This is a genomic window from Saccharothrix sp. NRRL B-16314, assembly GCF_000716595.1.
Lineage (GTDB): Bacteria > Actinomycetota > Actinomycetes > Mycobacteriales > Pseudonocardiaceae > Actinosynnema.
This window is the reverse complement of the sequence record NZ_JNXC01000024.1, coordinates 57,672-106,960: the sequence shown is the minus strand read 5'-3', so window position 1 is coordinate 106,960 and position 49,289 is coordinate 57,672. Positions and strand designations below refer to the sequence as shown.

General features: G+C 72.0%; 51 protein-coding genes and 2 pseudogenes (1 of these 53 only partly in view). 23 read left to right on the top strand and 30 right to left on the bottom strand.

Annotation, left to right across the window (positions count from 1 at the left end; translation table 11 throughout):
• The coding region (locus tag OQ02_RS29010; protein WP_197043540.1) for an HNH endonuclease signature motif containing protein at nt 1-337 on the top strand (337 nt) is incomplete at its 5' end.
• Between the two features lie 31 nt (nt 338-368).
• Here OQ02_RS29010 and OQ02_RS29005 read toward each other — a convergent pair.
• Nucleotides 369-1,127 (bottom strand): ESX secretion-associated protein EspG, encoded by a 759-nt coding sequence (locus OQ02_RS29005; RefSeq protein ID WP_033441778.1) that lies wholly within the window; start codon nt 1,125-1,127, stop codon nt 369-371.
• 54 nt (nt 1,128-1,181) lie between these two features.
• Here OQ02_RS29005 and OQ02_RS29000 point away from each other — a divergent pair, with 54 nt between their 5' ends.
• Nucleotides 1,182-1,949: a helix-turn-helix transcriptional regulator gene (locus OQ02_RS29000; RefSeq protein WP_033441777.1), complete on the top strand. Its 768-nt coding sequence runs from the start codon at nt 1,182-1,184 to the stop codon at nt 1,947-1,949.
• On the opposite strand, the gene OQ02_RS28995 is transcribed toward OQ02_RS29000, so the two are convergent.
• Genes OQ02_RS28995 through OQ02_RS28975 form a run of 5 tightly spaced genes read right to left on the bottom strand, consistent with a single transcriptional unit; the run spans nt 1,876 to nt 4,966 of the window.
• Nucleotides 1,876-2,400 (bottom strand): hypothetical protein, encoded by a 525-nt coding sequence (locus OQ02_RS28995; RefSeq protein WP_231500278.1) that lies wholly within the window; start codon nt 2,398-2,400, stop codon nt 1,876-1,878. The genes OQ02_RS29000 and OQ02_RS28995 overlap by 74 nt on opposite strands.
• 29 nt (nt 2,401-2,429) lie before the next feature.
• Nucleotides 2,430-3,068, bottom strand: a complete 639-nt coding sequence (locus OQ02_RS28990; protein ID WP_033441775.1) for a hypothetical protein — start codon at nt 3,066-3,068, stop codon at nt 2,430-2,432.
• Complete coding sequence (locus OQ02_RS28985) at nt 3,061-3,327, bottom strand: WXG100 family type VII secretion target (RefSeq protein ID WP_033441774.1); 267 nt, start codon at nt 3,325-3,327, stop codon at nt 3,061-3,063. The genes OQ02_RS28990 and OQ02_RS28985 overlap by 8 nt, the downstream gene beginning before the upstream one ends.
• On the bottom strand, nt 3,324-4,496 hold the full coding sequence (locus OQ02_RS46790; protein ID WP_051772914.1) for a PPE domain-containing protein: 1,173 nt from the start codon (nt 4,494-4,496) through the stop codon (nt 3,324-3,326). Before OQ02_RS46790 ends, OQ02_RS28985 begins: the two co-directional genes overlap by 4 nt.
• The gene (locus OQ02_RS28975) at nt 4,493-4,966 is read right to left on the bottom strand and encodes a hypothetical protein (protein WP_033441773.1); all 474 of its coding nucleotides are present in this window, start codon (nt 4,964-4,966) and stop codon (nt 4,493-4,495) included. Before OQ02_RS28975 ends, OQ02_RS46790 begins: the two co-directional genes overlap by 4 nt.
• 104 nt (nt 4,967-5,070) lie before the next feature.
• Here OQ02_RS28975 and OQ02_RS28970 point away from each other — a divergent pair, with 104 nt between their 5' ends.
• The 4 genes from OQ02_RS28970 to OQ02_RS28955 all read left to right on the top strand — a co-directional run bounded on the left by OQ02_RS28970 (nt 5,071) and on the right by OQ02_RS28955 (nt 8,814).
• Nucleotides 5,071-5,676, top strand: coding sequence for a uridine kinase (locus OQ02_RS28970; RefSeq protein WP_231500277.1), 606 nt, complete (start codon nt 5,071-5,073; stop codon nt 5,674-5,676).
• A 30-nt stretch (nt 5,677-5,706) separates the two neighbouring features.
• Nucleotides 5,707-6,126, top strand: coding sequence for an SRPBCC family protein (locus OQ02_RS28965; protein WP_033441771.1), 420 nt, complete (start codon nt 5,707-5,709; stop codon nt 6,124-6,126).
• 112 nt (nt 6,127-6,238) lie between these two features.
• Nucleotides 6,239-7,531 carry an MFS transporter gene (locus OQ02_RS28960; protein WP_063747175.1) on the top strand — a complete coding sequence of 431 codons (1,293 nt, stop codon included), beginning with the start codon at nt 6,239-6,241 and terminating at the stop codon, nt 7,529-7,531.
• Nucleotides 7,532-7,671: 140 nt separating this feature from the next.
• A complete protein-coding gene (locus OQ02_RS28955) occupies nt 7,672-8,814 on the top strand; it encodes a lytic polysaccharide monooxygenase (protein WP_033441809.1) in 1,143 nt (380 codons plus the stop codon).
• A 25-nt stretch (nt 8,815-8,839) separates the two neighbouring features.
• Here the strand turns inward: OQ02_RS28955 and OQ02_RS28950 are convergent, their stop codons facing one another.
• From OQ02_RS28950 to OQ02_RS28930, 6 genes and pseudogenes are all read right to left on the bottom strand, one after another.
• Complete coding sequence (locus tag OQ02_RS28950) at nt 8,840-9,616, bottom strand: energy-coupling factor ABC transporter ATP-binding protein (RefSeq protein WP_051772919.1); 777 nt, start codon at nt 9,614-9,616, stop codon at nt 8,840-8,842.
• Between the two features lie 15 nt (nt 9,617-9,631).
• Nucleotides 9,632-10,225: pseudogene (gene cbiQ, locus OQ02_RS42815) on the bottom strand (cobalt ECF transporter T component CbiQ); the annotation flags it as partial.
• 41 nt (nt 10,226-10,266) lie between these two features.
• A complete protein-coding gene (locus tag OQ02_RS28945; protein WP_033441770.1) occupies nt 10,267-10,554 on the bottom strand; it encodes a PDGLE domain-containing protein in 288 nt (95 codons plus the stop codon).
• Nucleotides 10,551-11,240, bottom strand: a complete 690-nt coding sequence (locus OQ02_RS28940) for an energy-coupling factor ABC transporter permease (RefSeq protein ID WP_033441769.1) — start codon at nt 11,238-11,240, stop codon at nt 10,551-10,553. Before OQ02_RS28940 ends, OQ02_RS28945 begins: the two co-directional genes overlap by 4 nt.
• Nucleotides 11,241-11,300: 60 nt before the next feature.
• The gene (locus OQ02_RS28935; protein ID WP_033441768.1) at nt 11,301-11,972 is read right to left on the bottom strand and encodes a response regulator; all 672 of its coding nucleotides are present in this window, start codon (nt 11,970-11,972) and stop codon (nt 11,301-11,303) included.
• Nucleotides 11,969-13,108, bottom strand: a complete 1,140-nt coding sequence (locus tag OQ02_RS28930) for a sensor histidine kinase (protein ID WP_033441767.1) — start codon at nt 13,106-13,108, stop codon at nt 11,969-11,971. Before OQ02_RS28930 ends, OQ02_RS28935 begins: the two co-directional genes overlap by 4 nt.
• A 120-nt stretch (nt 13,109-13,228) precedes the next feature.
• Here OQ02_RS28930 and OQ02_RS28925 point away from each other — a divergent pair, with 120 nt between their 5' ends.
• From OQ02_RS28925 to OQ02_RS41405, 9 genes are all read left to right on the top strand, one after another.
• Nucleotides 13,229-14,431 (top strand): alpha/beta hydrolase family protein, encoded by a 1,203-nt coding sequence (locus OQ02_RS28925; RefSeq protein WP_156077364.1) that lies wholly within the window; start codon nt 13,229-13,231, stop codon nt 14,429-14,431.
• Nucleotides 14,428-16,911: a DEAD/DEAH box helicase gene (locus OQ02_RS28920; protein ID WP_033441766.1), complete on the top strand. Its 2,484-nt coding sequence runs from the start codon at nt 14,428-14,430 to the stop codon at nt 16,909-16,911. The genes OQ02_RS28925 and OQ02_RS28920 overlap by 4 nt, the downstream gene beginning before the upstream one ends.
• A gap of 79 nt (nt 16,912-16,990) precedes the next feature.
• Nucleotides 16,991-19,939, top strand: a complete 2,949-nt coding sequence (locus OQ02_RS28915; RefSeq protein ID WP_033441765.1) for an AfsR/SARP family transcriptional regulator — start codon at nt 16,991-16,993, stop codon at nt 19,937-19,939.
• 175 nt (nt 19,940-20,114) lie between these two features.
• Nucleotides 20,115-20,423 carry a hypothetical protein gene (locus OQ02_RS28910; RefSeq protein WP_033441764.1) on the top strand — a complete coding sequence of 103 codons (309 nt, stop codon included), beginning with the start codon at nt 20,115-20,117 and terminating at the stop codon, nt 20,421-20,423.
• 36 nt (nt 20,424-20,459) lie between these two features.
• The gene (locus tag OQ02_RS28905; RefSeq protein ID WP_197043539.1) at nt 20,460-21,299 is read left to right on the top strand and encodes a LytR/AlgR family response regulator transcription factor; all 840 of its coding nucleotides are present in this window, start codon (nt 20,460-20,462) and stop codon (nt 21,297-21,299) included.
• Nucleotides 21,296-21,682 (top strand): DUF485 domain-containing protein, encoded by a 387-nt coding sequence (locus OQ02_RS28900; RefSeq protein ID WP_033441763.1) that lies wholly within the window; start codon nt 21,296-21,298, stop codon nt 21,680-21,682. The genes OQ02_RS28905 and OQ02_RS28900 overlap by 4 nt, the downstream gene beginning before the upstream one ends.
• A complete protein-coding gene (locus tag OQ02_RS28895; protein WP_033441762.1) occupies nt 21,679-23,400 on the top strand; it encodes a sodium/solute symporter in 1,722 nt (573 codons plus the stop codon). Before OQ02_RS28900 ends, OQ02_RS28895 begins: the two co-directional genes overlap by 4 nt.
• A gap of 5 nt (nt 23,401-23,405) precedes the next feature.
• A complete protein-coding gene (locus OQ02_RS28890; RefSeq protein ID WP_033441805.1) occupies nt 23,406-24,569 on the top strand; it encodes a GAF domain-containing sensor histidine kinase in 1,164 nt (387 codons plus the stop codon).
• Nucleotides 24,570-24,590: 21 nt separating this feature from the next.
• A complete protein-coding gene (locus OQ02_RS41405) occupies nt 24,591-27,479 on the top strand; it encodes a TIR domain-containing protein (RefSeq protein WP_051772912.1) in 2,889 nt (962 codons plus the stop codon).
• Between the two features lie 6 nt (nt 27,480-27,485).
• Here OQ02_RS41405 and OQ02_RS28880 read toward each other — a convergent pair whose 3' ends face one another.
• Nucleotides 27,486-27,746, bottom strand: a complete 261-nt coding sequence (locus OQ02_RS28880) for a hypothetical protein (protein WP_033441803.1) — start codon at nt 27,744-27,746, stop codon at nt 27,486-27,488.
• A 92-nt stretch (nt 27,747-27,838) separates the two neighbouring features.
• A pseudogene (locus tag OQ02_RS46155) lies at nt 27,839-28,180 on the bottom strand (transposase); the annotation flags it as partial.
• 420 nt (nt 28,181-28,600) lie between these two features.
• On the opposite strand from OQ02_RS46155, the gene OQ02_RS28870 reads away from it, so the two are divergent.
• The 3 genes from OQ02_RS28870 to OQ02_RS28860 are packed head-to-tail and all read left to right on the top strand — an operon-like array spanning nt 28,601 to nt 31,605.
• Nucleotides 28,601-29,446, top strand: coding sequence for a metallophosphoesterase family protein (locus OQ02_RS28870; protein ID WP_033441761.1), 846 nt, complete (start codon nt 28,601-28,603; stop codon nt 29,444-29,446).
• Entirely contained in the window at nt 29,443-30,105 is a 663-nt protein-coding gene (locus tag OQ02_RS28865; protein ID WP_197043537.1) for a 4'-phosphopantetheinyl transferase family protein, read from the top strand. The genes OQ02_RS28870 and OQ02_RS28865 overlap by 4 nt, the downstream gene beginning before the upstream one ends.
• A 21-nt stretch (nt 30,106-30,126) precedes the next feature.
• Nucleotides 30,127-31,605, top strand: a complete 1,479-nt coding sequence (locus tag OQ02_RS28860) for a glutamate--cysteine ligase (RefSeq protein WP_033441760.1) — start codon at nt 30,127-30,129, stop codon at nt 31,603-31,605.
• Nucleotides 31,606-31,699: 94 nt separating this feature from the next.
• On the opposite strand, the gene OQ02_RS28855 is transcribed toward OQ02_RS28860, so the two are convergent.
• Complete coding sequence (locus tag OQ02_RS28855) at nt 31,700-31,891, bottom strand: DUF397 domain-containing protein (protein WP_033441759.1); 192 nt, start codon at nt 31,889-31,891, stop codon at nt 31,700-31,702.
• Nucleotides 31,888-32,751, bottom strand: coding sequence for a helix-turn-helix domain-containing protein (locus tag OQ02_RS28850; RefSeq protein ID WP_051772911.1), 864 nt, complete (start codon nt 32,749-32,751; stop codon nt 31,888-31,890). Before OQ02_RS28850 ends, OQ02_RS28855 begins: the two co-directional genes overlap by 4 nt.
• Nucleotides 32,752-32,907: 156 nt before the next feature.
• Between OQ02_RS28850 and OQ02_RS28845 the strand changes: the two genes are divergently transcribed.
• From OQ02_RS28845 to OQ02_RS28835, 3 genes are all read left to right on the top strand, one after another.
• Nucleotides 32,908-33,204: a zinc finger protein gene (locus OQ02_RS28845; RefSeq protein ID WP_051772910.1), complete on the top strand. Its 297-nt coding sequence runs from the start codon at nt 32,908-32,910 to the stop codon at nt 33,202-33,204.
• A complete protein-coding gene (locus OQ02_RS28840; protein WP_033441758.1) occupies nt 33,204-33,749 on the top strand; it encodes a helix-turn-helix domain-containing protein in 546 nt (181 codons plus the stop codon). Before OQ02_RS28845 ends, OQ02_RS28840 begins: the two co-directional genes overlap by 1 nt.
• 74 nt (nt 33,750-33,823) lie before the next feature.
• Nucleotides 33,824-34,144, top strand: coding sequence for a helix-turn-helix domain-containing protein (locus OQ02_RS28835; RefSeq protein ID WP_033441757.1), 321 nt, complete (start codon nt 33,824-33,826; stop codon nt 34,142-34,144).
• A gap of 4 nt (nt 34,145-34,148) precedes the next feature.
• On the opposite strand, the gene OQ02_RS28830 is transcribed toward OQ02_RS28835, so the two are convergent.
• The 6 genes from OQ02_RS28830 to OQ02_RS41400 all read right to left on the bottom strand — a co-directional run bounded on the left by OQ02_RS28830 (nt 34,149) and on the right by OQ02_RS41400 (nt 38,316).
• Nucleotides 34,149-34,739 (bottom strand): ClpP family protease, encoded by a 591-nt coding sequence (locus tag OQ02_RS28830; RefSeq protein ID WP_033441756.1) that lies wholly within the window; start codon nt 34,737-34,739, stop codon nt 34,149-34,151.
• Nucleotides 34,736-35,359: a ClpP family protease gene (locus OQ02_RS28825; protein ID WP_033441755.1), complete on the bottom strand. Its 624-nt coding sequence runs from the start codon at nt 35,357-35,359 to the stop codon at nt 34,736-34,738. Before OQ02_RS28825 ends, OQ02_RS28830 begins: the two co-directional genes overlap by 4 nt.
• 115 nt (nt 35,360-35,474) lie before the next feature.
• Nucleotides 35,475-36,872, bottom strand: a complete 1,398-nt coding sequence (locus OQ02_RS46995) for a cellulase family glycosylhydrolase (RefSeq protein ID WP_331281557.1) — start codon at nt 36,870-36,872, stop codon at nt 35,475-35,477.
• A 166-nt stretch (nt 36,873-37,038) separates the two neighbouring features.
• Nucleotides 37,039-37,305 (bottom strand): hypothetical protein, encoded by a 267-nt coding sequence (locus tag OQ02_RS28815; protein WP_033441753.1) that lies wholly within the window; start codon nt 37,303-37,305, stop codon nt 37,039-37,041.
• A 50-nt stretch (nt 37,306-37,355) separates the two neighbouring features.
• Entirely contained in the window at nt 37,356-37,763 is a 408-nt protein-coding gene (locus OQ02_RS28810) for a hypothetical protein (protein WP_033441752.1), read from the bottom strand.
• A gap of 4 nt (nt 37,764-37,767) precedes the next feature.
• Nucleotides 37,768-38,316: a TetR/AcrR family transcriptional regulator gene (locus tag OQ02_RS41400; RefSeq protein WP_051772909.1), complete on the bottom strand. Its 549-nt coding sequence runs from the start codon at nt 38,314-38,316 to the stop codon at nt 37,768-37,770.
• Between the two features lie 46 nt (nt 38,317-38,362).
• Between OQ02_RS41400 and OQ02_RS28800 the strand changes: the two genes are divergently transcribed.
• Nucleotides 38,363-39,973: an AMP-dependent synthetase/ligase gene (locus tag OQ02_RS28800; RefSeq protein WP_033441751.1), complete on the top strand. Its 1,611-nt coding sequence runs from the start codon at nt 38,363-38,365 to the stop codon at nt 39,971-39,973.
• On the opposite strand, the gene OQ02_RS28795 is transcribed toward OQ02_RS28800, so the two are convergent.
• The 8 genes from OQ02_RS28795 to OQ02_RS28760 all read right to left on the bottom strand — a co-directional run bounded on the left by OQ02_RS28795 (nt 39,940) and on the right by OQ02_RS28760 (nt 48,989).
• Nucleotides 39,940-40,620: a DUF998 domain-containing protein gene (locus OQ02_RS28795; RefSeq protein ID WP_033441797.1), complete on the bottom strand. Its 681-nt coding sequence runs from the start codon at nt 40,618-40,620 to the stop codon at nt 39,940-39,942. The genes OQ02_RS28800 and OQ02_RS28795 overlap by 34 nt on opposite strands.
• A 148-nt stretch (nt 40,621-40,768) precedes the next feature.
• Complete coding sequence (locus tag OQ02_RS28790) at nt 40,769-41,755, bottom strand: LacI family DNA-binding transcriptional regulator (protein WP_197043536.1); 987 nt, start codon at nt 41,753-41,755, stop codon at nt 40,769-40,771.
• A 55-nt stretch (nt 41,756-41,810) separates the two neighbouring features.
• Nucleotides 41,811-43,529 carry a discoidin domain-containing protein gene (locus tag OQ02_RS28785; RefSeq protein ID WP_033441795.1) on the bottom strand — a complete coding sequence of 573 codons (1,719 nt, stop codon included), beginning with the start codon at nt 43,527-43,529 and terminating at the stop codon, nt 41,811-41,813.
• Nucleotides 43,526-44,788, bottom strand: a complete 1,263-nt coding sequence (locus tag OQ02_RS46140) for a DUF1996 domain-containing protein (protein WP_033441750.1) — start codon at nt 44,786-44,788, stop codon at nt 43,526-43,528. The genes OQ02_RS28785 and OQ02_RS46140 overlap by 4 nt, the downstream gene beginning before the upstream one ends.
• Nucleotides 44,789-45,053: 265 nt before the next feature.
• Complete coding sequence (gene idi, locus OQ02_RS28775) at nt 45,054-45,632, bottom strand: isopentenyl-diphosphate Delta-isomerase (RefSeq protein ID WP_033441749.1); 579 nt, start codon at nt 45,630-45,632, stop codon at nt 45,054-45,056.
• Nucleotides 45,633-45,656: 24 nt separating this feature from the next.
• Nucleotides 45,657-47,024 (bottom strand): class I adenylate-forming enzyme family protein, encoded by a 1,368-nt coding sequence (locus OQ02_RS28770; protein WP_033441748.1) that lies wholly within the window; start codon nt 47,022-47,024, stop codon nt 45,657-45,659.
• A gap of 5 nt (nt 47,025-47,029) precedes the next feature.
• Nucleotides 47,030-48,103 carry a 3-dehydroquinate synthase II family protein gene (locus OQ02_RS28765; protein WP_033441747.1) on the bottom strand — a complete coding sequence of 358 codons (1,074 nt, stop codon included), beginning with the start codon at nt 48,101-48,103 and terminating at the stop codon, nt 47,030-47,032.
• A gap of 88 nt (nt 48,104-48,191) precedes the next feature.
• Nucleotides 48,192-48,989 carry a 2-amino-3,7-dideoxy-D-threo-hept-6-ulosonate synthase gene (locus OQ02_RS28760; protein WP_033441746.1) on the bottom strand — a complete coding sequence of 266 codons (798 nt, stop codon included), beginning with the start codon at nt 48,987-48,989 and terminating at the stop codon, nt 48,192-48,194.
• 211 nt (nt 48,990-49,200) lie between these two features.
• Between OQ02_RS28760 and OQ02_RS28755 the strand changes: the two genes are divergently transcribed.
• On the top strand, nt 49,201-49,289 hold the beginning of the coding sequence (locus OQ02_RS28755) for a LysR family transcriptional regulator (RefSeq protein ID WP_269321649.1). 868 nt of this gene lie beyond the right edge of the window; only the first 89 of its 957 coding nucleotides appear in the window; its start codon is at nt 49,201-49,203; the stop codon falls past the right edge of the window.

Sequence of the window (49,289 nt, the reverse complement as noted above, 5' to 3'; positions counted from 1 at the left end):
CGAGGTGCTGGACCTGGGGCGGACGAAGCGGACGGTGAGCGTGGCGCAGCGCAAGGCGCTGCACACCCGCGACCGGGGCTGCGCGTTCCCCGGCTGCGGGCGACCACCGAAATGGTGCGACGCCCACCACGTGCGCCACTGGTCCGAAGGCGGCGACACCGACCTCGCAAACCTCGTCCTGCTCTGCCGCACCCACCACAGCCTCGTCCACCACTCACGCCGGCGAATCACCATGACCGGCGGCATACCCGCGTTCATCCCACCGCGTCACGTCGACCCCGCCCAGCTACCGCGCCAGAACCTGCTCCACCGACCACCCGTGCCCATCGCGGCCTGACACTCCTGACATCCCACGCCGAGCCGGTGCGCTAGGCGGAACCGGCCAGCAGCGCGGTCAGGTGGCGGGTCAGCCACGGGGTGTCGGCCGGGGAGACGTGGACCCACTCCTCGTCACCCAACCGCTCGGTGGTGAGGGCGTAGCGGCCGGCGGCGGTGTCGGTCCAGCTCAGGGTGCGGGAGCGGCCGGCGGGGCCGTTGACCGCCAGTTGACCGGTCGACTGGCGCGCGGAGTCGACCAGGGTGGTGATCGACCGGGTGGCGCGGCCGGTGACGTGCGCCTGCGCGAGCGCGCGTTCCATCGCGGCGTGGCCGGACGTGGCGTAGGCGTCCATCGCGGCGGAGAAGGCGGACCTGGGCAGTCGCACCTGGTCACCCGGGCCGGCCGGTGCGTCGCCGATGACCCTGGTGATCGCGGACGCCAGGTCGGTGATGGGCTCCAGGGCCACCTCGTGGTCGTTCAGCACGGCCAGGACGCCGCGGGTGCCCCTGGCCGTCGCCAGCACCCGCCACGGGTGCGGCCGGAAGACCAGGGCGTCGATCGAGGTCGCGCCGTGGCACAGCAGGCCGAACAGGTCCTCCAGCTCGGGCGAGACCTCCTCGCCGTCCGCCAGACCCGCCTCGGTCAACGTGCGGAGGACGTCGGCGCCCAGCGCGTCGCGTTCGCCCATCGTCTCGCCGTGCGAGGGCACTTCGAGCGGGTACGGCGGTTCACCCACCCCCAAGTCCTCCCACAGCAGGTCGAACTCCAGGTGGGACAGGACGACCGCGGTCGCCGAACGTCGCGCCATGGGGAACGAAGGTAGCGGCCCGCGCCGTCTTCCGCGGCCGGTTGAGCGACACCGGTGGCTACGCTGCTCACCGTGGACGTGGCCGGCGGGTTCCTCACGGTGCGGGCATCCGGTGCGGCGGCGGCCAAAGCCGCGCTCAGCGGGGGTGCGCCCACGCCCGAGCACATCCAACTGCTCGTCGGCTGCGCGGTACCGACGGGCGTGCCCGGCAACGGGACGGCGCTTCGGTTTCCCGACTGCGCGCTGCACGTCCTGCCGAGCGTGGTGATGCTGACGGTGGCCGAGGCGCGGCTGACGGTCGGCTTCGGCGAGCTGAAACCGTTGATGTTCCAACCGGTTCCGGTCGACGGGGCGCTTCGCTCCGTCTTCTCCGGCGCGGTGGCGCACGTGCTCGCCGCCGCGCACGTCCTCGACCCGCACGGCCTGTCCCACCACCTCTTCGGGCTGGCCGAGCTGGTGCTGCGCAGCGCCCTGCGCGCCGAGTTGGAACGCGTGGACTCGCTGGTGGCACGGCGGCGCGAAGCAGTGGAGTACATGCGGGAGCACCTGGCGGACCCGACCCTGGGCGCGGACCGGGTCGCCGAGGCGTTGTTCATCTCCCGCCGCCGCCTCTACCAGCTGTTCGACGACGGGCAGGGCGTGTCCGAACGCATCCGGGGCCTGCGGATCGACCGGGCGAAGGCGTTGCTGGCCGACCCGGCGAAGGCGGCCCGCGGCATCGGCGAGATCGCCAAGGACTGCGGTTTCGTCAGCGCCGCGCACTTCTCCCGGACGTTCCGCCAGGTGGTCGGCCGGACGCCGAGCGAGTTCCGGGGTCGCTGAACCGCATCCCCGACACGAACCGGCCCGCGACGCCCGCCACGTCGAGCCACCCGCGCCCGGTCGGCGAGTGCAGCGTGAACACCGCCAGCCGCGGTTGGTCCGGATCGGTCACCACGACCTGCAACTGGGCGCCCGGCCCGGCCACCGGGATGCGCTCCACGATCATCACCGGGTAGCCGGTCGCCGTCTCACCGCGGGTGACCTCGCGGATCGCCGGACCGTCGAGGGGGAAGTCCAGTCCGGGCCGGTCGACCGGGACCACGCAGGCCATCAGCAGCGCCGGGTCCGCGTCCGAGTGCTCGACCACGGCCAGCAGCCCGGCGCCGTGGCGGTGCGCCAGTTCGGCCGCCTGCGTCGCGGACACCTCGAGGCCGGGGTCACGGGTTCCCTTGAGCCGGCGCAGCACGGCTAACAGCTCCGCCGCGGTGTGCTCGGGGGTGCCGAGTGCCACCGGGGTCACCCCCGGCACGGGATCGAGTCTCACCCGAGCCCCGCCCGGAACGCCGCCGCCGCGCCGTTGCCCGCCGCCGGCCGACTACCGCCGAGCAGCACGGACGCCAGTTCGGCGGTGATCGACGAGAAGCCGGCGAGGGTGTCCGCGATCGCGGTCGACGGCTCCTCGGCGCGCAGCCGTTCGGCGACCCGCCTCGCCTCCGCGCGGTGGTCGCGCTCCAACAGCCGGGCCTCCTCCAGCACCTCGTCCAGCTGCCGCCGCAGGTCGTCGTGCCGCGTCACGGCCCGCTCGTGGGCCTCGCCGTCGGCGGCGGTGAACGCGGCCATCGCGCCGGTCCGGTCGACGTCGTCGGCGGCGTCGGCGAGCGCCCGCCGCAGGCTCACCGCGCGCCGGTCCAGCTCCTCGGCCCGCCGCTGGTTGCCCAGCAGCGTGGTGGCCCAGCCGTCGAGCACCTCGGCCGCCGCGCGCATCGCGCGCCGCACCGCCGTCAGCTCCGACACCACCGCCTCCAACCGGGTCCTGAACCCGTCCGCCGCCGCACCCGTCCACCCCTCCGGCGGCTCACCGGGGACCGTGAAGGCGACCGAGCACCGCTCACTGGCCGCCGCCACCGCCCCCGCGCTGCCCGGCGTGGGGTCGAACCCCAGGCCCCTGTAGTCAGTCATGGCGCAGCTCGTCGGCCTGCCGGTAGGTCTCGGCCGCCGCCCGCACCCCGTCCGCCGACACGTCCAGCCCGGCAGCGCGCAACGTCCGCGCCCACTCGGCCGCCAACTGCTCGACCGCCTCCGTGACGCCCTCGGGACCGAGGTCGCCCAACGGTCCCTCCACAGTGGACGCCGCGGCGCCGATCTCGTCGGCCGCCTCGTCCAACCGGCCGGCGAACGCGGTCAGCGCGTCCGGCTCGACCCGGTAGCCGTCGCTCATTCGCCGAGCACCGGCGGGAACGCGGGCGGCAGGTCGTCCAGCAGGTCGAGGCCGTTGTCGTAGCGGTTGCGGTGCTCACCGTCCTCCTCGCGGTTGCCCGGCGCCATCGGCGGGTACATGCCGAAGCCCTGCGGGCCGCCCGCGCCGACGACCGGTCCGATGCCACCTCGGGCCGCCGCGCCACCGGGCACCGCGCCGAGCACGCCGGACGCGCCACCCGAGCCGATCGGCCCGAACGAACCGCCGCCGTAACCACCGTGGACGCCGCCGTGGACACCACCGGGCACCCCGTGGACACCGCCGTGGACACCGCCGCCCGGAGCGCCGAAGGCGCCGTAACCAGCGGGCACGTTCACCGCCGTCCCGGCCGCCGCCACCGACGTCGTGCCCTCTCCCGGTGACACGCCGGGCACGGCAGCGGGCACAGCCGGCGCGACCGGCGAAGGCACAACCGCCGGGCCGGGCCAAGTCGCGGGCGAGGGCGCGGGCCGGTGGTCGGGCTCGCCCGGGGCGACACCGGGCGCCTGGTCGAACGTCGGCAGGGTCGTGTGCACGCCGCGGCTGGCCGCCTCGTACTCCTCCATCACCCGCACGGCCGCGGCCATCGCGGCACGCTGCTCCTCCTTGGACGGTTTGTGGTCGTCCAGCAACTGGTCCAGCATGTAGGCGCCCTGCGGCCCGTCCAGCGTGGTCACGTCGTACCCGTCGCGGAACCACCGCTCGGCGTCCGGGTGCACCGGCTCCGGCATCCGCCTGGCCGCCTCGTCCACCGCCGACGTGTACGCGTCGAGCCCCGTGCCGACCGCGTACGCCCGCCTCGACGCGTCCGCCGCCCACTCGGTGAGCCGCGACGCCGACCCGGCCGCCGCCACCGCCGAAGGACCGCGCCACGACGCCACCAGCTGCCGCACGATCTTCTGCACGTCGGCGGTGGCCTGGTCGACCTGGTCCGCCAGCGACCGCCACGCGACCGTCCTGCCGGCCATCCGCGTGGTGTCCGCGGACTTCACCATGTCCCACAGCGTCCGGTGCGTGTACGCGTTCCAGTTGATCTTGCCGAAGTTCTCCGGCGCGCGGTTCGCCTTCTGCAGCCTGATCCGCCGCTCTTCCCGGCGCCGGGCAGCCGCGGAGGGCCTGTGGTTCTTGGAGTAGTACTCGTCCCGGTTCACAGCCGCCTCAGCTCTTCGGCCACCTGCTCGTCCTCGGCCCGGTGCGTCACGCCGACCTGGTGCAACGCGTCGCGCAACCTCTCCAGCTCCTTCAGGTACGACCGCAAGGCCGTCTGCACGCCGCCGCCGACGTCACCGGCGTCCTGATCACCCGCGCGCAGCCCGAACGCCTGCCGCATGTGCCGCGCCACCGGACCCCGGCCGTCCCCGAGCGGCTGCCCCAGTTCACCACCGGCCCGGCCCAGCAGCTCCGACAGCGTGCCGTGCAGCTCGGCGAGGCGGGACTCGGCCCGGGTGAACTCGTCCAGGTCCACCTCGATCCGGTCGCCGCCCTCGGCGACCACCCTCGCCGCGCCGGCGCCGGTCGGCGGCGCGATCACCGGCGTCACGGCACCCGACCCGTGCCGCTCGTCCCGCAGCTCTTCGCGCATCCGCTTGGCGTCCTCGACGCCGCGCACCCTGACGACCATGCCCCATATCGTGGTGTGCCCGCGCGCACGTGACCAGAGCGGGTGCACACCGGGAGAAGCAGCGGTGCACGGCGGGACAAGAACCTGTGCGAAAATCATCCCCCGTGCCGTCACCTGCCGTTCACGCGCGCGCCGTGCTGCTCGCCGGTCCTTCCGGTTCGGGCAAGTCCACCCTCGCCGCCGACCTCGGTCTGCCCGTGCTGAGGCTGGACGACTTCTACCGCGAGGGTGACGACCCGCTCCTCCCCCGTGACGACGCGGGCCGCGCGGACTGGGACGCGGAGGGCTCCTGGAACACCGCCGACGCGCTGGCCGCCGTGGTGGAGCTGGCGACCACCGGCACGGTCGACGCTCCGGTGTACGCGCTCGGCGAGGACAAGCGGGTGGGCTACCGGACGGTGACCGCGCCCGGCCTGTTCATCGCCGAAGGCCTGTTCGCGGACCGGCTGGTGGCGGGCTGCCGCGAGGCGGGCGTGCTGGCGGACGCCATCGTGCTCGCGCCGAACGCGGTGGTGACGTTCGCCCGCCGGTTCGCCCGGGACGTCGCGGAGGCCCGCAAGCCGGTGCCGCTGCTGGCCCGCCGCGGCCTGCGGCTGATGGTCGAGCACTCCGGCGTGGTGCGGCGCTGCGTCGACGCGGGGATGCGGCCGGCCCGCCCGCGCCACGTGCGACTGGCCACGATCGGGGAGATGGCACCCGCGGCGGTGTAGCCGGAGCGCGTCGGGGGTACTGCTGCCGGCATGGCTGTGTTCGAGCATGAGCAGACGATCCCGGTGGACGCGGGGGTGGTGTTCGACCTCGCCAAGGACGTGACCGCGATGCAGGCGTGGCTGCCGGACGGGCTCGAGGTCGAGTCGACCGGCCCGGAGCGGGTCACCGGGCACGTGTCGATGGGCGACGAGGTCGACGACGGCGAGGGCTACCTGGCCGCCGACGACGAACAGCGCCGACTGGAGTGGGGCGACCTCGCCGGTGGCGGCTACTCGGGGTGGCTCCAGGTGGACGAAGTGGGTCCGGGCCGCTGCCGCGTGGTGCTGCACCTTGACGTGAGCGGCGATCACCCCGAGGCCGTCGGCGGCGAAGCGCACGAAATCACGGACGAAGCCATCGAGCAGGCCCTGAACCGGCTCGCAGCGCTTGCCATGCAGAGCGTCACGTGACCGTTTTCACTGATCATCGAGTTTAAACGCGGAAAAGCGCCGCCTAGTGTGAACGCCGTTCACCGGGTACGTCTGCGCGTCGAGGCCCCGGATCGTCTTCAAGGGAGCTTCGATGTTCCGCGCTTTGCGGGGCCGCAACTACCGTCGTTGGGCGTTCGCCGATCTCATTTCGGTGACCGGTTCGTGGATGCAGTTGATCGGTCTCAACTGGGTCGTGCTGGAGAGCACGGGCTCGGCCACGTCGGTCGGCCTCTCGGTGCTGCTGGGCACCCTGCCGTCCGTGCTGCTCGGCCCGTGGGCGGGCTCGCTCGCCGACCGGCTGCCGGTGCGTCGGATCATCCTGACCTGCCAGGCGTTGCACGCCGTGCTGGCCGCGTCGCTGGCGCTCGTGGTGTGGCAGGGCGTGCCGATCACGGCGGTGTTCGCGTTGACGTTCGCGGCGGGCCTGGTGTCGGTGTTCGACGGACCCGCGCTGGGCCGTTACGGGGCGCAGGTGGTGTCCCGGGAAGACCTGGGCAACGCCGTCGCGCTCGGCTCCGTGCTGAGCTCCACCGGTCGCATCCTGGGCATGAGCAGCGCCGCGGTGCTCGCCGCCGCGTTCGGCTCGCCGATGCTGTTCGTGATCAACGCGCTGAGCTTCGTGGCGGTGATCCTCGCGGTGGTCGCCATCCGACGGGACGAGCTGCACCCCCTGGAGGCCAGTCCGGCGGGCCGGGTCGGTGTCGCCGCCGGCCTGCGCTACGTCACCGCCAGCGGGCGGCTGCTCCTGCTGTTCGCGCTCGGTTTCACGCTGTCCAGCCTGGGCCGCAACTACCAGGTCACGATGGCCGCGATGAGCCCGGACGCGACGACGTACGGCCTGCTGTCGACGGTGTTCGCGATCGGCACGGTGCTGGGCGGGCTGGCCGCGGCGGCACGTCGGGCGTTGACCGTGCGGCTGCTGCTCGCGGTCGCGTGCGGGACGAGCCTGCTCCAGGTCACCAGCGGGCTCGTGCCCGGGATGCTCGGGTTCGCCGTCGTGCTGCTGCCGATCGCGGCGGGCGCGGTGGTCATCGACACGACCATGAGCACCCGCATCCAGCTCGACACCGAGGACGGCATGCGCGGCCGGCTGCTCGCGGTCAACTCGGCCGTCGGCGCGGCGGCGGGCGCGGTCGGCGCCCCCCTGCTCGGCATGTTGTGCGAGCGGATCGGCGCGCCGGAGACGTTGGTGCTCGCGGGCGCGGTCACGCTCCTGGTCACGGTGTTCGCCGCGTCCGTGCTGGCCGCGCCGGCCCACCGCCGGACCGCGCTGGCGCACCGCGTGCTTCGCCGTCCGCACCAGCCGCCGGCACCCGCCGGGCACCCGCACGGAGCAGTGCGACCTGGGAACCGTCCCAGGCGGCGTACCCGCGTCCGGGTGTAGGACCCCGCGTCCACCAGGCCGCATGCGCTGCGCCGCTCGGATGCACTGCGTAGTGGCCCATTCACAGAACGAGGTGGGCGCGGCTACAGTCAGGTCGTTCCTGGGAGCGCTCCCAGAACCTCAACGAGGAGGTGAACGACGTGACGGCCCGACGATGGATCGCGCTGGCCTCCGCCTCTGCGGCAGGCTTGCTGATCGCCACGCTCGTCAATGTGATCGGCCCGACCACCGCGTCCGCACACGGCGCGATGATGACGCCGGGCAGCCGGACCTTCATGTGCTGGAAGGACGGCCTGACCCCGCAGGGCAACATCCAGCCGCAGAACCCGGCCTGTTCCGCCGCGGTGTCGTCCGGCGGCACCAACGCGCTCTACAACTGGTTCGGCGTGCTGCGGTCCGACGGCGCGGGCCGCACCAGCGGCTTCATCCCCGACGGCAAGCTGTGCAGCGGTGGCAACCCGACCTTCTCCGGGTTCGACATCGCCCGCGGCGACTACCCGGTGACCCACCTGACCTCCGGCGCGAACTTCTCCTGGACGTACAACAAGTGGGCCGCGCACCCCGGCACGTTCCACCTGTACGTGACCAAGGACAGCTGGAGCCCGACCCGGCCGCTGGCGTGGAGCGACCTGGAGAGCACGCCGTTCCACAGCGTGACGAACCCGGCGAACACCGGCCCGGTGGGCAGCATCGACGGCAAGTACTACTGGAACGCGAACCTGCCGTCGGGCAAGTCCGGTCGCCACATCATCTACTCGGTGTGGACCCGCTCGGACAGCACCGAGACGTTCTACAACTGCTCCGACGTCGTGTTCGACGGTGGCAACGGCCAGGAGACCGGCGTCGGCAACGGCGGCGGCACCACCACGACCACCACCACCACGACGACGAGCACGAGCACGTCGACCACCACCACGACGCCGACCAGCACCACCACGACGACCCCGACGACCACCACCACGATCCCGTCGGGCGACTCGAAGTGCATGGCGATCTACAAGATCACCAGCGCGTGGTCGGGCGGCTTCCAGGGCGAGGTCGAGCTGATGAACCACAGCACGGCGGCGTACAACGGCTGGACCGCGACGTGGACCTACGCCAACGGCCAGACGATCAACAGCCTGTGGAGCGGCGTCAAGTCCGGCTCCGGTGCGCAGGTGGTCGTCAAGAACGCGGCGTGGAACGGCACGGTGGCGCCTGAGACGTCGGTCAAGTTCGGCTTCACGGCCACCTACTCGGGCAGCACCAACTCGCTGCCCACGGTGACCTGCTCCAGCCCGTGAGTCCCACGGCGGAACAGCCGGCCGGCTAGTCCAGGCGGAACCCGAACGGGAGCTCCAGCCGGTGCCGGGCGAGAAGCCCGGTGTCGGCCAGGAGCTCCCGCGTCGGTCCGTCGGCCACCACGACACCGCCGTCGATCAACACGCTGCGCGGGCACAGCTGCAAGGCGTAGGGCAGGTCGTGCGTGACCATCAGCATGGTGCGGTCCAACCCCAGCAACACCTCGGCCAGCTCTCGGCGGGCCACCGGTTCCAGGTTCGCCGAGGGCTCGTCGAGCACCAGGATCTCCGGGTCGCAGGCCAGCACGGTCGCCAGCGCGACCCGGCGGCGCTGACCGCCGGACAGGTGCAGCGGCGACCGGTCGCCGAACTCCTCCATGCCGACCGCGCGCAACGCGTGGTCCACCCGGTCGTCCAGTTCCGCGCCGCTCAACCCGAAGTTCGCCGGGCCGAACGCCACGTCCTGCCGCGCGGTGGGCAGGAACAGCTGGTCGTCCGGGTCCTGGAACACGACCCCGACGCGGCGGCGGATCTCCTTGAGGTGCTTCTTCTCCACCGGCAGCCCGGCCACCTCGACCCGGCCGGAACCACCGCCCAGCACGCCGTTGAGGTGCAGGACGAACGTCGTCTTGCCCGCCCCGTTGGGGCCGAGGACGGCGACGCGCTCGCCGCGCTCGACCTCGAGGTCGACGCCGAACAGGGCTTGGTGCCCGTCCGGGTACGCGTAGGCCAGCCGCTCGACCACGAGCGCGGGCGCGGACCGTTGCGGCGCCACGACTTCCGGGGAACCGCCACCGTCGGGCATCCGGCCCGTCCACCCGCGCGACACCATGGCGAGGTGCACCCTCTCACCGCGTTCGTAGGAGCGGATGAACAGGCTGCCGATGCCCCGTGCGGTCGCGCCGAGCTGCCACAGGAACCTCGGGTCGTCACCGCGGGAGATCCGCGCCACCCGCATCCGCTTGGCCTCGCCCACGATCACCTCGGCGTAGCGGAGCATCAGCGTGGCGATGGTGATCAGGACCGACGGCATGCGCAGGCGTTGCAGGCCCAGCAGGATGTCCTGGGGTGCGGTGGTGGCGGCGAGCGTCAACGACGTCAGCAGGCCGAGCGTGCCCTTGGCCAGGATGTTCCACCCGGCCAGCGCGCCCTCTTCCGAGACGGACACGCCCAGCACGTCGACCCGGTCACCCGCGCCGGTGAACGGCAGGACCAGGGCCAGCAGCACGAACGGCGCCTCGATCACCGACCGCGCGGCGAACCAGCGCACCGGGACGCGGGCCACCGCCCAGACCGCGGTGAGGGCGAGCAGGTAGGCGCCGAACGCCCAGAACGCCTCGCGGGGCGTGGCCACCACGCACAGCACCGCCACCACCGCGGCGACGATCTTCGTCTGCGGGGTGAGGCGGTGCACCGGCGAGTCGCCGGGCCGGTGCAGGAAACCGTGGCCGGCGCTCACTTCACGTCGGAACGCTTGCGCAGCAACCAGAACAGCCCACCGGCGAGGACCAGCGTGGCGAGGACGCCGAGGACGCCGGCCAGCCCGGTGAACCGGTCGTCGCCACCCAGCGCGTAGTCCGCCAGCGGTGACCCGGCCAGGGGGTGCTCCTGCGCGTGCTCGGCGATGCCGTGCTGCTCGGTGACGTGGTCGAGCCCGTCCGGGTCCGGATCGGCGAAGTACGAGACCGCGCCCGCCAGCACCAGGCTGACCACCGCGAACCATGCGAAGAAGCGCCGCTTCACGCCTTCAGCTCCAACTTCTGCGGCACGCCGCGCAGCAGGTACACGAGGTCCGGTCGGGCCGAGGCGACCGCCGTCACGGTGACCGCCGTGATCACGCCCTCGCCGATGCCGATCAGCACGTGCACGCCGAGCACGGCGGCGGCGACCGTGCCGAACGCGACACCGCCCTGGCCGCCGATCGCGTACTCCAGCACGAAGCCGAACGACGCGAGGACCGTGTTCACCAGCGCGGACACGAACGCGACCGCGGCGAGGCCGCCCTTGTTGCGGGTGGCGAGCTTCCGCAGGGCGACCGCCGTGAGGTAGCCGATCGCGGTGCCGATCAGGGCCATGTTGGTGACGTTCGCGCCGAGCGCGGTGACACCGCCGTCGGCGAAGAAGAGGGATTGGACGACCAGCACGATCGTCACGCACAGCGCGCCGACCCACGGCCCGACCAGGATCGCGGCCAGCGCGCCGCCGAGCAGGTGGCCGCTGACGCCGGGCAGGACGGGGAAGTTCAGCATCTGGGTGGCGAACACGAACGCCGCCACCAGGCCGGCCAGCGGCGCGGTCCGGTCGTCGAGGTCGCCGCGCGCCTTGGCCAGCGCCACGCCGACACCGACCACCGCGACCGCCACGAACAGCAGCGACGTCGGCGCGTTCAGCAGGCCGTCGCTCATGTGCATTGCTACCGGATCGGACACGGCTCACACGCTAGTTGCACACAGACCGCTATGGCCAGCTCATTGCAACAACGATTCCGATCACACTCCCGGGCCGACGACGCCGTTCTCCCACGCCCAGGCGGCGATCCCCACCCGGTTGCGCACCCCGAGCTTGGCCTGGATGTGCGCCAGGTGGCTCTTGACCGTGCTCAGCGAGATGAACAGCTCCGCGGCGATCTCCCGGTTCGTGCGGCCCCTCGCGATGGCCCTGGTGACCTCGGTTTCCCGGACCGACAGCGCCCTGCCTGCCGGCGCCCTGCCAGACAGCGCCGCGCCTGCCAACGGGTCGCGCAGGCGGCGCAGCAGCCGCAGCGTGACCGAGGGCGAGACCAGCGCGTCACCGACGCTCGCGGCACGCACCGCCTCCGCGAGCAGCACGGGTCCGGCGTCCTTCAGGACGAAGCCGACCGCCCCGCCGATCAGCGCGCCGTACACGTACTCGTCCAGGTCGAACGTCGTGACCACGACCACCCGGAACGGGTCCGCCACGCCGGGACCGGCCAGCGCCCGGGTGACCTCGATGCCGTCGAGGCGGGGCATCCGGACGTCGACCAGGCACACGTCCGGCCGGAGCCGCCGGGCGAGCTCGACCGCCTCGACGCCGTCGGCCGCCTCGGCCACGACGCTGATGTCGGGCTGGTCGTCGAGGATGAGGCGCAGCCCACCGCGGACCATCGCCTGGTCGTCCGCCACCAGCACGGTGATGGTCATCGCGGCGTCCGGTCGTCGACGGGCAGCACGGCGCGCACCGACCAGCCCGCGCCGGGGAGCGGACCCGCGCACAGCGTGCCGCCGAGCGCTTCGACGCGTTCACGCATGCCGACCAGGCCGTAGCCGGGCCGGCGGTGGTACCGGGCGTGGACCGGGGGGCCGTCGTCCACGACCTCGACCGTGATCGCCCGGCCGGCCCGGCTGACGTCGACGCTGACCGAGCGGGCGGCCGGGGCGTGGCGGGCGACGTTGGTGAGCGACTCCCGCACGACCCGGTACACCGCGCCGGCCACCTCCGGCGGCCACACCGGGTCGCCGACGGGCAGCCGCAGGTCCACGGCGGGTCCTTCGAACCGTCCGACCAGGTCGCCGAGCAGGTCGGGGCCGTGGGTGGCGGGAGCACCGGCGTCGGCGTCGCGGAGCAGGCCGACCACGCGGCGCAGCGCGGCCATGCCCTCGGAGCCGGCGGCCTCGATGCCCGCCAGGGAGTCGTCGAGCAGGTCCGGGGCCTTGCGGCGCACGATCCGGGCCGCCTGCGCCTGGAGCACGATGCCGGTGATGTGGTGCGCGACCACGTCGTGCAGCTCCCTGGCCACCTCCAGCCGCTCCTCGCGGCGGATGCGCTCGACGGCGTCCCGGCGGCCGGCGTCGAGCAGCCGCAGGCCGAGGCCGAGCGCGAGGGCGGCGAGCCAGGCCACGCCGTTCAGCGTCGTCACGGTCGTCGGCACCCCTGCCGGGAAGACCGGCGAGGTGAGCCAGTTGGCCGCGACCACCGCCACCCCGCCGGCCGCGACGGCGCACGCGGTCCGTGCGGGAAGCGCCCGGACCGCCGAGCACACCAGCACGGCCAGGCCGACCACCATCGCGGGGCCGGGCTCGGCGGGCAGCCCGGCGAGCCGGGCGACCACGACCGCGACCGCCGCCACCGCCAGACCCGCGACGGCCGCCCGCGCCCGGTCCTGCCGCCGCAGCAGGGCGATCACGCCCACCACCGCGCCCGCCGCGCCGCCGAACGCCCAGTACGCGCCGCCCCAGCTGACCGCGACCGCGACCGCCGTCACGGCGAGCGCCGAGACGAGCACCACGCCGAGCGCGAGGTCGGCCGCGAGGCCGACCGCCCGATCACGAAGATCCACAACAGGAGGCTACGAAACGGCACGCCCCGCGCCGAATCGGCCGAAAGTACGGTTGCCTGCCGCGTGAACCGTGCTTCGGGCCGATGTCCGGCGACCCGGCCGGCTCGCACGATGTCGGCCATGTCATCCCAAGTCACCCGCACAGGCCGGTTCACCCGGGTCGGCTCGGCCGCCGTCGCCGGGCTGCTGGCTGTCGTCTGCGGCGCGTCCGGGGCGTTCGCCTCCACGACCACGCCACGCCTGCCCGAGCCGACCGGACCGCACCCCGTCGGCACCACCTCCCTCCACCTGGAGGACGTCACCCGCCCGGACCCGTGGGTCCCCTCGGCCGGGACCAGGGAACTCATGGTCACGCTGTGGTACCCGGCGAAAGCCCCGGGCCGGCAGCGCGCCCGGTACCTGACCCCCGAGGAGTCGGAACTGGTCCTGGCGGGCACCGGTGTCACCGGCGTGCCGCCCGACGTGCTGAGCCGGACGCGGACCAACGCCTTCACCGACGCCGAGCCGCTCGGTGGCCGCGCGCTGCCGCTCGTGGTCCTGTCCCCCGGCTTCACCTGGCCGCGCAGCTCGCTCACCGCCCTGGCCGAGGAGCTGGCGAGCCGGGGGTACGCGGTCGTCGGCGTCGACCACACCTACGAGAACTTCGCCACGACGTTCCCCGACGGGCGGGTCGCCACCTGCGCGGCGTGCGTGCTGGAGGACGTCGAGGACTTCGGCCGGGTCGCGGTGGAGAGCCGGGCGGCCGACATCTCCTTCGTGCTCGACGAGCTGACCGGACCGCGGCAGCGGTGGCGGGCCGGTCCCCCGATCGACGGCTCGCGGATCGCGATGGCGGGCAGCTCCCTGGGCGGCGCGAGCGCGGGCGAGGCCATGCTGACCGACCCGCGCGTGCTGGCCGGCGTGAACCTGGACGGCACGATGTTCAAGCCGCTGCCCGAGAGCGGGCTGTCACGGCCGTGGCTGTTCTTCGGCCAGGAGGCCGCCGGACCGGGCGGTGACCCCAGCTGGGACCGCGACTGGGAACGACTGACCGGGTGGAAGCTCTGGCTCCTGGTGACCGGCGCGGTGCACGCGTCCTTCACCGACTACGACCTGCTGGCCCGCCAGATCGGCGTCGACCTCGGCGGCGACCTGACCGGCACCCGCTCCGCGGAGATCACCCGCCGGTACGTCCGCGCCTTCTTCGACCTCCACCTGCGGGGTGAGCCGCAGCACCTGCTGGACGCGCCGTCGGCCCGCTACCCCGAGGTGGTGTTCCGCGCGCCGACCCCCGACGACGACGGCGGCCGGACGGGGGTTGCCACTATGCTCCGCCTGCGATGACTCTCACCGACCGCCTGCCGGCCACCCCCGACCCCGACCTCCTCTACGACACCTTCGCCGAGTGGGCGCGGGAACGGGGGCTGTCGCTGTACCCGGCGCAGCAGGAGGCGTTGATCGAGATCGTCTCCGGCTCGAACGTCATCCTCAGCACCCCCACCGGCTCCGGCAAGTCGCTGGTCGCCATCGGCGCGCACTTCGCCGCGCTCGCGGAGGGCAAGCGGACCTTCTACACGGCGCCCATCAAGGCGTTGGTGTCGGAGAAGTTCTTCGCCCTGATCGCGACGTTCGGCGCGGAGAACGTCGGCATGATGACCGGCGACGCGAGCGTCAACGAGACCGCTCCCATCATCTGCTGCACCGCCGAGATCCTGGCGAACATCGCCCTGCGCGACGGCACGAAGGCCGACGTCGGCCAGGTCGTGATGGACGAGTTCCACTTCTACGCCGAGCCGGACCGCGGCTGGGCGTGGCAGGTGCCGCTCATCGAACTGCCGCAGGCCCAGTTCCTCCTCATGTCCGCCACGCTCGGCGACGTCGCGTTCTTCGAGAAGGACCTCACCCGCCGGACGGGCCGCACCACGTCGGTGGTCCGGTCCGCCGAGCGCCCGGTCCCGCTGAACTTCCAGTACGTCACCACCCCGCTGCACGAGACCATCGAAGAGCTCCTGCACGGCCGCGAGGCCCCGGTCTACGTCGTGCACTTCACCCAGGCGTCCGCCCTCGAACGCGCCCAGTCGCTGATGAGCGTCAACGTCGCCACCCGCGCCGAGAAGGACGCCATCGCGTCCATGATCGGCCGGTTCCGGTTCACCTCCGGGTTCGGCAAGACGCTGTCCCGCCTGGTCCGGCACGGGATCGGCGTGCACCACGCGGGCATGCTGCCGAAGTACCGGCGGCTGGTGGAGCAGCTCGCCCAGGCCGGCCTGCTGAAGGTCATCTGCGGCACGGACACGCTCGGCGTCGGCATCAACGTCCCCATCCGCACGGTCGTCTTCACCGCGCTGTCGAAGTACGACGGCCAGCGCACCCGCCACCTCAAGGCGCGGGAGTTCCACCAGATCGCGGGACGGGCGGGCCGCGCGGGCTACGACACCATCGGCACGGTCGTGGTGCAGGCGCCGGACCACGTGGTGGAGAACGAGAAGGCGCTGGCCAAGGCGGGCGACGACCCGAAGAAGCGGCGCAAGGTCGTGCGCAAGAAGGCACCCGAGGGCTTCGTGTCGTGGAGCGACCAGACGTTCGAACGGCTGAAGAACGCGGAGCCGGAACCGCTGACGTCCAGCTTCCAGGTCAGCCACGCCATGCTGCTCAACGTGATCGGCCGGCCCGGTGACGCGTTCGGCGCGATGCGGCACCTGCTGGAGGACAACCACGAGGAACGGCCCGCGCAGCGCCGGCACATCCTGCGGGCCATCCAGATGTACCGGGGTCTGCTGGCGGCGGGCGTGGTGGAGCGGCAGGGCGGCGAGATCCGGCTCACCGTCGACCTCCAGGTGAACTTCGCGCTCAACCAGCCGCTGTCGCCGTTCGCGCTGGCCGCGATCGAGCTGCTGGACCGCGAGGGGCCGAGCTACCCGCTGGACGTGCTGTCGGTGCTCGAGTCCACCCTGGACGACCCGCGCCAGGTGCTGTCCGCGCAGGAGCACAAGGCGCGCGGCGAGGCCATCGGCGCGATGAAGTCCGAGGGCATCGAGTACGACCAGCGGATGGAGCTGCTGGACGAGGTGACGTACCCGAAGCCGCTCGCCGAGCTGCTGGAGGCCGCGTTCACCACGTACCGGCGCGGGCACCCGTGGGTCGCCGACCACGACCTGTCGCCGAAGTCCGTGGTGCGGGACATGTTCGAGCGGGCGATGACGTTCACCGAGTACGTCTCGTTCTACCAGTTGGCGCGCTCGGAGGGCCTGGTGCTGCGGTACCTGGCCGACTCGTACAAGGCGTTGCGGCAGACCGTGCCCGAGGACGCCAAGACCGAGGAGCTGAGCGACCTGCAGGAGTGGCTGGGCGAGCTGGTCCGCCAGGTCGACTCCAGCCTCCTGGACGAGTGGGAGAAGCTGCGCAACCCGTCCGACGACGCCGTGGAAGTGGCCTTGGCCGACACGCCGCCCGCCGTCACCGGCAACGTGCGCGCGTTCCGGGTGCTGGTGCGCAACGCGCTGTTCCGGCGGGTGGAGCTCGCGGCCCGGCGCAACTACTACGAGCTGGGGCAGCTGGACGCCGAGGCGGGCTGGACCGCCGAGGAGTGGCAGGACGCGCTGGAGCCGTACTTCGAGGAGCACGACGAGATAGGCATGGGGCCGGACGCGCGCGGGCCGGCGCTGCTGACGATCACCCAGGAGCCGGGGCTGTGGCGGGTCCGGCAGGCGTTCGACGACCCGGCGAAGGACCACGACTGGGGCTTCACCGCCGAGGTCGACCTGGCCGAGTCGGACGAGATCGGCACCGCCTCGGTGCGGATCACCGAAGTCGGCAGGCTGTAGCAGCCGTGGGGTCCATCCGGTGGTACTCCGGTGCGAACCGGAGTACCAGCATGTCAACGTCGGGAGAGAACGGAGGCGGTTGACCCTGTCGCAGGACGAGTTCGGCGTGCTGGGGTCCCTCGTGGTCCGCCGGGACGGCCGCTCGGTCCCGGTCACCGCCGCCAAGCACCGCATCGTCCTGGCGACCCTGCTGCTGAGCGCGAACCGCTCGGTGCCCGCGAGCGACCTCATCCGCCGGGTGTGGGGCGACATGCCGCCGGACCGCGCCGCGCAGACGCTGCCGGTGTACGTGATGCGGCTGCGGCGCACGCTCGGCGACCCGCGGCTCATCCACACCACGACCACCGGCTACCGGATCGACCTGCCGCCCGACGCGCTGGACCTGCACCGGTTCGAGGCCCTGGCCGAGCAGGGCGCGGCGCTGGTCGCCGCCGAGGACTTCCCGTCCGCCGCGGCGGTCTACGAGCAGGCGCTGGACTGCTGGCGCGGTGCGCCGCTGGCCGACGTGCCGTCCGACTCGCTGCACGAGACGGAGGCGCCGAACCTCGCCGAGGGGCGGCTGCGGGTGATCTCCGAGCTGGTGGACGTGAAGCTGCGGCTGGACCGGTGCGACGAGGTGATCGCGGACCTGCGCCGGCTGACCGCGCAGCACCCGTTGCGGGAGCGGTTCTGGTCGCAGCTGATGGTGGCGCTGTACCGGGTGGACCGGCAGGCGGACGCGCTGGACGCGTACCGGCAGGCGTCGACGGCGTTGGCGCGCGAGCTGGGCGTCGACCCGAGCGATTCGCTGCGCGCGGTGCACCACGCGATCCTGACCGGCGATCCCGCGCTGTACCAGCCGGCCGCCAACACGTGGGCGCCGGTGTCGCAGCTGCCCGCCCCGGTGGGCAACTTCGTCGGCCGCGGCGCGGAGCTGACCAGGGTGACCGGGCTGCTGACGCGTGCGGCGGCGACCGTGCTGGTGTGCGGGCCGCCGGGGGTGGGCAAGACGGCGTTCGCCACGTCGGTGGGGCACGCGGTGCGCGACCGGTACCCGGACGGCCAGCTGTACGTGAACCTGCGCGGGTACTCCACGTCCCCGCCGCTGTCGACGTCCGCGGTGCTGGCGCGGTTCCTGCGGGCGATGGACGTGCGGGCCGACCACATCCCGGTGGGCGAGGAGGAGCTGGTCCGCAACTACCGGGCCCGGCTGCGCGGCCGGCGGGTGCTGATCACGCTGGACAACGCGGCGTCGGTCGACCAGGTGCTGCCGCTGCTGCCGGGCGACCCCGGTTGCTCGGTCGTGATCACCAGCCGCAACGAGCTGCGGTTGCGGGCCACCACGGTGCGGCTGGACGTGCTGCGGACCGACGAGGCGTGGAAGCTGCTGGCCCGGTCGCTCGGGCCGGAGGCGGCGGTGGCGCAGTTCGACGCGCTGGGCGAGCTGGCCCGGCTGTGCGGCTACCTGCCGCTGGCGTTGCGGATCGCGCTGGGGAACCTGGTCGGCGCGCCGCACGTCGACGTCGAGTCCTATGTGGACGAACTGCGCGGTGGCGACCGGCTGTCCGCGCTGGCCGTGGACAACGACGACACGGCGGCGGTGCGGCGGGCGTTCGACCTGTCGTACGCGGCGCTGACGCCGGACGCGGCGCGGCTGTTCCGGCTGGCGGGGTTGGTGCCGGGGCCGGATTTCAGCGTGTCCGGCGTGGCGGCGCTGCTCGACGCGCCGGACGACGTGGCCGGCGGGCTGCTGGAGGACTTGGCGTCGGCGCACCTGGTGCAGCGGGTCGGTGCGGACCGGTTCGCGTTGCACGACCTGCTGCACGTCTACGCGGCGGACCGGGCCGAGGCGGCGGGTGACGACGTCGAGGCGGCGCGGCGGCGGCTGTTCGACTGGTACCTGCGCACGTCCGTCGAGGTCGGCGACGTGCTGTACCCGGAGCTCGGCGTGTCCGGGCCGCCGCGGCTGAGCCCGGAGGTCGCGCGGACGTGGCTGGACGCGGAGCGTGCCAGCGTGCTGGCGGCGACCGAGCACTGCGCGGTGCACGGGCCGCTGCCGATGACGTGGAAGCTGATCGACGCGGTCGGCGGGTACTTCGGGTCGCACGGGCACCACGTGGAGTTCGTGCACGCGATCAACGCCGCGGTGGGCGCGGCGCGGGCGGTGGGCGACCACGACGCCGAGACGTTGATGCTGGTGTGGCTGGCGGCGGAGCACCGGAACCTGGGCGACCTGCGAACCGCCCAGCGGTACCTGCGGTCGGCCGTGCCGACCGGGCGGACGGTGTGGCTGCACGTCGGGCTGGACGGGGTCGTGCACCTGGAGCTGGGCGACATCCCGGCCGCGTCCGCCTCGTTCGAGCGGATGATGGCGTTGAGCGATGAGCCGTGGGCCGGGCCGCACGTGCGGATCGGGGCGCTGGCCGGGCTCGGCGCGTTGCGGATGATGCGCGGTGAGCTGCCGGCGGCGGAGTCGCTGCTGACCGAGGCGCTGGAGCTGGCGCGGTCGGCCGACGGGATGAACGTGGAGGCCACGTGCGCTGCGCTGCTCGGCCGGTGCCGGGCGGCGGCCGGTGACCACCAGCAGGCGGCGGAGCTGCTGCGGCACGCGCTGGTCGCGTGGTACCGGACGGGCGCCCGGCACGCGCGGGCGGAGGCGATGGCGCACCTGGCGGCGGCGTTGTGCCTCGGCGGGGAGCACGCGGAGGCGTTGCGCACGGCTCAGCGGGCGTTGGCGCTGGTGCAGGAGCTGGGCGGCAACCCGCGGATCGAGTCGGAGGTGCACAACGCCCTCGGTCTCGTGCTGCTCCACCTGGGCAAACCGGGCCGCGCCGTGGCCGCGCACCTGCGCGGCCTCGAACTGGCCACGTCGTCGGACTACCGCTTCGGCGCCTGCCGCTCGCACGTCCACCTGGCCCACGCGCTGGCCGCCGACGACCGCCGCGCCGAAGCCGCCCGCCACGCCCGCGTCGGCCGCGACCTCGCCGCCCGCGGCGGCTTCGGCCAGTTCGAACGCCTGGCCGCCGCCGCCCTCGCCGACCTCACCTGACCCGGGGAACACCCCGCGTGGAATTATGTGAATAGCGGTGCGACCGGGGGGCCGGGTGTTTCGGGCGTTTCGGTTCGACTGCCAATTGAGACCACTGCGCCGGGTCGTTGACCAGCTCGACCCGGAACGAGAACATCGGGTGTCGATACTTCGACACTTGCTCCTGGGGGATGTCATGGATTCCGATCCGCACGTCGACCTGGCGCGGATCGCGGACGTGACGCCCCGCACTTCCGCCGAATTGGTCACCGCGCTCACCGAGTTGGCCCGGTTGGCGAACGAGTGGTCCGACGTCGTCCGCGGATTGGGCGAACCGACGCGCAGGCTGGTGGGGAGCGCGGCGGCGGCGTCCGTGTCGCTCGCCGCGCGCCGGGCCGAGGAGGCGTCCCTCGAACTGGAGATGACGCTCGGTGACGCGCAGGCAGCGCGCCGGTCATTGCCCTTGTCCACCCCGAAGGGCGAAGATAGGCGTCCGGTGGTCTAATCGCCGACGCTGCCGACCACATCGCATTGGAACTCCATGACCTCAGGACTTCCCTGCCCTCTCTGCGAGGGTCCGGAGCGCCGTGGGGCGCTCGAGCGCACGCTGAGGGTGCTCGCCGTCGACGACGAGGCCCCCGCGCTCGAAGACCTCGTCTACCTGCTGCGCTCCGATCCCCGGGTCGCCCACGTCGAGGGCGTCACCGACGCGACCAAGGCGTTGCGGACCCTGCACCGGGCCATGGACGCCGGCCAGCCGGTCGACGCCGTGTTCCTCGACATCCGGATGCCCGGCCTCGACGGCCTTGACCTGGCCCGCGTGCTGTCCCGGTTCGCCCAGCCGCCGCGCATTGTTTTCGTCACCGCGCACCAGGAACCGGCGGTCGAGGCTTTCGAGCTGAAAGCGCTCGATTACCTGCTCAAGCCCGTCCGGGCGGAGCGGTTGGCCGAGTCCGTGCACCGGATCGTGCACGAAGTGCTGGATTCGAAGACGACGGAACCGGCCGGCGCCGCACCGGCGGAGAAATCACCTGAAGTGGGTGACGAGGTCATTCCGGTCGAACTCGGCGGTATCACCCGGTTCATCCGCCTGGCCGACATCCGGTACGTCGAGGCGCACGGTGATTACGCGCGACTCCACACCGCCACCGGAAGCGGATTGGTCCGCGCCGCGCTCAACGGGTTGGAAGAGCGGTGGCGGTCGGCCGGGTTCGTCCGCATCCACCGCAGTCACCTCGTGTCGCTCGGCCACATCGACGAGCTGCGGCTGGAGGACGGGCACCTGAGCGTGAACATCGGCGGTGCGGTGCTGCCGGTCAGCCGGCGTCACGCCCGGCACCTGCGGCAGCTGCTGGTGCGCCGCAACCGGCAGCCGTCGTGAGCTCCCCGCAGCGCCCGCACACCCAACGGGTGGTGGTGACGAGCCCGCGCACCCGCGCGCCCCGCGCTCCCCGCCCATACCCCGCTTCGCGCGAGATCGACGAGCAGAGCGAGCTGGGCGCCGTGTACATGCGGTCGCTCATCCGGACGCAACGGCGGCTCGGCCTGCTGCTGTGCGCGGTGGTCTGCGGGAGCGTCGCGGCGCTGCCGCTGGTGTTCACGTTCATGCCGTCGGTCGGCGCGCAACGCCTGTTCGGCCTGCCCCTGCCGTGGCTGCTGCTGGGCGGGCTGGTGTTCCCGGTGTTCGTGCTCGCGGGCTGGTTCTACGTGCGGCAGGCCGAACGCGGTGAACGGGAGTTCGCCGAGCTCGTGGAACGCTCGTGAGCAGTACGTACGGCATCATCGCGGTCCTGGTCGTCGCGGTCGGCACGATGCTGGTCGGCACGTACGGGCTGCGGATCTCCCGCACCACGTCGGACTTCTTCGTCGCCTCGCGCACCGTGTCGCCGTGGTGGAACGCGTCGGCCATCGGCGGCGAGTACCTGTCCGCGGCGTCGTTCGTCGGCATCGCCGGGCTGATCTTCGCGCACGGGCCGGACATGCTGTGGTTCCCGGTCGGCTACACGGCGGGCTACCTGGTGCTGCTGGCGCTGGTCGCCGCTCCCCTGCGCCGCAGCGGCGCGTACACGCTGCCGGACTTCGCCGAGGCGCGGTTCGCGTCGCCGGCGGTGCGCGCGGTGGCGAGCGTGTTCGCGCTGGGGATCGGGTGGCTGTACCTGCTGCCGCAGTTGCAGGGCGCCGGACTGACCCTGCACACGGTGACGGGCGCGCCGGACTGGGTGGGCGCGCTGGTGGTCGCGGTCGTGGTGACCACCAACGTGATCTCCGGCGGGATGCGCAGCATCACGTTCGTGCAGGCGTTCCAGTACTGGCTCAAGCTGACCGCGATCGCGGTGCCGGTGGTGTTCCTGGTGATGGCCTGGCACGCGCACGGCGCGCGTGACCTGACCGGGCCGGAGTTCCCCGAGTTCCCGAAGCAGACCACGGTCACGTTCGACAGCGACACGGCGTTCCGGGTGGAGCGGGCCACGCCGTACAACGGCTCGGGCCGGGTGGACGGGCAGCGGGTCGACGGCGGCGCCGAGATGCCCGTCGGCGACCACACGGTCGCCGCCGGGACCCGGCTCACGTTCCCGCAGGGCGCGGCCGTTCCGCACGTGCGGTCCATCCCGTCGAACACGAACGACATGTGGGCGCTGCCCATGCGCGGCGGCGAGCAGTTCCCCCTGTACGCGGTGTACTCGCTGATCATCGCCACGTTCCTGGGCACGATGGGCCTGCCGCACGTGATCGTGCGCTTCTACACCAACCCGAACGGCCGGGCGGCCCGGCGCACGACGTTGATAGTGCTCGGGCTGTTGGGCGTGTTCTACCTGATGCCGCCGATCTACGGCGCGCTCGGCCGGCTGTACACGCCGGAGCTGCTGATGACCGGTGACACGGACGCGGTGGTGCTGGTGCTGCCGAGCCGGATGATCGACGGGCTGGGCGGGCAGCTGCTGGGCGCGCTCGTCGCCGGTGGCGCGTTCGCCGCGTTCCTGTCCACGTCGTCGGGGTTGATGGTGTCGCTGGCCGGTGTGCTGAGCCGGGACGTGCTGCGGCTGCGCGGTGTGCGCGGGTTCCGGGTGTCGACGGTGCTGGCCGTGCTGGTGCCGTTGGGCATGACGTGGCTGGTGGGCCGGGTGCCGGTGGCGGACATGGTCGGCCTGGCGTTCGCGGTGGCGGCGTCGTCGCTGTGCCCGTTGCTGGTGCTGGGCATCTGGAGCACGCGGATCACCACCACCGGCGCGGTCGCCGGGATGCTCGCCGGCGGGCTGCCCGCGCTGGTCGCCGGCCTGGTCACGATCAGCGCCGGCAGCAGGGGCGAGTGGTTCCACGTGTTCCTGGCCCGGCCGGCGGCGTGGACGGTGCCGTTGGGTTTCGTCGTCATGTACGTGGTGTCGCTGCTGACGCCGCGCAAGGTGCCTCCGGGGGTGAACCACGTCATGGTGCGCTTGCACGCGCCGGAGAACCTGGGTCTGCGCAGTCAGGACCGGTTGTGACGGCGATGTGGACGGCCGGCGCGATCCTGCTCGCCGGGCTGGCCGTGGTGATCACGTTGTGGCGGACTTCCCGCGCCCGCAACGACTTCCTGACCCACGAGCAGCGGATCACGTTCGAGACCCTGCACACCGCGTGGTCCGCCGCTCCCCCGCTGCGCGCCGGGCTGGTGCCCGAGGCGGCGAAGAAGTCCGCCAAGCACCTGCGCACGCTGCTCGGCACGCCCGCGCTGGCGTTGACCGACGAGACCGAGGTGGTGGCCTGGGAGGGCGACGGCGACCACCACGCGGCCGAGGCGATGGGCCTGGCCGCCGACGTGTTCGACACGGGCCGGACGCGGGCGTTCGACATCACGTGCTCCGCGACCGACTGCCCCGTGCACACCGCGGTGCTGGCGCCGCTCACCGTCGAGGGACGGGTGGTCGGCGTGCTGGCGGCGTACAGCCGGGAGGCGTCGGCGGGGTTGGTGCGGGCCACGAACGAGGTGGCGCGGTGGGCGTCCGGCCAGTTGGAGCTGGCCGAGCTGGACCGGTCGCGCACCCGGCTGGTGGAGGCGGAGGTGCGGGCGCTGCGGGCGCAGATCTCGCCGCACTTCATCTACAACTCGTTGTCCGCCATCGCTTCCTACGTGCGCACCGATCCCGAACGCGCGCGCACCCTGCTGCTGGACTTCGCCGACTTCACCCGCTACTCGTTCCGCCGGGCGGGTGATTTCACCACGTTGTCGGAGGAGCTGAAGTCGATCGACCAGTACCTGGCGCTGGAGCGGGCCAGGTTCGGCGAGCGGCTGAAGGTGACGTTGCAGATCGCGCCCGAGGTGCTTCCGGTGACCGTGCCGTTCCTGTGCCTGCAACCGCTGGTGGAGAACGCGGTCAGGCACGGGATGGAGGGGAAGGTCGGGCCGGGGCACATCTCGATCCTGGCGGCGGACGCGGGCGAGGAAGCGCACATCACCATCGAGGACGACGGCATCGGCATGGACCCGGACGCGCTGCGCCGCACTTTGGCGGGCCAGGTGGGCGCGACGGCCGGGATAGGGCTGGGGAACATCGACGAGCGACTGCGTCGGTGCTACGGCGACGACTACGGTCTTGTGGTGGAAACGGCGCAGGGGCTCGGGACGAAGATCAGTGTGCGGGTGCCGAAGTACCAGGCGGGCGTGCACGCCTAGCCTCGAACGAAGGTGGGGCGCATGACAGGGCCGACGGACTACCCGATGCACCGCACCATCGTCGCCCTCCACTCCGGCACGCGTTTCGAGCAGGAACCGCCGCACCTCCGCCGCACGTTGTACGAGCTCGTGCGGGACTCCCTCCGGGAGGAGGGCCTGGTCCGGGACGACACGCACGTGCGGGTCTACCCGGACAGGATGCTGATCCTCATCCCGGCCGACGTGCCGAAGGTCGTGGTCACCGACCGCTGGCGCGCCGCACTCGCGCTCCGGCTCGATCAGCACAACGCCGAGCAGGCGGCGGACGCACTGTCCGGGGTCAGGATGGCGGTGCACGCGGGCGAGGTCCTGGTCGTCGACGACCTCGCGACCGGCCCCGCGGTGCACGCCGCCTTCCGACTCCTCGACTCGGCGGCCCTGCGGACCGCTTCCGCACCCGGCTCGTTGAGCATGATCGTGTCGGACCTGTTCTTCGGCGAGGTCGTCAAGGGCACCGACGAAGCCGCCGCGTTCCAGCGGGTCCGGGTCGAGGCCGAGGACGCCGGCGCCGTCGCGTGGCTCCGGACGGGCGTGCCCGGAGCGGTGCGGGCCGATCGCGCGGACTTCGCGGTCCTGTACGACTCGGAGGACGCCGAGTGGGCCGAGTGGGTCGCCTACCACCTGCGCCAGGCCGGGTACTCCGCCGTGGTGGACGCACGAGCCCTGACACCGACCGGGATCGCCGCCGGCGGCAGCGCCGCGATCTTCGACCGGGCCGACCGGGTCGTGGTCGTCGTGTCGCCGAACCTGTCCTCCCGGGAGTCGCACACCGCGGCCTGGCTGCCGGGCGACGTCGCCGCGGTCCAGGTGGCCAAAGGGGGCTCCACCAGGCCCTTCCGGCTCCTGTGCAACATCGTCGGGGTGGGCGCGGAGGAGGCTCGCCGGCGGGTGTTCGCGATGTTGGGCATCCTCGGCGGGACGGACGACGAGCCCCGGTACCCCGGGCACCCCGGCAGGCTCCCGCTGCCGGTCGTCCGCGTCGAACCCCGCGCACCGGAACTGGTCCTGGTGCACGCCGCGCGGGACGGGCGGTTCGCCGAGGAGCTGGCGGAGTCGCTGGCGGGTCTGGTGGGCCGTCGTGGGCCGCTTTCGCGGATCTCCAACAGGAGCGTCTCCGCGAACGACATCGACCTCCAGACCGAGGTCTACGGGTTCGTGCGGGACGCCGACGTGGTCGTCCTGGTCGTCAGCCGCAACCTGCTGGCCACGCAGTACGGTTCCAGCCGCGAACTGCGGGTGGTGATGGACCGGCACGAACGCGAAGCCACCGTGGTGCTGCCCGTCGTGTACCGGGCGACCTCGTGGGAGGACCAGCCGTTCGGGTCGCTGGCCCCGCTGCCGACGGGTGGTCGGCCGGTGGCCGAGTGGGAGAGCCAGGACGAGGCGCTGCTGAGCGTGGTCGAGGGCGTGCGGTTCGCGGCCCTGGAGCTGCGTGGCGGCCCGCCGATGCCGATCGACGCGAAGGCGTCGGAGCGCCGGAGCCTGGGTGAGGTGTTCACCGTGGCGGGCGTGCCGACCGTGACGTTCGTGGAGCCGGAGGACTTCGCCGAGTTCCGGATGGCGTTGCGGCAGCCCGGGTTGGGCATCGTGCTGGAAGGTCCGTCCGGCATCGGCAAGACGACGTTGCTGCGCAATGCCGTCGCGCTCGACTCGAAGCGATTGGGCGACGTCACGGTGCTGAGCGCGCGCAACCCGGCCGACCTGCCGGCCATCGCCGCGTTACCCGGGAAGCACGAGGGCATGGTGGCGGTGGACGACTTCCAGCGGTTGTCGGTCGACCTCCAGAACCGGCTGGCCGACTACCTGAAGTTGTTGGCGGACAACGGTTCTCAAGCCAAGAGGCTGGTCCTGCTCGGCATCCCCGGCACCGCGCGCAGCCTGGTGTCGGTCGGCACGGACGTCGCCACCCGCATCCGCGTGTTCCGGCTCGGCGCGGCGGTGGAGGGGCTGGTCATGCGGATGATCGAGCAGGGCGAGAACGCGCTGAACATCGCGTTCGACCGCCGGGCCGAGATCTCCCGCGCCTCGGCCGGCAGCCTGCTCACCGCGCAGATGCTGTGCTGGCAGATCGCGGTGACGGCGGGCGTCGAGCAGACCGGGCCCAGCCGCAAGTCGGTGCGCACCGACCTCGCCCACGCCCGCGCCAAGGTCACCGAACGGCTGAAGCTCAAGTACCACGACGTCGTGGTCGACTTCATCACGCGCGACCGGCCGGACGAGGCGGTGTGCGTGGACCTCCTGCTCGACCTCGCCAGGGCCGAGGACGGCATCGTCAAGCTGGACGGGCAGCGGGCCGACCTGTTCCGCGGCCTGCGCGGCGACCACCTGTTCCACGACCCGCGCGGGCAGCGGCTGGTCGTGGACGACCCGCAGTTCCGGTTCTACCTGGGGCAGTTGCACCGCGACGACCTGCTCGACCTCGCCGGCAAGCGGCTGCCGGTGCCGCGTGACCAGGTCTTCGTCTGCTACAGCCACCAGGACGCGCACTGGCTGGGCCGGCTCCAGGTGCACCTGAAACCGCTGCGACTGGACGTGTGGTCCGACCGCCGGATCGAGCTGGGCGACGACTGGCAGCGCGAGATCACCCAGGCACTGGCCCGCGCCAGAGCGGCGTTGGTGCTGGTCAGCGCCGACGCGCTGGCCTCGGACTACATCAACTCCGAGGAACTGCCGCACCTGCTGGCCGCCGCCGAGGACGGCGGGTGCCGGATCATCCCGGTCCTGGTCGGGCCGAGCCTGTTCCACTCGACGCCGTCGCTCAGCCGGTTCCAGGGCGTGCCCGCGAAGTCCACGTTGAGCGAGCTGCCGAGCCACGACGGTGAGCGGGTGCTCGCCGACCTGGCGGTCAAGCTCTCGCAGCTCTTCGGGTGATCCGCCTCAGGCCACGAGCACGGCCATGCCCAGGGCCTCGGCCCCGGCGGACGTGAGACGGGCCGGCGCGCGGTGACCCGGTGCGACGGGCGTCGCCGCTTCGATGAGGCCCGCGTGCACGAGGGAGCGAGCGGTCGTCGGGTCGCAGAACGGAAGACCGTCCACCCGCACGTCCGGCTCGGCGCTGCGGGTCAGGTCGACCCGGTTCGCGGCGGTCGCCCTGAGCAGGGCGACCTCGCGTCTGGACAATTCCTGCATCTCTTCCATCTCCACACCGGGCGAGCGGACCAGCCGACGTTCCTGTTCAACTCCTAGGACGTCCGTCCACCTGCCCCCGTTCCGTTCGGTCAGCCCGCGACTCGCGCGCCCCGTCGTTCCGCCGCTTCCAGCACCAGCCGCAGCCACACCGCGTCGTCCACCGCGCCTTCCAGCGCCACCCGCCGCAGCCGCAGCCACAACCCGGCCTCGGTCCACTCCTGGAACCGCCGGTGCACGGTCGGCACGGTCACGCCGAACGTCGGCGGCAGGTGCCGCCACGCGCAGCCGCTGGTCAGCACGAACACGATCGCCGTGAAGAGCGCCCGGTCCGACACCCGACCGCGGCCACCGCCCTGCCGGCGCACCTTCGCGGGCGGGATCAGCGGCTCCACCGCCGCCCACAGCGACGGCGGCACCAGGCGCGCGGCGAGGTGTTCGATCACGTCCGCGTGCGGCGGTCGGGGCGGTGCTTCCGGCGCCCGGCGCACCCACGGCTCCTGCCGCTGGGCGTCACCGCGCTGGCGGGCGCGCAGCAACATGGCCAGGGCGGCGTCGTCGGTGCGCCTGGGCGCGACCGCCGGGTGCGTGTGCTGCTGCACCTGGCGTGCGATCTCCGCGCCCACAGTTCGACCGAAAGGCTGCGCTGGTCGTACGTAGTTGGTCATGAGGTCCTCCGCCCAGGACTGTCGTGATGCCCATCACGCTAGGAACCCGGACGCCCCCTGGTAAGAGAACGCGCGCCGAACGGGAGCGGTACAGCGTCACGCGGACACCATCGCTCCGCCGAACGGCTCCAGGGGAGCGACGAGCGGATGAACGGTCACTGCCTGAACACGTGGACACCCGGATATACGCTCGAAGGCGTGACCACGCCGCCGAGACTCCTCGCAACCAGTGACCTGCACATCACCTACCAGCAGAACCGCGACTTCGTCGAAGCCATCCACCCGCACTCCCCGGACGACTGGTTAATCGTGGCCGGCGACGTGGCGGAGAAGTTCGACGACGTCGAGTGGGCGTTGGGCACCCTGCGCCGGCGGTTCGCCAAGGTGGTCTGGTCACCGGGCAACCACGAGCTGTGGACCACCAAGGACGACCCGGTGCAGGCGCGCGGCGAGGTGCGCTACAAGCAGCTGGTCGAGCTGTGCCGGAGCATCGACGTGCTCACGCCCGAGGACCCGTTCGCCGTGTTCGAGGGCGCGGGCGGCCCGGTGGCGGTGGCGCCGCTGTTCACGCTGTACGACTACACGTTCCGCCCGCCGGGCACGACGGACAAGGCGTCCGCGATGGACGCCGCCCAGAACGCCGGCGTGATCTGCACGGACGAGTACTTCCTGCACCCCGACCCGTACCCGAGCCGCGAGGCGTGGTGCGTGGCGCGGGTCGAGGAGACCGAGCGGCGGTTGCTCGCCGTGGACACTACGTTGCAGACCGTGCTGATCAATCACTGGCCACTCGTTCGGGATCCCACGTTCGTGCTGCGGTACCCCGAATTCGCGTTGTGGTGCGGCACCGAGCTGACGGCGGACTGGCACCTGCGGTTCCGGGCGGCGGCGATGGTCTACGGGCACCTCCACATCCCGCGCACGATCCGCAAGGACGGCGTCCGCTTCGACGAGGTGTCGCTCGGCTACCCGCGGGAGTGGCAGCCGCGCGGCTGGACCTCCGCGCCGCTGGTGGACGTGCTGCGCGAGGGGGACGCACGATGATCATCGACCTGCTGCTGCCGCCGCCGGTGTCCGCGTTCGAGTCCTTCACCGATCCCGACGGGGTGGTGCTGTTCCCCGAAGAGGAGGAACTCATCGCCAAGTCGGTCGACAAGAGGCGCAAGGAGTTCACCACCGGGCGGCACTGCGCGCGCACGGCGTTGGGCGCGCTGGGGTTCCCGCCGGCGCCGGTGCTGCCGGGCCCGAAGCGCGAGCCGATCTGGCCGGAGGGCGTCGTCGGCAGCATCACGCACTGCACCGGTTACCGGGCGGCGGCCGTGGGGCGCACGGCCGACGTGTGGTCGATCGGGCTCGACGCCGAGCCGAACCAGCCGACGCCGGAAGGCGTGCTGGACGCCATCGCGGTACCCGGCGAGCTGGCCCGGATGCCCGAGCTGAGGGCGTCGGGCGACAAGGTCGCGTGGGACCGGCTGCTGTTCAGCGCCAAGGAGACGGTCTACAAGGCGTGGTTCCCGCTGGCGCGGAAGTGGCTGGGGTTCGAGGATGCGGAGGTGACCATCAACCCGGACGACGGCACGTTCACCGCGCGGATCCTCATCGAGGCCCCTGTGGTGGACGGCGTCGCGCTGGACGGGTTCACCGGTCGCTGGCTGGCGCGGGAGGGGTTTGTGGTGACCGCGATCGCGGTACCCGCGCGCTGATCACGGCGGGAAGGCGGCGGCATGGGTGACGAGGTCGGGCGACAGCAGTTCACCCGGGACGACCGGACGCGCTACCGCACGAAGGTGCGCCGCTGCCTGGACGTGTTCGCCCGGATGCTGGAGGAGTCGCGGTTCGAGTTCGACCGGCCGACCACCGGGATGGAGATCGAGCTCAACCTGGTGGACGACGCGGGCGACCCGGCGATGCGCAACGCCGAGGCGCTGGAGGCGATCTGCGACCCGGACTTCGTGACCGAGCTCGGCCAGTGGAACCTGGAGATCAACGTCGCGCCCCGGTTGCTGACCGCCGGCGGGATCACCGAGTTCGAGGACGTCGTGCGGACGTCCTTGAACGAGGCCGAGCACAAGGCGCGCGGCGTGGACGCGCACATGGTGATGATCGGGATCCTGCCGACGTTGCAGCCGAAGCACCTGGCCGTGTCCGCGCTGTCCGGCAACCCGCGGTACGCGTTGCTGAACGAGCAGGTGCTGGCGGCGCGGGGCGAGGACCTGCACATCGGGATCAACGGGGTCGAGCGGTTGCAGCTGACCGCCGACTCGATCGTGCCGGAGGCGGCCTGCACGAGCGTGCAGTTCCACCTGCAGGTGTCGCCGGAGTCGTTCCCGGCGTACTGGAACGCGGCGCAGGCGATCGCCGGCGTACAGGTCGCGATCGGGGCCAACTCTCCGTTCCTGCTCGGCAAGGAGCTGTGGCGGGAGACCCGGATCGCGCTGTTCCAGCAGGCCACGGACACGCGCAGCGACGAGCTGAAGGAGCAGGGCGTCCGGCCGCGGGTGTGGTTCGGGGAGCGCTGGATCACGTCGATCTTCGACCTGTTCGAGGAGAACGTCCGGTACTTCCCGGCGCTGCTGCCGATCTGCGACGAGGAAGACCCGGTGCAGGTGCTGGAGCGCGGTGACACGCCGTCGTTGGCGGAGCTGCGGCTGCACAACGGGACCATCTACCGGTGGAACCGGCCGGTGTACGACGTGGTCCGGGACCAGCCGCACCTGCGGGTGGAGAACCGGACGCTGCCGGCCGGGCCGACGGTGGTCGACATGCTGGCGAACGGGGCGTTCTACTACGGGCTGGTGCGGATGCTGGCCGAGGAGGAACGGCCGCTCTGGTCGCAGATGTCGTTCAGCGCGGCCGAGGACAACTTCGTCGCCGGCGCGCGGGCGGGGATCGACGCGCAGGTGTACTGGCCGGGGCTGGGCACGGTGCCGGCGGTGGAGCTGGTGCTCCGGCGGCTGCTGCCGTTGGCGCACGAGGGGTTGGTCCGGATGAAGGTGGACGCCGCCGAGCGGGACCGGCTGCTCGGGGTGATCGAACAGCGGTGCCTGACCGGGATGAACGGCGCGACCTGGCAGGCCCGCACCTTCCACCGCCACTACGACCACACCGCCCTGGACCGGCCGGAGGCGTTGCGGCGGATGCTGCGGGCGTACCGGGACCTCATGCACACCAACGAGCCCGTGCACACCTGGCCGGTGTCCTGACGTGACGCGCGCCGGCCGGTGCGGGACCGGGTGCCGCCGGGTGGTTCGGCGGGCACCCGGTCCCGGGTCGGGCACCGGTCGGTCAGCCCGCCGGTCAGCCCGCCGGTCGGCTCTCCGCGACAGCGGCCACGAGGCGGCCGAGCGTGGCCCGCGGCCAGGTCAGCACGGGCCCGTCCGGGTTCTTGCTGTCACGGATGCCGAGGCGTTCACCCGCGACCGCCACTTCGACGCACTCGTTCTGCGCGCCGCTGTGGCTCGACTTCCTGAACTCGCCGAATCTGGTCATGGTCCCTCCATCTCCGCGGCCACCTCCCGCACGAGTGCCGCCGACTCCTCGGCCGGCAGCGCCGAGGCGGCCAGGGCTTCGAACTCCGCCACGTAGTTCGCGACGGCTTCCTCATCCTCGATCCACCGACCGCCGCCGTGGTACTCCAGGTAGACGGAATCCGGGTCGCCCGGGTCCTCGAAGCCGAGGATCGTGATGGCACTGGTCATGACGCCGTGGGCGCCCGCCCGGTAGGGCAGCACCTGGACCGTGATGTTCGGCGCTTCGGCCCTGGTGAGCAGGTGGCGCAACTGCTCGGCCATGACCTCCGGCCCGCCGACGACGCGGTGGAGGACCGCCTCGTCGAGGACCGCGTGCAGGACGAGCGGGTCGCGGTCGTCGACGAGCCGCTGCTGGCGCGCCATGCGGGACGCCACCGACTTCTCCAGGGAGCGCTTGCTCGTCTGGAACCGCCGCTCGGCGACGTGGATGGCGGTGGCGTAGCGGTGCGTCTGGAGCAGGCCGGGGATGACGGTCTGCTGGAGCGTCCGCGCCGACTCCGCGTCGGTCTCCGAGCGCAGGAAAGCCCGGTACTTCGGGCTCATGTCCGTCGTGAGCTCGATCTTCGCCGCTTCCTCGACGGCGTCCTCCCACAGCGACTCGGCCGTCTGCCGCTGCTCGTCACCGGCGTTGTAGAGCGCGAGGAGCACCGAGAGCGTCGGGAAGTCCGGGCGGACGTGGCCGTTCTCGATCTTGCTGACCGTCGCGGGCGACTTCCGCAGGATGCCGGCGACGGACACCGGGTCCTGGGACGACGTCTTCCGCAACCCGGCCAGGTACTCGCCAAGCCGGCGCTTGCGACGGGTCTGCGTACTGGGCACAGCGTTCCTCCTCGGGTTCTGGGACGCCGGGCCGAGCTTATCGTCGGATTCACCTTTCAGGTTCACTCCATGGGGTACTTCCTGGAGGGAAATGAACCCAGTACGTTCGCGGTAGACCGATTGCGGAGGTGGTCCCATGCCAGGAACGACGTCGTGATGGGCGTCCGCGCTTACCGCTGGCTGCCGCACGAAGGGCTGCGGCACGCGATACCCGCCGCGCTGGTGGCCCGTGACGACGGCCGGACGCTGTGCGGACTGGAGGTGACGGTGCCGCACGAGCCGCCACCCCGGTCTCCCCACGGCTGCTGGCCCACCTGCCGTTGCTGCGACGTGGCGTGGCGGGAGTCCGAGGGCATCCGGGTGTTCCCGTGGCCGCGGGCGGCCGGGGAGAGCGAGCCGGCCACCGCCCGCACCCGACTCCCGTCCGCACCGACACCGAAGGCGACTGCCTGATGAACCCCCAACCCACGCTGCAAGCGCGCCTGCTCGGCCACGAACTGCGCCGCGTCCGCGAAGCCTCCGGGCTGACCGTGGCCGAACTGGCCGCCCGCACCGGCCACTCCGCGGACTACCTCCGGCAACTGGAGGACGGCATCACCGACGCGCCGGCGCCCGAGCCGACCCTGTGGTGCCCCTGGGGCACCACGGCCACCAGCGTGATCAACGTGCTGTGCCGCATCGCCGACCGCATCGACCTCTTCGCGCCACTGGGCATCCACCCCGCCCTCGCACACCTCGACCCCGACCGCTGCACCGCCTACGTGCCGGACGGCACCACCGTCGACCGCACCGACGTCACCCTCCGCCGCATCCCCCACACCGCGCAGCCCGGCGCCGACCACCCGCTGACCCGCTTCACCCTCCCCAACGGCCCCGCCGTCGTCCTCTACACCCACCTCCACGGCGCGCACTTCACCGAAGAACCCGACCACCTCAGGTCCGCGTACGCCCTCTTCGAACTGCTCTCCGAGACCGCCGGCCCGCCGCGGGTGGAGTGATCAGCCCGAGCGGCGGCGTTCCGCCGGGAGCGGAACCGCCGCCCGGCGGACGGGGGCTGGGTCAGGATGACGGTATGGCGGACATCCTCCCCTTCCACCAGAAGCGCGCCCGCACGCCGGAGCGCGAGCCGGAACCGTTGTGGCGCGTGGCGCTGGGGCGGAGCCTGCGAGCGGCCAGGGAGGAGCGGGGCAGCCGGCTCGTCGACGTCGCGGAGCGGGCCGGCATCTCGCCGCAGTACCTGTCGGAGATCGAACGCGGTCGCAAGGAGCCGTCCAGCGAGATGATCGCCGCGGTCGCCGGTGCGCTCGACGTCGGACTGGTCGACCTGCTCGCCGACATCGCGAGCGACGTCCGGCGACAGCGCGGCACGGGCCCCGTGCTCCTGGCCGCGTGACGCCTCAGACCCGGTGTTCGAGGACGTGGTCCGCGAGCCCGTAGGCGACGGCGTCCACCGCGTCGAACACGCGGTCCCGGTCGGTGTCGTGCCGCAGTTCCGCCACGTCGCGACCGGTGTGCAGGGAGAGGATCCCCTCCAGCTGGGTGCGCACCCGGACCACCTCGTCGGCCTGGAGGATGAGGTCCGGGATCGTGCCGCGGCCCTGCGCCGCGGGCTGGTGCAGCACCACCCGGGTGTGGGGCAGCACGAAGCGGTGCCCGGCCTGGCCCGCCGCCAACAGCACCGCACCGGCCGCGACCGCCTGGCCGACGCACGTCGTCGCCACGGGCGCCTTGATGTAGCGGATGGTGTCGTACAGCGCGAGCATCGCGGACGGGTCGCCGCCCTCGTTGTTGATGTACAGGTTGATCTCGCGATCCGGGTTGTCCGCCTCCAGGTAGAGCAGTTGGGCGATCAGCGCGTTGGCCACCCCGGAGTCGATCGCGGTGCCGAGGTAGACGATCCGCTCGGACAGCAGGTGCGAGTAGACGTCCATGATCCGCTCGCCGCTCACGCTGCGGGTGATGACGTTGGGAATGGTGTAGGTGCTCACGCGAGGACCCCCCTCGTGCCGAGGCCGAGTTCCTGCGTGCGCACCGGCACGATCTGGCCGAGACTGCCGACGACGTGGTCGATGAAGCCGTACTCGAGCGCCTCCGCGGTGGTGAACCAGCGGTCGTGCAGCGAGTCGGTGAAGATCCGGTCGATCGGCTGACCGGTGTCCTCCGCGATGAGCCCGAGCACCGTGTCCCGGGTGTGCCGCAGGTCGTCCGCCTGCACCTGCACCTCGACCGCCGACCCGCTGATCCCCGCCGAGCCCTGGTGCATCAGGATGCGGGCGTGGGGCAGGGCGAAGCGCTTGCCCGGTGTGCCCGCGGACAGCAGGAACTGCCCGGCGCTGCACGCCAGGCCCAGCGCGAGCGTCGACACGTCGCACGGCACGAGCCGCATCACGTCGCGGATGGCCAGCATCGCGGGCACCGAGCCGCCCGGCGAGTGGATCCACAGCGCGATGTCCTTGCCGGGGTCCTCGGCGGCGAGCGAGAGCAGCTGGGTGGCCAGCACCGTCCCGTTGTCGTCGTCGAGCGGTCCGTCGAGGACCAGCACCCGTCGGCTGAGGAAGCGTTCTCGGAGTCGGTGGTCGAACAGGGAGTGCTTGTCGTTGTCGGTCATGCCCCGACAATGCCGACTCCGCGCCGCACTCCACCGGTCCCGCTGCTGTGAGCGGATCAGCCGTCGGCGGACCCGTCGGGGTGCGGCGCGCGGGCCGCACCCCGGCCGGGGGACGTCAGCTCGTCGGGAAGTTGTCCGGGGTGCGCATCCGGTCGCGGATCCAGACGCCGGCGGGCTTCAGGACGGTCGTGCCGGTGAACGTGGAGCCGGCGCAGGTGCCCTCCTTGAACACCGCACCCGACCGGAAGTCGTCGGAGAAGTTCCAGTTCGTCCAGCCGATCTTGTTCGCGGCCAGGAAGTCCAGGTACTTCTGGCTGTACGCGAAGTCGTTGCCGCCGTCACCCGTGTACGTCTGGGTGCCGAACTCGGTCACGAAGATCGGGAGCCGCGACGCCGCCCGCTGCAACGCGGCGAAGTACTCGTCCTGGTGCGACGCCGCGTAGAAGTGGAACGTGTACATGAAGTTCGTGGCGTTGATCGGGTTGTCGACGATGTCCTGCTCGCTGCGGCCGTCCGAGATGCCGAGCGAGCCCCACCCGTGCGTGCCGACGAACACCACGCCGTCCGGGTCCTGCGCCCGGATCACCGGGATCATCTGCTCCGCGTAGGACTTGATCCCCGCCCACGACACGGTGTTCGGCTCGTTCGCGATGTCGTAGATGATGTTGGTCTTGTCCCGGTGCCGCGACGCGACCTCGGTGAAGAACGTGCGCGCCGACGAGATGTTGGCGTTCGGGTCGCCGGGGTCGAGCTGGTGCCAGTCGACCAGCGCGTACATGCCGCGCCGCGTCGCCTCCTCGATGTACCCGTGCACCATGTCGGTGAACCGGCGCGGGTCCGTCTCGTACCCGCCTTCCTGCACGTACATGGAGATCCGCAAAACGTCGGCGCCCCAGTCGGACGCCAGCGCGTCGAGGGACGCGGTCTTCACGCACTGCGAGTACCACTGGATGCCGTGGGTGCTCATGCCGCGCAACTGGATCGGCTGCCCGTACTGGTTGCACAGCTTCACGCCGCACGCCCGCAGCTGCCCGTTGACGTCAGCGGGGCGACCGACGCCGACGGTGCCGGTGTCGACGGTGAGCCGGTCCAGGTTGGGGCCGCCGTTGGACGTCGTCGCGGTGGCGCGGATGCGGTTCGTGCCGGCGGCCAGGGTCGTGGACGCGGTCGCGGTGCGCCACGTGCTCCACGCGCCGGTGCCGGGGAACGCCACGCTCACGGCCGCACCGCCGTTGACGGAGACGGCCATCGGCCGGTTGGTGGTGGTTCCGTTGGCGTACCTGAGGTTCAGGGTCACCGGACCGGCCGAGGCCGCGCCGACGGTGAACTCGACGTAGGAACCGGCCGCGTTGTCGTAGTTGACGAACCCGGCGCCGGTGTAGCCGGCGTGGTTGGACTCGGCCAGGCCCTGGGAGATGGTCGCGGTCTCCGCCTGGTGCTCGGTGACGGCGAGCGCCGCGGGCTGTGCCCAGCCGGACGTCGGCACGGCGAACGCGGTGAGCAGGGTCGCCACGAGGACGGGTCCGCCCAGCAATCGTGAACGGGACGAAGGTGGTGCCACAGGGTGCCTCCCACAGGTCAGGGATGGGGGGTGAAACCGCTGGCGGCGGATTCAGTTAGGAAAGTTTCCTATCTGTTGCGTGGATCACAGCACCCCGGGACACCCGCTGTCAACGGCTTCAGGGCGTGGGAACGGGGACCTGCCGGGCCCGGAGGTGGGCGCTCGCCGTCCACGCCGACACCAGACCGGGCAGCAGGACGTGCCACGGCAGCGCGGTCAGCACGTCGCTCCGCACCGCCGGCACCAGACGCCCCGCAAGGGCGGGCAGCGCGATCCGGTGGACGCACGACTCGGCGGTGAAGCCGTCGCGGCGCAGGACTTCGTGCCGCACGAACAGGGACCGCACGGCGGCGACGAGCCGCCGCTCCCCCAGGCCGGCGCGCACCTGGGTGGTCGTGCACCTGGGTGGTCGTGCACTCGTACCCGCCGGCACTCCTAGTAGTTGTCGCCCCCGAAGAACGTCTCCTCCAGCCGGTCCGCCGTCCCCGCGAGCAACGCCAGCGGTTCGGTGAACTCGTGGATGTCGAGGTCCTTCAGCGGCAACGAGTGCCGCAGCACGACGTGGTCCCCCATGACCGCCGCTCCGCACGCGATGGTCGAGTTCCCGACCTCGGACAGGAACGCGTGCAGGTCGACGTTCGCCGCGAGCCCGATCGGCGACGCGATCTGCACCCACTCGTGCAGCTTGTCGAGCACCTCGCGGACCAGGACGACCACCTGGGTCCGCTCGTCGTCCTCGTCGAACTGCTCGAAGTTGAACAGGATCCTGATCTCGTCCTCGTTCTCCGAGATCACGTCATAGGTGTCGTGCACGTATGCGGCGAGGTCGCCCCAAGTGGCCATGCGATCACCCTACGGGCGCGACCGCCGCCCACACCGCATCACCGACGAACTCGCCCGCCACGCCCAGGTCAAGGCCGCCGACCAGGAACCGCCGGGCGCACTCGTGCGCGGGGCCCATCACGACGGGGTCCAACGCCCACAACGGGATCTCCCGCAGTTCACCCGCCGCCATCCGGGCGCCGAACCAGCGCGCGACCGGCGCGAACACCTCGGCTTTCACGGCCGGATCGGCGGTCAGCGGCGCGGCGTACAGGAACCTGGCCCGGCCGGGGTTCCCGACCACCCACTCCAGGTACCGGACCACCATCGCCCGCACGGCCTTCTCCGCGTCGCCGACGTCCAGCGCCGGGGTCATCGCCGCAACGCAGTGCGCGAAGCTCTCCCCGTACAGCACCGCGAACACACCGGCCCGGCTGCCGAAGTGGTGGTAGACGCTGCCGTTGGACACCCCGGAACGGGCGGTCAGCGCGCTGATCGTGACCGCGTCCAGCCCTCCCTCGTCGACCAGCGCGAGGGCCGCGTCCAGGACAGCCCGCCGACCAGTCGATCTCATCGGGTTAGAGTAGCGCTCTAGAGCGCCGCTCCTCCAGGAGGTCACCGTGGCCCGTTCGATCCCCGATCTGTTGCGCGAACGGGTGCGCGCCACCCCGGACGCCGAAGCGCTGCGGTACCGCACCGGCGACACGTGGACGTCGCTGACGTGGACCGAGGTCGCCGAGCACGTGCGCAGGCGGGCGCTGGGCTTCCGCGAACTGGGTGTGCGGGACGAGGCCCGGGTCGCGATCATGGCCGCGACCAGCGTGGACTGGATCCTCACCGACCTGGCCGTGCTGGCGGCGGGCGGCGTCACGACGACCATCTACCCCAGCAGCACGCCGGACATCGTGGCGCACATCGTCCAGGACTCGGGCAGCGTGCTCGTGGTCGCGGACCCGGCGCTCGTGGACGAGGTCGACGCGAAGGTCGTCACGCCGGACTGGGAGCCGGATCGGGTCGAGGGCGATTACGACGCCATGGTGGACGAGCTGACGCCCGACCGGCTGGCCACGTTGATCTACACCTCCGGCACCACGGGCATGCCGAAGGGCGTCGAGCTGACGCACGACAACTGGCTGCACACGGCCGACGCGATCAGCGACCTCGGCGTGCTGACCCCGGACGAACTGCACTTCCTGTGGCTGCCGATGTCCCACGCGTTCGGCAAGGTGCTCGAAGTGGGCATGATCGCGACGGGCGCGCCCACCGCCGTCGACGGCGACGTGGACCGGATCGCGACCAACCTCCAGGAGCTGCGACCGACCGTGGTGGCCGCCGCGCCGCGGATCTTCGAGAAGATCCACCAGCGGGTGGTGGCCTCCATGCGCGAGGCGGGCGGCGTGAAGGCGAAGCTGTTCGACTGGGCGCTGGCGGTGGCCGAGCACCCGGAGTGGCGGATCCGCCGCCGCATCGCCGACAAGCTCGTCTTCGGCAAGCTGCGCGACCGGGTGGGCGGCCGGATCAAGTACTTCGTGTCCGGCTCCGCGCCGCTGTCGCTCCCGGTCGGCGAGTTCTTCGAGCGCGCGGGCATCACGATCCTGGAGGGCTACGGGCTGACCGAGTCGTCCGCGGCGTCGTTCGTGAACCGACCCGGCTCGAACCGGCTCGGCACGGTCGGCCCGCCGCTGCTCGGCACCGAGGTGCGCATCGCCGACGACGGCGAGGTGCTGCTCGGCGGGCGCGGCATCATGCGCGGCTACCGCGGCCTGCCCGAGGAGACCGCCTCGACGTTGCGGGACGGCTGGCTGCACACCGGTGACATCGGCGAGCTGGACGAGGCCGGGCGGTTGCGGATCACCGATCGGAAGAAGGAGCTGATCAAGACCTCCGGCGGCAAGTACGTCGCGCCGCAGGCGGTGGAAGGCCTGGTCAAGTCGCACAGCCCGTACATCGGGAACGTGCTGGTGCACGGCGACCGGCGCAACTACTGCGTCGCGCTGGTCACCATCGACCCCGACCTCGCGCCCGCCGACCTCGACGCGGAGGCCGAGGTCGGCCGTGCGGTCGCGGCCGCCAACGAGAAGCTCGCGCGGCACGAGACGATCAAGAGGTTCGCGGTGCTGCCGAAGGACTTCACGGTGGCCGACGGCACCTTGACCGCGAGCCTGAAGATGCGCCGCAAGGTGATCGAAGACCGCTATCAGGACGTCTTGGACGGCATGTACGCGGGTTGAGCGGGCCTGCTCACCGCCATCGCCCACACGGCCGCCACCAGCACGGCGACCACCTCGGTGAGCACCAGCAGGCGTTCCACGTACCCGAGCGGGATCACGCGCCACCAGGACGTGCCGACGACGGCGTTCACGCCGATCGCGTACAGGATGGGCGTGAAGGCGAGGGCGGACAGCACGCCGAACCCGAACGTCCAGCGGGCGTGCGCGCCCCACGCCCGGTCGCGCAGCCACGGGCGGGCGAGCAGCACCGCGGCGATCGGCAGGGCGATGAACGCCACCATGCTGCCGAACCGGTGGATGCTGCCGCTCAGGCTCGGGCCGATCGCCCAGTTGTTCTTCGGGAAGATCACGACCAGGGTCAGGCCGACCGACCACGCGCCGAACGCCACCGCGCCGGCCGAACGCCACTTCGCCACGCCGTGCCGCACGAGGACGGCGAGGATCGCGATCGATCCGGCCACCAGCAGGAGCACACCCGTGTCGAAGACCCAGCGCTGCGGACCGAGGGCGTACTCGCTGATCGTGCGGCGCAGGTGTCTCGTGGAGTCGCCCAGGCGGTAGAGGTCCAGGCCGCCCACCAGGAGGACGGTCAGCACGACGGCCACGGCGCCTCCCAGCGCGGCGAAGCGGGTGGCGGCAGAGGTCACGGTGGGCTGGGACTGGGTGGCCTGGGACTGGGCGGGCTGAATCTGGGTGGCATCGGTCGACACAAAGGACAGAACGGGCGGTGGTCGGCGCCTTGTTCCGCCCGCCGTGGATCGACAGCTTCCCGACAGGGCCGCCCGGTGCGCCCGGTCAGCTCGACTGGCGGATCACGAGGGTCGGCGCGAACACCACGGAGCTGACCGGTCGGTCCGGGCGCTCCACCCGCTGCACCAGCAGGCGGGCCATCTCGGCGGCCATGTCCTCGACGGGCTGGCGGACCGTCGTCAACGGCGGGTCGCACTCGACGGCCGGGCTGCTGTCGTCGAAGCCGACGACCTTGATGTCCCCCGGCACGCGCCGGCCGGTGTGCCGCAGCACGGGCAGCGCGCCGGTCGCCATCAGGTCCGAGGCCACGAACAGGCCGTCGACGTCCAGGCCCTTGAGGCGCCGTGCGGCGGCGGCGCCGCCCTGGCGGGAGAAGTCGCCCTCGATCACGACGGGTTCGGGCAGGCCGTGCCGGGTCACGGCCTCCTGGAAACCGCGGAGCCGGTCCTGGCCGGGAGGCGTCTCCAGCGGGCCGGTGATGGTCGCCAGGCGTCGGCACCCGCGCTCGACCAGGTGGTCCGCCGCCAGCGCCGCGCCGGCGGCCTGGTCCACGTCGACGAAGGTGATCGACATCGGGCGGACCGGGCGGGCGGCCAGCACCACCGGGAGGTTCGCCTCGATCAGCTGGCGCGGCAGCGGGTCCGCGCCGTGGGTGTGGATCAGGATCACACCGTCCAGCCGGTGCTGGCGCAGGTCGTCCACCACCTCGCGGTGGTCGCCCGTGGTCAGCACGAGCTGCACGCCCAGTGGCCGGATCACCGGCAGCACGCCGCTGACCACCCGGCCGAAGTACGGGTCGTGCAGGGTGCGGCCCTCGTCCGGGAGGACGAGGCCGATCGCGCCCGCCCTCCGGGTGACGAGCGAACGTGCCGCACGGTTGGGGGTGTAGCCGGTCTTGGAGATGGCTTTCTCCACGACCTGGCGCAGCTCACGGTCCACCGTGGCAACCCCGTTGACGACCCGGGACACCGTGGCCCGGGAAACCCCCGCGATCCGCGCGACCTCTTCCAACGTGACGGGTCTGCGGTCCACGTGAGCCTTTATACCGGGCGTGCGGCCCCGCCGAGACGAGGCCGCACGCACCCCCTCACTGGTAGACGCGGACGTAGTCGACCAACATGCGCTGCGGGAAGACCGTGGTGGCGTCCGGCGGACCGGGCCAATCACCGCCCACCGCGTTGTTCAGCAGGATGAAGAACGGTTTGTCGAACACCCACGGACCGCGCGTCGCCTCCACCGTCGCCTTGTCGATGGTGATGACGGTCACGCCGTCGATGCTGAACACCATGCCCTTGCTGTTCCAGTCCACCCGGAACAGGTGGAAGGCGTTCGAGTAGTCCTGGCCGATGTCGCGCATCTGACCGATCCCGCCGGCGCCGAAGTACGCCGGGCCGTGGATCGTCTGGTAAGCGGTGTTCGGCTCACGGCCCAGGTGCTCCATGATGTCGATCTCACCGCTCGCGGGCCACGCCGTGCCCTTGAAGATGTCGTTCCCGAGCATCCAGAACGCCGGCCACAGGCCCTTGGTGCCGGACACCTTCACGTTGGCCTCGATCCGGCCGTACGTCCACGACGCCTTGCCCTCGGTGATGAGCCGGGCCGACGTGTACTGGCACGTGCCGCTCCCGCTCACCGGGTCGACCGGGCACGCCGAACCGGGCGTGACCTCGCGCCTGGCCTCCAGCACCATGTTCCCGGCGCCGTCGGTGAACGCGTTGCGGTTGTCGGTGTAGTACTGGAGTTCCGCGTTCTGGCCGGTGCCGACCTCCGGCCGCCACTTGGCCGCGTCCGGCCTCGTGCCCGCCGGCGTGTCGAACTCGTCGCTCCACACGAGCCGCAGGGGGTTGCCGGGATCCGGGGCCTGCGCCGGTGGCGGCGTGGGGTTGCCGCCCGTGCCGTAGACCTGGAACTCCCACAGCGAGTAGCCGTACGGGCCGCTGCGCGCGGTGAGGTTCACCCGCACGTACCTGCCCGTTCCGTTCACCGCGATGGTCTGCTTGAACCCCGTGCCGTTCGTGACCGAGTGGATCGTGGTCCACGAGGAGGCGTTGTCGGACGTCTGGACCTGGAACGCGGACGCGTGCGCCGGGTCCCACTGGACGACGACCTTGCTGATCCGCGCGGACGCGCCCAGGTCGACGTAGATCCAGCCGGGGTCGACCCAGCCGGTGGTGGGGCTGGTGGCCCAGCGGGTGGCCGGGTTGAAGTCCAGCGCCTTGGCGGGCGTGCAGGCCGGGCAGGCGCCGTCGTCCTGGAACGACGACGCGAACGCGGGCTTGTTGTACGACAGCAGCCCTTCGGTCGGGGTGCTGTTCGTGCCCGTGCGGACGGCGAACTCCCACAGCGACACGCCGTACTGCGTGGCGCGGGCGGTGGCGTAGAGGCGGAGGTAGCGGCCCGTGCCCGTGAAGGTGAGGTTCTGCGTGCCACCCGTGCCGGTCGTCGTCTGGTGGACGGTGGTCCACGCGGCGCCGTCCGGGGACACCTGGAGCTGGAACGCCGTCGCGTAGGCGGCCTCCCACTGCAACGTCGCGCCGCAGACGTCCCGGCTCGCGCCGAGGTCGATCCGCAGCCACTGCGGGTCGCTGAACGCGCTGGACCAGCGGGTGCCGGCGTTGCCGTCCACGGCCGCGGTCGCCGCGAACGGGCTGCCGGTCTCCACCGACGAGGCGGTGACCGGGGCGTTCAACGCCGCGTTGGCCGTGCCGCACTCCGCCGCCTGGACGGCGGTCACCGGCACGACCAGCGCGGTGAACAGGGCGAACGCCGCGAGCAGTGCGCCCCGGTTCGGGGTCGGTCGTCTCATGGCCTGCCGTCCGCGCCGCACTTGATGATCGGGTTGATGCAGTCGCGCACCCGGCGGGCGAGTTCGTCCACCGGCCACGCGTTGAAGAAGTCGCCGTGCATGGTGAAGCCCGCACCGGACGCCAACCGGAACCGCGCGGGGTCGCCGCTCACCGGGTAGCGCAGGACCTGGCGGAGCTTCGGCACCGGCACCGGGTGGGTCGACGGGCAGTCCGCGTTCACCGGGTAGGCCATGTGGCTCTTGTGGTCCGCCGAGTCGAGGTCCCGGCCGTTCCAGCACTGCGGGAAGTCGAGGTAGGACTCCAGCATCGTGCCCGACGGGCAGTTCACGAAGTCCTTGGACGCGCCGACGTGACCGGCGTGCAGGCAGGACCAGCGGGAGATGGTGCCGGCGTCCGGCTGGGTGGCCTTGGCGTTGCCCGCGACGATCCGCAGGCCCAGCGGGAACGGCTGGATGCGGGCGATGACGTCGTCCCGGACGCCCTCACCCAGGTAGTAGAACGTGGTGCCGGTCGGCTCGACGGGCTGGTTGTCCGCGTACAGGGTGGGGACCCAGTAGGAGGACAGGTCGGAGCCGGGGTTGCAGGTGCTGGTGCCCGCGAGCAGGGACTCGACGGTCGACCGGGCGTTGGTGGTCCGGTTGCCGAAGAAGCTGTGCATGTGCGACGCGCCGGGCAGGTTCGGCGCGACGATCGGGTCGTCCGGCAGGCGGTGGCTGTACGGGCACTCGGCCAGGAACTCCGCGACCCGCACGATCGGGCCGCTGGTGTTCGGGACGCCGAACACCTGGAACTCCCACAACGACACGCCGTACTGGGTGGCGCGGGCGGTCGTGTAGACGCGGACGAACCGGGTGGTGGCCGAGACTGCGAGGTTCTGCACGCCGAGGACGCCGGACGCGGTGGCGACCGTGTTCCAGGCGTTGCCGTCGGCCGAGGTCTGGAGCTGGAACGACCGGGCGTAGGCGGTTTCCCAGTTCAGCGTGACCTGGGTGATCGCGGTGGACGAGCCGAGGTCGACGCGGATCCACTGCGGGTCGGCGGCGGCACTGGACCAGCGGGTGCCGGCGTTGCTGTCGACGGCCGCGGTGGCGGGCGTGCCGCCGTTCTCGGTGGAGGAGGCGGTCACGGGTTTGCCCTGGGACAGCAGTTCCGGCGCCGCGGAGGCTTGCGAGGCGACGAAGGTCAGTGCCGACGCGGTCAGGGCGGTTACGGCGAGTGCGGTGACCAGTCGACGACTTCGGCGAATGGTGGGGATCACGGCTCCCCTTTCGTGGACGGTGCAGGCGTGAACGGGAGAGCGCTCTCACAGCGGAACGTAGGACGGGCCCGCTGATCAGTCAAGGAAAGCGCGGAGTTCCGGTCATCCCGTAACAGCGCCCCAGAGAGCGCTCTCTCACCTGAGCGTTGAATTCACCCGTTCCGAACGTAGGACTCACGCGACGCGAACGTAGGACTCACGCGAGAGTCCTACGTTCGGAACGGGTGAATTCAACGCTCGGAACGGGCGGAGTGACAGGTGAGGGTCAGGGGGTGCGGGCGGCGGCGGGGAGGGCCGAGGGTTCGGCCACGGGCCAGGCCGACGGGTCCGGGCCGAGTTCCCACAGCTCCGCGACCTGGAGGGCGCACCACGGCGAGATCGGACGGGCACCGGCCAGCACGGCGGGCGCGAACTCGGCCCACGGCGCCCACTCGAACGAGTCGACCTCGTCCGGGTTGGGCGTCGGGTCACCGGTGACGTGGCCCCGGAACACCGGGCACATCTCGTTCTCGATGACCCCGTTCTCCATCACCGCCCGGTACCGGAACGCGGGCAGCACGAGGTCGAGGGTGACGTCCTCCAGGCCGAGCTCGTCGACCAACCGCCGCGTCACCGCCAGCTCCATCGGCTCGCCGGGCGCGGGGTGGCCGCAGCACGAGTTCGTCCACACCCCCGGCCACGTCTTCTTGTGCAGGGCGCGCCTGGTCAACAGCAGCCGGCCCGCCGAGTCGAACAGGTACGACGAGAAGGCCAGGTGCAGCGGGGTGGACGAGTGGTGAACGGAGGCCTTGTCGGCAACGCCGATCCCGACCCCGGACTCGTCCAGGAGCACGACTTGTTCCACGCGCCCACCCTGCCACACGAACGATCACCGCGCGTCGGCGAGCACCCTGGGGTTCCGCACCAGCTTGCCGCTCGGCGTCCGCGGCAACGCCCGCAGCACGTGGGTCCGGCGCGGCAGCTTGAAGTCGGCCAGCCGGTCGGCGCACCACGACTCGACCTCCTTCGAGGTCAACGTGCCCGACTCGGTCGCGACGTACGCCTCGATCACCTGGTCGTGCACCGCGATGGCCTCGGTGACCTGCGGGTGGGAGCGCAACGCGTGCTCCACCTCGGTCAGGTCCACCTTGCTGCCGTCGACCACCACGAGCGAGTCCGCCCGGCCCAGCAGCCGCAGGTTCCCGCGCGCGTCGAACTCGCCCCGGTCACCCGTCCGGAACCACCCGTCCAGGTAACGGCCGGAGTCGTCCTCGCTCAGGTACGGCGACTGGTCCAGCGCCACCTCGACCAGCCCGTCCCGCACCCGGATCGTGGTGTCGGACAGGGGTTTGCCCACCGACGGCCGGGTCACGCCGGACGCGTCCATGGTCAGCGCGCCGGTCTCGGTGGTGCCGAAGCACTCGCCGACCATGAACCCGTAGGCCGCCGCGAACCGGTCGGCGATCTCGGGCCGCATCAGCTCGCCGCCCGCGAACGCGCCGCGCACCGTGCGCAGCGCGGGACGGCAGGAGGCGGACTGCTCGGCCGCCGCCGCCAGCATGTCGAAGTGGAACGGCAGACCGGTGATGAAGTCGACCTCGTGCCGTGCGGCGGTCTTCAAGATGTCCTCGGCCGTGTGCCGCGCGGCGAACACCAGGTGCACCCCGGTGGCCAACGCGTGCAGCAACCCGCCCATCAGGCCGAAGCTGTGCGCGGTGGAGTTGAGCAGCAACTGCTTCTCGCCGCGCTTCGGCATCCCGTCGGCCGCGCCGAACCGCAGCACCTCGCGGATGACCGACTCGGTGCTGCGCCCGACGACCTTGGGCCGGCCGGTCGACCCCGAGGTGAACTGGACCAGCCGGTGCCGGGTCGAGGCGGGCAACCCCTCCGGCCGCCGCTCGGTCACCAGCTCGTGGCGTTCCCGGAAGACGCCGGTGGGCCCGCCTGACGCGCGCACGATGAACTGCGGGCGGGTCAGCGCGCGCAGCACGTCGACCTCGGCGGGCTTGAGCCGGTGGTCGATCGAGATCACCCTGGCGCCGAGGCTCCACAGCGCCGGCACCACCTCCAGCTGGGTGAAGCTCGGGGGCACGTGCAGCGCGACGACGCTGCCCTCCCCCACCCCGGAGGCGGCGAACACGCTCGCCTCGGCGGCGATCGCGGCACGCAGGGCGCCGTGGGTCACGGTGTGCCCGTGGGTGAACACCGGCACGTCGTCGCCGTGGCGGCGCAACAGGTCGGTGACGAACTCGCGCATCCGGCTCAGGTCTCCTTGCAGAACTCGCCGATGGGGATGCCCACGTGCCGCTGCTCGGTCGCGATGTAGCCGAGCAGCTCGTCACCCCGCTGGAGCTCGGTGACGTTGCGGACCTTCCCGCCCGGCCCGAGCACCCGCACGTGCCAGTCGTCCTGCACGGTGAGGCTGACCTCGACGCCCTCGGGCGAGTGCGCGGTGATGGTCAGGATCGGGCGGGACTCGAGCTTGGCCCGGCCGACGGTGAGCTTGCGGGTGCGGCCCTCGGAGTCGACCGCGAGCACGGTGCTGCCCGAGCGCAGCTCGGAGAGGTAGTTGGTGCGGTTGTCCGGGCCGAGCACGTACGAGTGCAGGGCGCCCGCGTTGACCCGGAACGGGCGGGTCGGCATGTACGGCAGCGGGTGCGTCTCGCTGCAGCACAGGATGAAGCCGGACGAGTAGGAGCCGACGAGGATGCCCTCGTCCTCCCGGAAGTGCGAGGCGGTGTCCACGCAGACCCGGTCGCCCAGGCCGTTGTGGGTGATGCCCTGGACGACGAGCGTGGTCAGCGCCAGCGGCGGGGTGGTCGCCTCCAGCAGCCGGGCCAGCTTGAACACGTCGGTCGCGTCGCGCGGCGCCATCAGCACGCCGTCCGAGCCGTGCTCCAGCACGTCCAGCGCGATCCCGGCCTCTTCGAGGTCGGCCACCACGCAGATCAGCTTGCCCGCCGCGCCGTCGGCGGCGGCGATGACGATCTCCAGCGGGATCTTCGTCGGGTCCGCGAACTCCACCACGGTGTGCCCGAGCCGCACCGCCGCCTCGCACGCCAGCTTGAGCGTGCGGTCGTCGCGCACCTGCACGAACGCCGCGTCGGCGGCGAGCCGGTCCAGCCGGTCCTGGTCGTCCACCACCACGGTGACCAGGTGCGGGCTCTCGACCGCCGCGTCGGCGACGAGCACCCGGGTGATCGTCGGCGGCAACGTGTCCAGCAGCGCCGGGTCGTCGGAGACCACGCCGGCGAGGCGGGCGTGCACGGCCGCGTCGACCACGGCTTCGCGCTGCGCTTCGGGGACGGTTCGGAGGTCGATCCAGGCGAACTTCAACGGTTCTCCAATGAGTGAAATGCCCGAACGCCGCCCGCGGCCGTCGCACCGCCGGTCCGGTGGCCGGCGGTGGCCGCGGGCGACGTGGTCATGACGAGGCCACGACGCCCGTCATGGCGCGGACCAGGTCCGCCTCGGTGTCGTCGTGGACGATCGACGCGAGTTCCGCGACCAGCGACATCGGCGCGGGCGAGGTGAACACCCGACGGCCGACGGCGAGGCCCGAGCAGCCGACCGCCATCGCGGTGCGGGCGTGGTCGACCACGCTGCCGCCGGTCGCCGGACCGCCCGCGACCAGCACGGGGATCGGGCAGCTGGCGATGACGTCGGCCATCCGCTCGGCGGGCAGGGCGAGGTTCGTCTTGACGATGTCGGCGCCGAGGTCGACCGCGATGTTCACCACGTGGGCGAGCAGCGCGGGGTCGTTCGGGTCGGCGATCCGCGGTCCGCGCGGGTAGGCCATGGCGATCAGCGGCACGTTCCACTCGTCGCACGCCTTGGCGACCACGCCGAAGTCGACGAGCTGCCGCTCCTCGGTGTCCGCGCCGATGTTGACGTGCACGCTCACCGCGTCGGCGCCCAGTCGCAGCGCCTCGTCCACCTCGCCGACCAGCACCTTGGCGTTGGTGTCCGCGGCGTGCGCGGTGCCCGCGCTCAGGTGGACGACCAGCGCGCAGCCGGCCAGCACGTCCGGGTCGATCATCCGGACTCGTCCTTTGTGGACGATGATGGCGTCGGCGCCGCCCACGACCACGGAGTCGATGAGGTCGTGCCACCGGTCGCGCGGCACCACTGGACCATCGGAAACGCTGTGGTCGAGCGGGACGAAGAGGTACCTGTCGTCGCGCGGACGGGAAAGGCGTCGCAGCCGCAACGCTTTCCTCATGTCGCTCACACCTCCCCGGGTATTCGGCGATAGCCACCAGCAGGGTGGTCGAACCGGTGAGCGCGGCGGGAGGTGTGAGGTGGCGATAATTCCTCAGTTATGCACCTGTTGGAGCAACGGGGGCCCGCATTCACGACTCCGCGTCAACCCCTGCCCACTCGCCCGGTCGGTGCCCGTTCCGTCCGCCTTGCCCTAGGCTGCCGCAGTGAACATGGAGCTCAGGCACCTCCACGTCGTGCTGACGGTGGCGGAAGCGGGCAGCATCAGCCGGGCCGCTTCCTCGCTGAAGATCGCGCAGGC

Coding starts and splice junctions, on each gene's coding strand:
- OQ02_RS28985 (WP_033441774.1), bottom strand. CDS start 3,327: ATGAGCGACGGCTACCGGGTCGAGCCGGACGCGCTGACCGCGTTCGCC.
- OQ02_RS28905 (WP_197043539.1), top strand. CDS start 20,460: ATGACCTCAGGACTTCCCTGCCCTCTCTGCGAGGGTCCGGAGCGCCGT.
- OQ02_RS28770 (WP_033441748.1), bottom strand. CDS start 47,024: ATGCGCGAGTTCGTCACCGACCTGTTGCGCCGCCACGGCGACGACGTG.
- OQ02_RS28825 (WP_033441755.1), bottom strand. CDS start 35,359: ATGACCGACAACGACAAGCACTCCCTGTTCGACCACCGACTCCGAGAA.
- OQ02_RS28810 (WP_033441752.1), bottom strand. CDS start 37,763: ATGGCCACTTGGGGCGACCTCGCCGCATACGTGCACGACACCTATGAC.
- OQ02_RS29005 (WP_033441778.1), bottom strand. CDS start 1,127: ATGGCGCGACGTTCGGCGACCGCGGTCGTCCTGTCCCACCTGGAGTTC.
- OQ02_RS28865 (WP_197043537.1), top strand. CDS start 29,443: ATGATCATCGACCTGCTGCTGCCGCCGCCGGTGTCCGCGTTCGAGTCC.
- OQ02_RS28760 (WP_033441746.1), bottom strand. CDS start 48,989: ATGAGGAAAGCGTTGCGGCTGCGACGCCTTTCCCGTCCGCGCGACGAC.
- OQ02_RS28975 (WP_033441773.1), bottom strand. CDS start 4,966: ATGGTCGTCAGGGTGCGCGGCGTCGAGGACGCCAAGCGGATGCGCGAA.
- OQ02_RS28855 (WP_033441759.1), bottom strand. CDS start 31,891: ATGACCAGATTCGGCGAGTTCAGGAAGTCGAGCCACAGCGGCGCGCAG.
- OQ02_RS28965 (WP_033441771.1), top strand. CDS start 5,707: ATGGCTGTGTTCGAGCATGAGCAGACGATCCCGGTGGACGCGGGGGTG.
- OQ02_RS28890 (WP_033441805.1), top strand. CDS start 23,406: ATGTGGACGGCCGGCGCGATCCTGCTCGCCGGGCTGGCCGTGGTGATC.
- OQ02_RS28910 (WP_033441764.1), top strand. CDS start 20,115: ATGGATTCCGATCCGCACGTCGACCTGGCGCGGATCGCGGACGTGACG.
- OQ02_RS41400 (WP_051772909.1), bottom strand. CDS start 38,316: ATGAGATCGACTGGTCGGCGGGCTGTCCTGGACGCGGCCCTCGCGCTG.
- OQ02_RS28845 (WP_051772910.1), top strand. CDS start 32,908: ATGGGCGTCCGCGCTTACCGCTGGCTGCCGCACGAAGGGCTGCGGCAC.
- OQ02_RS28925 (WP_156077364.1), top strand. CDS start 13,229: ATGTCATCCCAAGTCACCCGCACAGGCCGGTTCACCCGGGTCGGCTCG.
- OQ02_RS28990 (WP_033441775.1), bottom strand. CDS start 3,068: ATGACTGACTACAGGGGCCTGGGGTTCGACCCCACGCCGGGCAGCGCG.
- OQ02_RS28935 (WP_033441768.1), bottom strand. CDS start 11,972: ATGACCATCACCGTGCTGGTGGCGGACGACCAGGCGATGGTCCGCGGT.
- OQ02_RS28920 (WP_033441766.1), top strand. CDS start 14,428: ATGACTCTCACCGACCGCCTGCCGGCCACCCCCGACCCCGACCTCCTC.
- OQ02_RS28835 (WP_033441757.1), top strand. CDS start 33,824: ATGGCGGACATCCTCCCCTTCCACCAGAAGCGCGCCCGCACGCCGGAG.
- OQ02_RS41405 (WP_051772912.1), top strand. CDS start 24,591: ATGACAGGGCCGACGGACTACCCGATGCACCGCACCATCGTCGCCCTC.
- OQ02_RS28880 (WP_033441803.1), bottom strand. CDS start 27,746: ATGGAAGAGATGCAGGAATTGTCCAGACGCGAGGTCGCCCTGCTCAGG.
- OQ02_RS28840 (WP_033441758.1), top strand. CDS start 33,204: ATGAACCCCCAACCCACGCTGCAAGCGCGCCTGCTCGGCCACGAACTG.
- OQ02_RS28950 (WP_051772919.1), bottom strand. CDS start 9,616: ATGCCCGACGGTGGCGGTTCCCCGGAAGTCGTGGCGCCGCAACGGTCC.
- OQ02_RS28785 (WP_033441795.1), bottom strand. CDS start 43,529: ATGAGACGACCGACCCCGAACCGGGGCGCACTGCTCGCGGCGTTCGCC.
- OQ02_RS28860 (WP_033441760.1), top strand. CDS start 30,127: ATGGGTGACGAGGTCGGGCGACAGCAGTTCACCCGGGACGACCGGACG.
- OQ02_RS28960 (WP_063747175.1), top strand. CDS start 6,239: ATGTTCCGCGCTTTGCGGGGCCGCAACTACCGTCGTTGGGCGTTCGCC.